At 45.4% G+C, this 54,136-nt stretch carries 69 protein-coding genes, 1 tRNA gene and 1 riboswitch (2 of these 71 only partly in view); of the genes, 15 read left to right on the forward strand and 55 right to left on the reverse strand.

All coding sequences use genetic code 11. The annotated features are described in order from the left end of the window. The 18 genes from xseA to MHH91_RS12845 form a co-directional block, all read right to left on the reverse strand. A protein-coding gene (xseA, locus tag MHH91_RS12760; RefSeq protein ID WP_014470653.1) for an exodeoxyribonuclease VII large subunit crosses the window boundary here: on the reverse strand, nt 1-988 show its 5' portion. 356 nt of this gene lie to the left of the window's left edge; only the first 988 of its 1,344 coding nucleotides appear in the window; the start codon lies at nt 986-988; its stop codon lies beyond the left edge, outside the window. Nucleotides 989-1,111: 123 nt separating this feature from the next. Further along, a complete protein-coding gene (gene folD, locus MHH91_RS12765) occupies nt 1,112-1,963 on the reverse strand; it encodes a bifunctional methylenetetrahydrofolate dehydrogenase/methenyltetrahydrofolate cyclohydrolase FolD (RefSeq protein WP_013352834.1) in 852 nt (283 codons plus the stop codon). 11 nt (nt 1,964-1,974) lie between these two features. Beyond that, on the reverse strand, nt 1,975-2,367 hold the full coding sequence (gene nusB / locus MHH91_RS12770; RefSeq protein WP_003153163.1) for a transcription antitermination factor NusB: 393 nt from the start codon (nt 2,365-2,367) through the stop codon (nt 1,975-1,977). 264 nt (nt 2,368-2,631) lie between these two features. Further along, nucleotides 2,632-3,039, reverse strand: coding sequence for an Asp23/Gls24 family envelope stress response protein (locus tag MHH91_RS12775; RefSeq protein WP_013352835.1), 408 nt, complete (start codon nt 3,037-3,039; stop codon nt 2,632-2,634). Nucleotides 3,040-3,060: 21 nt separating this feature from the next. Beyond that, complete coding sequence (gene accC, locus MHH91_RS12780; RefSeq protein WP_013352836.1) at nt 3,061-4,413, reverse strand: acetyl-CoA carboxylase biotin carboxylase subunit; 1,353 nt, start codon at nt 4,411-4,413, stop codon at nt 3,061-3,063. A gap of 14 nt (nt 4,414-4,427) precedes the next feature. Continuing rightward, nucleotides 4,428-4,907 (reverse strand): acetyl-CoA carboxylase biotin carboxyl carrier protein, encoded by a 480-nt coding sequence (gene accB, locus MHH91_RS12785; protein WP_013352837.1) that lies wholly within the window; start codon nt 4,905-4,907, stop codon nt 4,428-4,430. 152 nt (nt 4,908-5,059) lie between these two features. Continuing rightward, a complete protein-coding gene (locus MHH91_RS12790; protein WP_013352838.1) occupies nt 5,060-5,725 on the reverse strand; it encodes a SpoIIIAH-like family protein in 666 nt (221 codons plus the stop codon). Between the two features lie 3 nt (nt 5,726-5,728). After that, complete coding sequence (gene spoIIIAG, locus MHH91_RS12795) at nt 5,729-6,421, reverse strand: stage III sporulation protein AG (protein ID WP_014470655.1); 693 nt, start codon at nt 6,419-6,421, stop codon at nt 5,729-5,731. After that, nucleotides 6,414-7,034: a stage III sporulation protein AF gene (gene spoIIIAF, locus MHH91_RS12800; RefSeq protein WP_013352840.1), complete on the reverse strand. Its 621-nt coding sequence runs from the start codon at nt 7,032-7,034 to the stop codon at nt 6,414-6,416. The genes spoIIIAG and spoIIIAF overlap by 8 nt, the downstream gene beginning before the upstream one ends. 16 nt (nt 7,035-7,050) lie before the next feature. Further along, complete coding sequence (gene spoIIIAE, locus MHH91_RS12805; RefSeq protein ID WP_013352841.1) at nt 7,051-8,259, reverse strand: stage III sporulation protein AE; 1,209 nt, start codon at nt 8,257-8,259, stop codon at nt 7,051-7,053. 26 nt (nt 8,260-8,285) lie between these two features. After that, entirely contained in the window at nt 8,286-8,675 is a 390-nt protein-coding gene (gene spoIIIAD, locus MHH91_RS12810) for a stage III sporulation protein AD (RefSeq protein ID WP_076982559.1), read from the reverse strand. Nucleotides 8,676-8,687: 12 nt separating this feature from the next. After that, nucleotides 8,688-8,894 carry a stage III sporulation protein AC gene (gene spoIIIAC, locus MHH91_RS12815; RefSeq protein ID WP_003153142.1) on the reverse strand — a complete coding sequence of 69 codons (207 nt, stop codon included), beginning with the start codon at nt 8,892-8,894 and terminating at the stop codon, nt 8,688-8,690. A 22-nt stretch (nt 8,895-8,916) separates the two neighbouring features. After that, entirely contained in the window at nt 8,917-9,432 is a 516-nt protein-coding gene (gene spoIIIAB, locus MHH91_RS12820; RefSeq protein ID WP_013352843.1) for a stage III sporulation protein SpoIIIAB, read from the reverse strand. Continuing rightward, nucleotides 9,426-10,349 carry a stage III sporulation protein AA gene (gene spoIIIAA, locus MHH91_RS12825; protein WP_013352844.1) on the reverse strand — a complete coding sequence of 308 codons (924 nt, stop codon included), beginning with the start codon at nt 10,347-10,349 and terminating at the stop codon, nt 9,426-9,428. The genes spoIIIAB and spoIIIAA overlap by 7 nt, the downstream gene beginning before the upstream one ends. 76 nt (nt 10,350-10,425) lie before the next feature. Continuing rightward, on the reverse strand, nt 10,426-10,707 hold the full coding sequence (locus MHH91_RS12830; RefSeq protein ID WP_013352845.1) for a YqhV family protein: 282 nt from the start codon (nt 10,705-10,707) through the stop codon (nt 10,426-10,428). Between the two features lie 147 nt (nt 10,708-10,854). Next, nucleotides 10,855-11,412, reverse strand: a complete 558-nt coding sequence (gene efp, locus MHH91_RS12835) for an elongation factor P (RefSeq protein WP_013352846.1) — start codon at nt 11,410-11,412, stop codon at nt 10,855-10,857. A 24-nt stretch (nt 11,413-11,436) separates the two neighbouring features. Next, nucleotides 11,437-12,498: a M24 family metallopeptidase gene (locus MHH91_RS12840; RefSeq protein ID WP_013352847.1), complete on the reverse strand. Its 1,062-nt coding sequence runs from the start codon at nt 12,496-12,498 to the stop codon at nt 11,437-11,439. A 129-nt stretch (nt 12,499-12,627) separates the two neighbouring features. Next, nucleotides 12,628-13,158 (reverse strand): YqhR family membrane protein, encoded by a 531-nt coding sequence (locus MHH91_RS12845; RefSeq protein ID WP_013352848.1) that lies wholly within the window; start codon nt 13,156-13,158, stop codon nt 12,628-12,630. A 221-nt stretch (nt 13,159-13,379) separates the two neighbouring features. On the opposite strand from MHH91_RS12845, the gene MHH91_RS12850 reads away from it, so the two are divergent. Both MHH91_RS12850 and MHH91_RS12855 read left to right on the forward strand, forming a co-directional pair. Then, nucleotides 13,380-14,336: a DUF1385 domain-containing protein gene (locus MHH91_RS12850; protein ID WP_013352849.1), complete on the forward strand. Its 957-nt coding sequence runs from the start codon at nt 13,380-13,382 to the stop codon at nt 14,334-14,336. Nucleotides 14,337-14,372: 36 nt separating this feature from the next. Then, the gene (locus tag MHH91_RS12855; RefSeq protein WP_013352850.1) at nt 14,373-14,768 is read left to right on the forward strand and encodes an SA1362 family protein; all 396 of its coding nucleotides are present in this window, start codon (nt 14,373-14,375) and stop codon (nt 14,766-14,768) included. On the opposite strand, the gene MHH91_RS12860 is transcribed toward MHH91_RS12855, so the two are convergent. The 3 genes from MHH91_RS12860 to MHH91_RS12870 all read right to left on the reverse strand — a co-directional run bounded on the left by MHH91_RS12860 (nt 14,765) and on the right by MHH91_RS12870 (nt 17,117). After that, entirely contained in the window at nt 14,765-15,640 is an 876-nt protein-coding gene (locus MHH91_RS12860) for a patatin-like phospholipase family protein (protein ID WP_013352851.1), read from the reverse strand. The genes MHH91_RS12855 and MHH91_RS12860 overlap by 4 nt on opposite strands. Before the next feature lie 112 nt (nt 15,641-15,752). Next, nucleotides 15,753-16,181 (reverse strand): transcriptional regulator MntR, encoded by a 429-nt coding sequence (gene mntR / locus MHH91_RS12865; RefSeq protein WP_013352852.1) that lies wholly within the window; start codon nt 16,179-16,181, stop codon nt 15,753-15,755. Between the two features lie 99 nt (nt 16,182-16,280). After that, on the reverse strand, nt 16,281-17,117 hold the full coding sequence (locus tag MHH91_RS12870) for a lipoate--protein ligase family protein (protein WP_013352853.1): 837 nt from the start codon (nt 17,115-17,117) through the stop codon (nt 16,281-16,283). A gap of 193 nt (nt 17,118-17,310) precedes the next feature. Between MHH91_RS12870 and MHH91_RS12875 the strand changes: the two genes are divergently transcribed. After that, nucleotides 17,311-17,694, forward strand: a complete 384-nt coding sequence (locus MHH91_RS12875) for a rhodanese-like domain-containing protein (RefSeq protein ID WP_013352854.1) — start codon at nt 17,311-17,313, stop codon at nt 17,692-17,694. Nucleotides 17,695-17,741: 47 nt separating this feature from the next. Here MHH91_RS12875 and gcvPB read toward each other — a convergent pair whose 3' ends face one another. From gcvPB to gcvT, 3 genes are read right to left on the reverse strand one after another with little or no spacing between them, the layout of a single operon-like run. Then, the gene (gene gcvPB / locus MHH91_RS12880) at nt 17,742-19,217 is read right to left on the reverse strand and encodes an aminomethyl-transferring glycine dehydrogenase subunit GcvPB (protein WP_340978089.1); all 1,476 of its coding nucleotides are present in this window, start codon (nt 19,215-19,217) and stop codon (nt 17,742-17,744) included. Next, a complete protein-coding gene (gcvPA, locus tag MHH91_RS12885) occupies nt 19,210-20,556 on the reverse strand; it encodes an aminomethyl-transferring glycine dehydrogenase subunit GcvPA (protein ID WP_013352856.1) in 1,347 nt (448 codons plus the stop codon). Before gcvPA ends, gcvPB begins: the two co-directional genes overlap by 8 nt. Nucleotides 20,557-20,570: 14 nt before the next feature. Beyond that, a complete protein-coding gene (gcvT, locus tag MHH91_RS12890; protein WP_013352857.1) occupies nt 20,571-21,671 on the reverse strand; it encodes a glycine cleavage system aminomethyltransferase GcvT in 1,101 nt (366 codons plus the stop codon). Nucleotides 21,672-21,849: 178 nt separating this feature from the next. After that, a riboswitch (glycine riboswitch) is annotated at nt 21,850-21,950 on the reverse strand. A 144-nt stretch (nt 21,951-22,094) separates the two neighbouring features. Here gcvT and MHH91_RS12895 point away from each other — a divergent pair. From MHH91_RS12895 to sinR, 4 genes are all read left to right on the forward strand, one after another. Continuing rightward, nucleotides 22,095-23,765: a DEAD/DEAH box helicase gene (locus MHH91_RS12895; protein ID WP_014470658.1), complete on the forward strand. Its 1,671-nt coding sequence runs from the start codon at nt 22,095-22,097 to the stop codon at nt 23,763-23,765. 20 nt (nt 23,766-23,785) lie between these two features. After that, nucleotides 23,786-24,580, forward strand: a complete 795-nt coding sequence (locus tag MHH91_RS12900; protein ID WP_340978093.1) for a YqhG family protein — start codon at nt 23,786-23,788, stop codon at nt 24,578-24,580. A 179-nt stretch (nt 24,581-24,759) separates the two neighbouring features. Then, nucleotides 24,760-24,933, forward strand: coding sequence for an anti-repressor SinI (gene sinI, locus MHH91_RS12905; RefSeq protein WP_013352860.1), 174 nt, complete (start codon nt 24,760-24,762; stop codon nt 24,931-24,933). A 33-nt stretch (nt 24,934-24,966) separates the two neighbouring features. Then, nucleotides 24,967-25,302, forward strand: coding sequence for a transcriptional regulator SinR (sinR, locus tag MHH91_RS12910; RefSeq protein WP_014470659.1), 336 nt, complete (start codon nt 24,967-24,969; stop codon nt 25,300-25,302). 47 nt (nt 25,303-25,349) lie between these two features. Here the strand turns inward: sinR and tasA are convergent, their stop codons facing one another. From tasA to tapA, 3 genes are all read right to left on the reverse strand, one after another. Further along, nucleotides 25,350-26,135: a biofilm matrix protein TasA gene (tasA, locus tag MHH91_RS12915; RefSeq protein ID WP_013352862.1), complete on the reverse strand. Its 786-nt coding sequence runs from the start codon at nt 26,133-26,135 to the stop codon at nt 25,350-25,352. 64 nt (nt 26,136-26,199) lie between these two features. Beyond that, nucleotides 26,200-26,784, reverse strand: coding sequence for a signal peptidase I SipW (gene sipW, locus MHH91_RS12920; protein WP_013352863.1), 585 nt, complete (start codon nt 26,782-26,784; stop codon nt 26,200-26,202). After that, nucleotides 26,756-27,427 (reverse strand): amyloid fiber anchoring/assembly protein TapA, encoded by a 672-nt coding sequence (gene tapA, locus MHH91_RS12925; protein WP_013352864.1) that lies wholly within the window; start codon nt 27,425-27,427, stop codon nt 26,756-26,758. The genes sipW and tapA overlap by 29 nt, the downstream gene beginning before the upstream one ends. Before the next feature lie 257 nt (nt 27,428-27,684). Here tapA and MHH91_RS12930 point away from each other — a divergent pair, with 257 nt between their 5' ends. Then, nucleotides 27,685-28,014, forward strand: coding sequence for a DUF3889 domain-containing protein (locus MHH91_RS12930; RefSeq protein WP_013352865.1), 330 nt, complete (start codon nt 27,685-27,687; stop codon nt 28,012-28,014). A 40-nt stretch (nt 28,015-28,054) separates the two neighbouring features. Here MHH91_RS12930 and MHH91_RS12935 read toward each other — a convergent pair whose 3' ends face one another. From MHH91_RS12935 to MHH91_RS12975, 9 genes are all read right to left on the reverse strand, one after another. Next, nucleotides 28,055-28,234: a YqzE family protein gene (locus tag MHH91_RS12935; protein WP_013352866.1), complete on the reverse strand. Its 180-nt coding sequence runs from the start codon at nt 28,232-28,234 to the stop codon at nt 28,055-28,057. Nucleotides 28,235-28,287: 53 nt separating this feature from the next. Further along, a complete protein-coding gene (gene comGG, locus MHH91_RS12940) occupies nt 28,288-28,665 on the reverse strand; it encodes a competence type IV pilus minor pilin ComGG (RefSeq protein ID WP_013352867.1) in 378 nt (125 codons plus the stop codon). A 1-nt stretch (nt 28,666) separates the two neighbouring features. Continuing rightward, a complete protein-coding gene (gene comGF / locus MHH91_RS12945) occupies nt 28,667-29,167 on the reverse strand; it encodes a competence type IV pilus minor pilin ComGF (protein WP_013352868.1) in 501 nt (166 codons plus the stop codon). Further along, nucleotides 29,076-29,390, reverse strand: coding sequence for a competence type IV pilus minor pilin ComGE (gene comGE / locus MHH91_RS12950; RefSeq protein ID WP_014470662.1), 315 nt, complete (start codon nt 29,388-29,390; stop codon nt 29,076-29,078). The genes comGF and comGE overlap by 92 nt, the downstream gene beginning before the upstream one ends. Then, entirely contained in the window at nt 29,374-29,811 is a 438-nt protein-coding gene (comGD, locus tag MHH91_RS12955) for a competence type IV pilus minor pilin ComGD (RefSeq protein WP_013352869.1), read from the reverse strand. The genes comGE and comGD overlap by 17 nt, the downstream gene beginning before the upstream one ends. Further along, complete coding sequence (gene comGC / locus MHH91_RS12960) at nt 29,801-30,109, reverse strand: competence type IV pilus major pilin ComGC (protein WP_013352870.1); 309 nt, start codon at nt 30,107-30,109, stop codon at nt 29,801-29,803. Before comGC ends, comGD begins: the two co-directional genes overlap by 11 nt. A 4-nt stretch (nt 30,110-30,113) precedes the next feature. Continuing rightward, a complete protein-coding gene (gene comGB, locus MHH91_RS12965) occupies nt 30,114-31,151 on the reverse strand; it encodes a competence type IV pilus assembly protein ComGB (protein WP_013352871.1) in 1,038 nt (345 codons plus the stop codon). Further along, on the reverse strand, nt 31,138-32,208 hold the full coding sequence (comGA, locus tag MHH91_RS12970) for a competence type IV pilus ATPase ComGA (RefSeq protein ID WP_013352872.1): 1,071 nt from the start codon (nt 32,206-32,208) through the stop codon (nt 31,138-31,140). Before comGA ends, comGB begins: the two co-directional genes overlap by 14 nt. 193 nt (nt 32,209-32,401) lie before the next feature. After that, the gene (locus MHH91_RS12975; RefSeq protein WP_013352873.1) at nt 32,402-33,352 is read right to left on the reverse strand and encodes a magnesium transporter CorA family protein; all 951 of its coding nucleotides are present in this window, start codon (nt 33,350-33,352) and stop codon (nt 32,402-32,404) included. A 146-nt stretch (nt 33,353-33,498) separates the two neighbouring features. Between MHH91_RS12975 and MHH91_RS12980 the strand changes: the two genes are divergently transcribed. Beyond that, nucleotides 33,499-34,800, forward strand: a complete 1,302-nt coding sequence (locus MHH91_RS12980; RefSeq protein ID WP_013352874.1) for a hemolysin family protein — start codon at nt 33,499-33,501, stop codon at nt 34,798-34,800. Between the two features lie 37 nt (nt 34,801-34,837). On the opposite strand, the gene MHH91_RS12985 is transcribed toward MHH91_RS12980, so the two are convergent. Next, on the reverse strand, nt 34,838-35,665 hold the full coding sequence (locus MHH91_RS12985; protein WP_013352875.1) for an STAS domain-containing protein: 828 nt from the start codon (nt 35,663-35,665) through the stop codon (nt 34,838-34,840). A gap of 77 nt (nt 35,666-35,742) precedes the next feature. Here MHH91_RS12985 and MHH91_RS12990 point away from each other — a divergent pair. Then, nucleotides 35,743-35,813 (forward strand) — tRNA-Gln (locus MHH91_RS12990). 64 nt (nt 35,814-35,877) lie between these two features. Here MHH91_RS12990 and MHH91_RS12995 read toward each other — a convergent pair. Beyond that, nucleotides 35,878-36,258, reverse strand: a complete 381-nt coding sequence (locus MHH91_RS12995; protein WP_013352876.1) for a Spx/MgsR family RNA polymerase-binding regulatory protein — start codon at nt 36,256-36,258, stop codon at nt 35,878-35,880. Nucleotides 36,259-36,493: 235 nt separating this feature from the next. On the opposite strand from MHH91_RS12995, the gene MHH91_RS13000 reads away from it, so the two are divergent. After that, entirely contained in the window at nt 36,494-36,739 is a 246-nt protein-coding gene (locus tag MHH91_RS13000) for a DUF2626 domain-containing protein (protein ID WP_003153078.1), read from the forward strand. A gap of 39 nt (nt 36,740-36,778) precedes the next feature. On the opposite strand, the gene MHH91_RS13005 is transcribed toward MHH91_RS13000, so the two are convergent. Next, nucleotides 36,779-37,417 (reverse strand): MBL fold metallo-hydrolase, encoded by a 639-nt coding sequence (locus MHH91_RS13005; RefSeq protein ID WP_014470665.1) that lies wholly within the window; start codon nt 37,415-37,417, stop codon nt 36,779-36,781. Between the two features lie 154 nt (nt 37,418-37,571). Between MHH91_RS13005 and MHH91_RS13010 the strand changes: the two genes are divergently transcribed. After that, nucleotides 37,572-37,745 (forward strand): DUF2759 domain-containing protein, encoded by a 174-nt coding sequence (locus MHH91_RS13010; RefSeq protein WP_013352878.1) that lies wholly within the window; start codon nt 37,572-37,574, stop codon nt 37,743-37,745. 33 nt (nt 37,746-37,778) lie between these two features. On the opposite strand, the gene MHH91_RS13015 is transcribed toward MHH91_RS13010, so the two are convergent. From MHH91_RS13015 to MHH91_RS13035, 5 genes are all read right to left on the reverse strand, one after another. Then, nucleotides 37,779-38,093: an MTH1187 family thiamine-binding protein gene (locus tag MHH91_RS13015; protein WP_013352879.1), complete on the reverse strand. Its 315-nt coding sequence runs from the start codon at nt 38,091-38,093 to the stop codon at nt 37,779-37,781. A 5-nt stretch (nt 38,094-38,098) separates the two neighbouring features. Further along, nucleotides 38,099-39,136 (reverse strand): YqgU-like beta propeller domain-containing protein, encoded by a 1,038-nt coding sequence (locus MHH91_RS13020; RefSeq protein ID WP_014472106.1) that lies wholly within the window; start codon nt 39,134-39,136, stop codon nt 38,099-38,101. Nucleotides 39,137-39,208: 72 nt separating this feature from the next. Next, the gene (locus tag MHH91_RS13025) at nt 39,209-40,333 is read right to left on the reverse strand and encodes a M14 family metallopeptidase (protein ID WP_013352881.1); all 1,125 of its coding nucleotides are present in this window, start codon (nt 40,331-40,333) and stop codon (nt 39,209-39,211) included. A gap of 82 nt (nt 40,334-40,415) precedes the next feature. Beyond that, a complete protein-coding gene (gene glcK / locus MHH91_RS13030; RefSeq protein WP_013352882.1) occupies nt 40,416-41,378 on the reverse strand; it encodes a glucose kinase GlcK in 963 nt (320 codons plus the stop codon). 18 nt (nt 41,379-41,396) lie between these two features. Continuing rightward, entirely contained in the window at nt 41,397-41,621 is a 225-nt protein-coding gene (locus MHH91_RS13035) for a YqgQ family protein (protein WP_014470666.1), read from the reverse strand. Between the two features lie 242 nt (nt 41,622-41,863). Between MHH91_RS13035 and nhaC the strand changes: the two genes are divergently transcribed. Further along, nucleotides 41,864-43,228, forward strand: a complete 1,365-nt coding sequence (nhaC, locus tag MHH91_RS13040; protein WP_013352884.1) for a Na+/H+ antiporter NhaC — start codon at nt 41,864-41,866, stop codon at nt 43,226-43,228. Between the two features lie 77 nt (nt 43,229-43,305). Here nhaC and MHH91_RS13045 read toward each other — a convergent pair whose 3' ends face one another. The 3 genes from MHH91_RS13045 to rpmG all read right to left on the reverse strand — a co-directional run bounded on the left by MHH91_RS13045 (nt 43,306) and on the right by rpmG (nt 44,333). Next, nucleotides 43,306-43,479: a hypothetical protein gene (locus MHH91_RS13045; protein WP_007408311.1), complete on the reverse strand. Its 174-nt coding sequence runs from the start codon at nt 43,477-43,479 to the stop codon at nt 43,306-43,308. 70 nt (nt 43,480-43,549) lie between these two features. Beyond that, entirely contained in the window at nt 43,550-44,104 is a 555-nt protein-coding gene (locus tag MHH91_RS13050) for a 5-formyltetrahydrofolate cyclo-ligase (RefSeq protein WP_014470667.1), read from the reverse strand. A gap of 79 nt (nt 44,105-44,183) precedes the next feature. Beyond that, nucleotides 44,184-44,333 (reverse strand): 50S ribosomal protein L33, encoded by a 150-nt coding sequence (gene rpmG, locus MHH91_RS13055; RefSeq protein ID WP_003153056.1) that lies wholly within the window; start codon nt 44,331-44,333, stop codon nt 44,184-44,186. Nucleotides 44,334-44,680: 347 nt separating this feature from the next. Between rpmG and MHH91_RS13060 the strand changes: the two genes are divergently transcribed. Further along, nucleotides 44,681-45,034, forward strand: a complete 354-nt coding sequence (locus MHH91_RS13060) for a hypothetical protein (RefSeq protein ID WP_003153047.1) — start codon at nt 44,681-44,683, stop codon at nt 45,032-45,034. Continuing rightward, nucleotides 45,031-45,495 carry an endolytic transglycosylase MltG gene (locus MHH91_RS13065; RefSeq protein WP_013352886.1) on the forward strand — a complete coding sequence of 155 codons (465 nt, stop codon included), beginning with the start codon at nt 45,031-45,033 and terminating at the stop codon, nt 45,493-45,495. The genes MHH91_RS13060 and MHH91_RS13065 overlap by 4 nt, the downstream gene beginning before the upstream one ends. 98 nt (nt 45,496-45,593) lie before the next feature. Here the strand turns inward: MHH91_RS13065 and pstB (MHH91_RS13070) are convergent, their stop codons facing one another. From pstB (MHH91_RS13070) to sodA, 8 genes are all read right to left on the reverse strand, one after another. Next, complete coding sequence (gene pstB / locus MHH91_RS13070) at nt 45,594-46,376, reverse strand: phosphate ABC transporter ATP-binding protein PstB (protein ID WP_013352887.1); 783 nt, start codon at nt 46,374-46,376, stop codon at nt 45,594-45,596. 11 nt (nt 46,377-46,387) lie between these two features. Beyond that, complete coding sequence (gene pstB, locus MHH91_RS13075) at nt 46,388-47,194, reverse strand: phosphate ABC transporter ATP-binding protein PstB (RefSeq protein WP_013352888.1); 807 nt, start codon at nt 47,192-47,194, stop codon at nt 46,388-46,390. Between the two features lie 18 nt (nt 47,195-47,212). Continuing rightward, the gene (gene pstA, locus MHH91_RS13080) at nt 47,213-48,097 is read right to left on the reverse strand and encodes a phosphate ABC transporter permease PstA (RefSeq protein WP_013352889.1); all 885 of its coding nucleotides are present in this window, start codon (nt 48,095-48,097) and stop codon (nt 47,213-47,215) included. Beyond that, nucleotides 48,097-49,026, reverse strand: coding sequence for a phosphate ABC transporter permease subunit PstC (gene pstC, locus MHH91_RS13085; protein ID WP_013352890.1), 930 nt, complete (start codon nt 49,024-49,026; stop codon nt 48,097-48,099). The genes pstA and pstC overlap by 1 nt, the downstream gene beginning before the upstream one ends. A gap of 48 nt (nt 49,027-49,074) precedes the next feature. After that, nucleotides 49,075-49,977, reverse strand: a complete 903-nt coding sequence (locus MHH91_RS13090) for a phosphate ABC transporter substrate-binding protein (protein WP_013352891.1) — start codon at nt 49,975-49,977, stop codon at nt 49,075-49,077. Nucleotides 49,978-50,133: 156 nt separating this feature from the next. Further along, nucleotides 50,134-52,284 (reverse strand): peptidoglycan D,D-transpeptidase FtsI family protein, encoded by a 2,151-nt coding sequence (locus MHH91_RS13095; protein ID WP_013352892.1) that lies wholly within the window; start codon nt 52,282-52,284, stop codon nt 50,134-50,136. Nucleotides 52,285-52,385: 101 nt separating this feature from the next. Further along, nucleotides 52,386-53,675 carry an MFS transporter gene (locus tag MHH91_RS13100; RefSeq protein WP_013352893.1) on the reverse strand — a complete coding sequence of 430 codons (1,290 nt, stop codon included), beginning with the start codon at nt 53,673-53,675 and terminating at the stop codon, nt 52,386-52,388. Between the two features lie 119 nt (nt 53,676-53,794). Then, nucleotides 53,795-54,136, reverse strand: the 3' portion of a protein-coding gene (sodA, locus tag MHH91_RS13105; protein ID WP_014470669.1) for a superoxide dismutase SodA. 264 nt of this gene lie beyond the right edge of the window; only the last 342 of its 606 coding nucleotides appear in the window; its start codon lies beyond the right edge, outside the window; the stop codon is at nt 53,795-53,797.

The following is a 54,136-nucleotide window of genomic DNA, read 5'->3' on the forward strand; positions in this document are numbered from 1 at the left end:
TAAGCTGTGATTGGAACTGCTGATACAAAAGATCAAACTGCTGTTCTTTTTGAGTATACAATCGTTTCGGAAAACGGAATGCGTAGGATGACTGGAGCGCTTGCACCCGTTCTTTTTTCTTGCTGATATGCTGCTGCATCGCTCTTGTCAGACGGACTTCCGCCGTTTTTGTCCGTTCCATTAAGTCCGTCGTGTGGGGAACGGCGATTTCTGCCGCTCCCGTCGGTGTTGCAGCCCGGATATCTGCGACAAAATCACTGATTGTAAAATCTGTTTCGTGTCCGACGGCCGAAATAACCGGAATGGCGGAAGCAAAGATCGCCCGGGCTACGATTTCTTCGTTAAATGCCCACAATTCTTCTATCGAGCCCCCTCCCCTTCCGACGATCAGGACGTCGCACATCTTTTGTGCATTGGCTTCTTCAATGCGCTTTACAATCGATCTGCTGGCATTCTCGCCCTGAACGAGCGCGGGAAGGACAATGACTTTCACCAAGGGGTATCTTCTTTTGAGTGTGGTAATGACATCTCTGACGGCCGCTCCCGTCGGTGACGTGACAACCCCGATCGTGGCTGGAAAAGCGGGGATGGCCTGCTTATGCCGGTCATCAAACAACCCTTCGCCGGCAAGTTTTTTCTTTAATTCTTCATATGCTAAATAAAGCGCACCCACACCGTCCGGCTGCATTTCTTTTGCGTATAGCTGATAGCTTCCGCTCGGTTCATAGACGGAAATGCCGCCTCTTACGATGACCTTCATTCCGTCCTCGGGCTTAAACGCAAGCCTTGAACTTTGTCTTTGAAACATGACGGCCTGCATGCGGGCATGTTCGTCTTTTAATGTAAAATAGATGTGGCCTCTCGTATGGATTTTAACGTTGGACAGCTCACCCTTAATCCAAATGTCTTCAAGATGAGGGTCCACATCAAATTTTCGTTTAATATATTTGGTCAGTGCGGAAACCGTGACATATGCCGCTTCACTCACATCCTGCACTCCTTTCATAAAGGCTTTTTGCCCTAAACTAAGAAAACCCGCTCTGGCTGAAAGGAGCCTTAAGAAGCGGGTATCGTGCTCATTGTCACACTTTTTGTGACTGTCTCCGGTTATCTATGATAACGTACGTCTGGCAGATTTAACAGTATTATGCGCAAGCATTGTGATGGTCATCGGACCTACTCCGCCCGGCACCGGCGTAATGAAAGATGCTTTTTCTTTCGCTTCATCAAACTGAACGTCTCCGCAGAGTTTTCCGCTTTCAAGACGGTTGACGCCGACATCGATGACAATGGCGCCCTCTTTAATTTGATCGGCTTTGATAAAGTTCGCTTTACCGACCGCAACCACAAGAATATCTGCTTTTTTCGTATGCTCAGACATATTTTTTGTACGGGAATGGCAATATGTGACGGTCGCATTTTCGTTCAGCAGCAGCTGGCCGACCGGTTTACCGACAATATTGCTTCGTCCGACTACAACAACTTCTTTGCCGGAAAGATCTACGTTCGTCTTTTTCAATAACTCGACAATTCCGTGCGGCGTGCATGGAAGAAATGTATCTTCGCCAAGCAGCATTTTCCCGACGTTGAGAGGGTGGAAACCGTCAACATCCTTATCAGGGGAGATCCGCTCGATTACGGCTTTTTCAGAAATATGATCCGGCAGCGGCAGCTGGACGAGAATGCCGTGGAATTCCGGATTTTGATTGTACTGATCAATCACTTTTAAAAGCTCCGCCTCGGTTAAGCTTGAGTCAAAACGGTCAAGCTTAAACTTCATTCCCATTGTTTCTGCGGCTTTTTTCTTGCCTGTCACATAGGAAACAGAAGCGGGATCGTCGCCGATTAAAATGACCGCCAAGCCCGGCACTACGCCTTGTGCTTTCAGCTCTTCTACTTCTTTTGCCAATTGTTCGCGTTTTTCTTTAGCCGTTTCTTTTCCGTCGATGATTGTTGCAGTCATTTTCTTTCCTCCTACGATTCGATATCAGTTTTAATGTTAGAAAGAACCCCGTTTACGAATTTTGCAGCTTTATCGTCGCCGAACCGTTTTGCCAGCTCGATTGCTTCGTTTAATGACACGTTAGCAGGAATGTCGTCAGTATAAACCATTTCATACACCGCCAGACGCAGGATCGCGCGGTCTACGTTTGCAATCCGGTCAAGCTTCCAATTGACAAGATGGCCGGAAATCATTTCATCAAGCTGTACCTGATGTTCGATCACTCCGTACACCAGCTGTTCAAAGAAGGCATCTGTTTTCTCACCATCAAGCGCGTGCTCAATGGCCTCGTTCGGTGCAATATCGCTGACATCAATCTGAAAAAGTGCCTGCAAAGCTTTTTCTCTAGCTGTTCTTCTTTTCATTTTCTTTCTCCTTCAGATCCGCTTTATCCGCTTGTCGTTAAGCTTAAAGAGATCATAACATATTTTTTTCCCAATCGCATGTCGAAATTTAGGTTTTTTCACCCTAATGCCGAATATTTTTACAAACCCTTTTGATTTCATTCGGATTTCACAGCATGAAGAAACTCGGCTGCCGTTTGTAAGCCGGCTTTCTTCATGCCTGAAATGAAGGGAAACGTATAAAAAACCAAAGGGCTGCCCATCCCCTTGGTTTTTATACGCTCATTACATTTCTTCGTCGATTTCGACTTCTTGGGCCTTCGTGTCAAATTGAATGCCGACGATATGAATATTGATTTCATTAATGGTCAGAGACGTCATGTTTAATAAAGTTTGGCGGATATTCTCCTGAACGCTTGCTGCCACTTTCGGGATCGAAACCCCGAATTGAACGACGCAATAGACGTCGATAGTAATCCCGTCATCGGCTAAATCGACCTTTACGCCTTTGCCGTGATTGATTTTGCCGAAACGTTCTACGACGCCCGTGGCGAAATTGCCGCGCATTTCAGCAATTCCTTCAACCTCGGAAGCGGCGATGCCGGCAATGACTTCAATGACCTCAGGAGCAATTTCAACCTTGCCTAAATGAGACTCATCATGATCCATTTTAAGCACACTGTTGTCTTCCATTCAATTCACCTCCCGCAAAAATTATGAGCCCATTACATCATATGTTTCTAAAAACTTTGTATTAAACTCTCCGCTGACAAATGTTTCGTGTTCAAGCAGTTTCAGATGGAACGGAATCGTTGTTTCAATACCTTCGATCACGAATTCGCTCAGCGCGCGTTTCATCCGTGCGACCGCCTCATCACGTGTTGTTCCGTATGTGATGACTTTGGCAATCATACTGTCATAGTACGGCGGGATCGAATAGCCCGGATATGCGGCTGAATCCACACGCACGCCGAGTCCGCCCGGCGGCAGGTACATGTTAATTTTACCAGGTGAAGGCATGAAGTTTTTCGCAGGATTTTCAGCGTTGATACGGCATTCAATCGCCCAGCCGTTAAATTCTACGTCTTCCTGTCTGAGCGAGAGCTCCTGTCCGGATGCCACTTTGATCTGTTCTTTGATCAGATCGGTTCCCGTCACCATTTCAGTGACAGGGTGCTCCACTTGAATACGCGTGTTCATCTCCATGAAGTAGTAGCGCTGCTCTCTGTAGTCATAAATGAACTCTACAGTGCCCGCTCCCGTGTAACCGACGGCCTTCGCTGCTTTTACCGCTGCTTCGCCCATCTGCTCCCTGATTTCAGAATCAAGCGCAGGTGACGGCGACTCTTCAAGAAGTTTTTGCAGACGTCTTTGGATAGAACAGTCACGCTCTCCAAGATGGATCGTGTTTCCGTAATTATCCGCAAGCACCTGAATTTCAACATGGCGGAAATCTTCTATGTACTTCTCGATGTACACACCCGGATTTCCGAATGCCGTAGCGGCTTCCTGCTGGGTGATTTCAATGCCTTTAATCATTTCTTCTTCTGTGCGCGCGACCCGGATGCCTTTTCCGCCTCCGCCCGCAGTGGCTTTTATAATGACAGGATACCCAATTTCACGTGCAAGTGAAACCGCTTCTTCCGTATTTTTTATAATTCCTTTTGAACCGGGCACAATCGGCACGCCCGCCAGTTGCATCGTCTCACGGGCGATATCTTTTGTCCCCATTTTTGAAATGGCGTCTGCCGTAGGGCCGACAAACGTCACGTTTACTTCCTCGCACAGCTCGGCAAAGTCGGCGTTTTCAGCTAAAAATCCGTATCCCGGATGAATCGCATCCGTGCCGGTCAGCTTTGCGACGCTGACGATATTCGTTACGTTTAAATAGCTTTCTTTTGATGTTTTCGGCCCGATACAAAAAGCCTCATCGGCCATTTGGACATGCAGGGCGTCTTTATCTGCCTCAGAATAAACGGCTACAGTTTCAATGCCAAGCTCCTTGCAGGCCCGGATGATTCTGACGGCAATTTCTCCTCGGTTGGCGATCAATAGCTTTTTAATCATAATAGCAGGTCTCCTTACTCAGCTTTTACAAGAAATAGAGGTTGTCCGTATTCGACCAGCTGGCCGTTTTCAACTAACACTTCAACGATTTCTCCTTTTACTTCCGCTTCAATCTCGTTAAAGAGTTTCATTGCTTCCACGATACAAACCACTGTATTTTCGCTCACTTTTGATCCTTGATTTACGTAAGGGCCGGCTTCAGGCGATGAAGAAGCATAAAACGTTCCGACCATCGGAGACGTAATTTTGTGAAGGTTTTCGTCTTGTTTCGGCGCTTCCTGAACAGGAGCGGCTTCACCCGCTTCCGGTTTTGCAGCCTGCGGAGCAGGTGCGAAAGCAGCAGGAACAGCTTGAGCTTGTCCCGTTACATTCACGGCCGGCGCTTCATTTTTTTTCAGCTTCAGGCTTACGCCTTCAATTTCGTAAACAAATTCATCAATGGATGATTCATCGATTCTTTTTATCAGTTCATGAATTTCGTTGATTTTTAACATCAGTTCCACTCCTATGTATGAAAAATAGAAATTTATGGGTTGCTACTAAAAGTACATACTATGTTTATCTTACAGGAGCGGTTGTGTAAATTCAACACTGATCTAAAATGACATCAGAAAAGCCCGCAGCGGGTGCGGGCTTTTCAGGCCTATTATTTTGTCGGTTCAAACGTCACGGCGACGTCTTTCATATTCTTAATTTCTTTTTGCACCAGGTCAATGATGGCGGAAGCTTTTGCGTTTGAATGTTTGTCAGACATGACCGTAATGTTGATTTTGTCTCCTTCAGCATCCACGAGCGCATCTTTGTAGCCTTGTGTTTTAATGAGTGTTTCCAGCTGTTTTTCTGTCCCTTCAGCATTACTGAGCGCCGTCATTTTATCGTAGGCTTCGCTTTTTTCCTTTGCTGTCGCATCATCGCTTGAAACAATGCTGTTTAACTGTTCCCGTTCTTTGCTTCTCGCGTCTTCAAGTTCCATGCGGTATGTGGTAAATAAATTTTCGTCAGCTGTTTCTGTGGCGACCGATCCGTCTTTGTCGGACGCTTCTGCTGATGTTTCTTTATCCTCTTTTGCGCCTTTAGAATCTTTAGTGTCTTTCGTGCCTTTTGTTCCGTCTTCTTTTTCTGTGCCGCCTTCGGTCTTTTCTTTCGTTTCAGGAGCAGGAGCCGGCGTTTTTTCTGTGGCGATTTCTCCGCTATTTTTTTCGCTTTTCATCTGCACGGCATTTTTGCTTTCCGGCGACGTAATATAATAAACACTTAATACCACGACGAGACTGAGCATTGTTAAAAGCCAAACCGTTTGTTTTTTCAGCATAATTTATGAATCCTCCTTGATTTTTTTAGGGGCAACCGCTACACGGTAGCTCGGAACATCAAGCACCCTTGTGACGGCATCAATGATGGTTTTTTTTATTTGAACGTTGTCCACTCCCTGAGCGACAACGAGTACACCGCGGATATCAGGCTTTTTCGTCTGAACGACGACCGGGGTTTCCTGGTCCCCGTTTCGGATCATGACAATTTGTTCTTCAGAGGTTTGATCGGTTACGCTTCTTTTGCCGCCTTCTTTATCGGTTTCTTCAGTAGTGGTGTCTTTTTTCGTTTTATTTTTTTCAAACACTTTTAACGATGTCGCGTCTACGTTTACGACAATCGATACATCCTCCACGCCGATAATCGTTTCAAGGATTTCTTTCAGCTGGTTTTCATAATCTCTCTCGTAATCATCGATCGTGTTTTTGGCGCTGCTGTCTTTTGACGCCTTAAAAACGGGTGCGCTTTTTTGCCCGCTCTTGTCTTCCGTTTGGCCGGACATGACAGTCTGCGCCGTTTGGTCCTTCCCGGTTTTCTCAGGTGAAGAGAACATCTGGCTGACCAGCATAAAAGATACCCCGAGCACAAACACGAACAGAAAGTAATGATATTTTGTCAGTTTTGGTTTTTCTCCGTCTTTCGCCTGTCCGATCATCAGCTGTTTTTTGAGTATGTTCCATAGTCCGTTTTTATTCATGGCCGTTTTTCTCCCCGCCTTCCATATAAACCGTAATTTTCTCACTGCCGATTTCCCATATATCCGCAAGTTTTTCTTTGATGTGTGCAGCCTCCTTTTTGTCGGCTGCGCCTTCCGGTTCGTATTTGCGGTCTGTGCGGATGTCGATCGGTGCGACGGTTTGCACGGTTTTTTCAGAAGATGGGGCCATATACACGCTGATCGTTTTTACATCTTCTTCTGAACGAACCTGTTCTTCCGCTGTAAGGCGGATGTCATCTATTTTGTATTCGTCATGACTGAACATCTCCTCCGCTTTCTTTTTTAGTTGGACAGCCATTTCTTCTAAAACATATGCGCGGTTTGATGCTTGTATTTCTTTTTTTTCTGATTTGATTTGATTTTTTATGTCAGCGGATTGAAATTGCTCTTGTTTTGTCAAATAATCGAAGATGATTTCCGGGTCTGTTTTGAAAAGTTTGAATATCGGGTTGAGCATGACAATGATTAACAGCAGGCTGACAACCATCTTTGCGTATTTTTGCATACTGGAGCTGGGCAGCAGCATGTCGATGACGATGGCAAATAAGATAAACAAAATAATGCTTGTCAGCCATTCTGTTAAAAAGCTCATATCTAATGGGCCTCCTTTATTTCATCATCATGGTGAGGTTGCCTGCTGTAATAATGACTGTAATGCTAAGGAAAAACATGAGTGAGACGATGGCGAGCGCCGCGAAAATATACAGCACGCTTCTGCTGATGACGCCGAGACACGTAATGACGGGCCCGCCTCCGAGCGGCTGCAAAATGGCGGCCGCGAGCTTATAAATAAAAGCGAGAGAGAGCACTTTAATTGCCGGAAACGCGGAGATGCAGATTAAAATTCCGACACCGAGGATTCCCACAGTGTTTTTTAATAGGAGTGAGGCGCTGATTACCGTATCGGTCGCATCCGTAAACATCCGGCCGAGCACGGGAATAAAATTGCCCGTTATAAATTTTGCAGTCCTGAGCGTAATCCCGTCCGTCACGGCAGCCGAAGCTCCCTGTACGGAGATGACGCCGAGAAATACGGTGAGGAATACGGCAAGCGCGCCGATCGCGATATTTCTGAGCAGATTGGCAAGCTGCGTGACTTTGTATTGATCCGTCATCGTGCTGACGATGCTTAAAATCGCTGACAGAAAGATCAGCGGCATGACGATGTTTTGAATGAGAAGGCCACTCGTATTCATCAGGAATAATATAACGGGGTGAAAAAAAGCAGCGGAGACGGCTCCCCCGGAAGAAGCCAAAAGCGCGAGCAGAAGCGGGATCAGCGCGAGAATGAAGCTGGTCATCGTCTGAATCGCTTCACTGGCATAATTGACGGCAACATGAAAGCTGTTTAAAGCGAGAATAATCAGCACCATATAAACGATCGCATACGCCACTTTGCTGACGGTGCTCTGCTGAAATGCATTTTGCAGAAGCTGCAGAATGACACAAAAAATGGTGAGAAGGATCAAAGTTCCCAGAAGTTTTCCGTTTGCGAGCACTTCATGAAACAGGTAGGAAAATAAGGCCTTCAGCCACGCCTCCGGCGAGAACGTTTTTTCTCCGTTAATAAAGTCGATGATGCTTCCCTTTTGGCTTTCAGGAAGAAGACCGCCGTATTCTGTCATAATATCGTCCCAAAACTTTCCGATACCTTCTGTTTTCAGCGCTTCGGCCTGCTTTTTCGCCACTTCATCAGCCGATTCTTGATGAATTGCGGTTTCCCGCGCCGCACCGTCCGTTCCGGCAGCTTGTACACATTCAGTCTGAAAAAATAAGAGGATAAACAAAAAAGCCCCCGCCCACCGAAAGCGCTTCATTTTTTGTGCCCCCTTTCCATTTATGATCAAGAAGGAATAAGTCCGAGAATCGTTTCAATAATAACAGTCAGTATCGGCACAGCCATCACCAGAATCAAAATCTTCCCGGCCAGCTCTATTTTCGAAGCAATCGCTCCCTGGCCCGCATCTTTTGTAAGCTGCGCTCCGAATTCAGCGATGTAGGCAATGCCGATAATTTTTAAAATGGTTTCCACATAGACCATATTGACGTTTGCATTGACGGCTATTTTTTCTATCATTCTGATAATGTCATAAATCTGGTCAACGAGATAAAGAAAGATCACGCAGCCGCTGAAGACGACAATCATAAACGCGAAAGTCGGTTTCTGTTCTTTTACGATCAGGGAGAGAAATGTGGCGATCAGGCCTAAACCTACAATTTGAACAATCTCAATCTGTAAGCCCCCCTATCCTTGGAATAGAAACACAGCTTTAATCTTTTTAAACAGGTCATCGACAATCGTCGCCACCATAAATAAAATATAGATAAAGCCAAGCAGCGTCACCCATTGGGCATATTCTTTTTTCCCCATTTGGTCCAGTATGGTATGCAGAAACGCAACCACGATACCGACTCCGGCGATTTGAAAAATGACATTTACGTCGACTCCCATTTTATGTTTGCTCCCCTCATGTTTACATCAATAGAAGAATGAGTAACAGTCCGGCTAAAAATCCTAAACTTTTCACCATTTTTTCATTTTTCGCCTGCGCCCGTCCGGCATCCGCTTCCGCCGCTTCCAAATGTGTAAGCGCAAGCTTGATATGTTTCTGCTGAGAAACCCGGTCATGAAGCCCGAGCGTCTCTCCGAATTGCTTCAGCACATCATATTCGCTTTTTTTCATCGCCATGGAAGGCCAGTTATGCTTCAGGCTCTGTTCCCAGGCCGTTTTGGCGGAATCGCTTCCCTGTTCAAGCCTTTGGCTGAAAGCTTGAAACAATAGTGACACAGGTTTGGAAAGCTGTCTGGCGATGTGTCCCGAGGCGGTGTGCAGCGGCGTATGTCCGTACATAATTTCCGCTTCAAGCGATTGCAGCGCCGCACGCAGCTGACGGATCTGCCTCGGCCTTTCAATATAGATTTTGGCGATCTCAAATCCCGTCCATGTCGTCGCCGTCAGAATGAACACGGCCCCCAAAAGCTTCAGCATGTCATCACGCTTTCAGCATGCGGCAGCTGCTCCCCGTCCTTTCCGTACATCCTGCTGATCGTGCCGGGACCGCGGCGCCTTGACAGTTCAACATACCGGTCAAACACTTTTTCCTCCCAAAGCATTTTCAGCGACGGTCTTTTCACCAAATCTTTCATATTCCATCCGTGCGCAGATACGATAACCGATACACCCGCATGGAGCGCTTCCATCAGCGCTTCAGAGTCTTCTATTCTCCCGATCTCATCCACGATCATGACATCAGGACTCATAGAGCGGATCATCATCATCAGCCCTTCTGCCTTCGGACAGGCATCAAGGACATCAACTCTGCGGCCGAAACTGTGCTGGGGAATGCCCCGCAGGCAGCCGGCAATTTCCGACCGCTCATCAATGATACCGGTCTTTTTCGCCGGAATGCGTTTCGATCCGGTGCTGGAAAGCCGGGCCAAATCACGAAGCAAGGTCGTTTTTCCTGTTTGCGGAGGGCCGATGATGAGTGTGTTCAGCCAGTTTTCTTTCCATAAGAAAGGAATAAGCGGTTCTGCGATTCCAAGCTTCTCCCGGGCGATTCGAATATTAAAAGACGTAATATCCCGGAGCCCTTTGACGGCTCCGTTTTCGACGATGACTCTTCCGGCCAGCCCCACCCGATGGCCTCCTCTGATTGTGATATATCCTTTTTTCAGCTCTTCTTCCAGCGTGTACATACTGTAATTGCTGAGCCGGCTGAGGATCAGCTGTGCGTCGCCGGCCGTACAGATATATGACAAAAACAAAGGTTGTCCTTTCCGGATCAGTTCAACCGGCCTGTCGACCCGTATCCTGATTTCTTCTGTATCCCGCCATGTTTCTTCTGGTACGGCGGAGATGGCATGTCTCAATAATTCAGGGAGAACCTCTGTAATTTCATTCAATAGAGTCTCCTCCTTTTTTACCGATTGGCTTCTTTAAAATGTATGATCCGGGACAGACTTTATGACACCCGGGCCTCTATTTATGCACACCCGCTAAAATCAGCACCACCCCCGCAAAAATCAAAATCAATTTAGCATATGAGAGCTGTCCGGCAATCTGATAAATGCCGATCGTCATCGTAATGATAAAAATCAGCGGACCGACGATCGCCAAAATACTATTAACCACAACCGCTTTTCTGATGTCGTTTGTGATAATCATAATAATGGCGGCCGATAATTCAATGAGAGAGGACAAAACTCGTAAACCGGCCATCGTTAAAACAGTAGAATTGATTGAACCAAACAAGAATTTCATTGCAATCCCCCAACTTCAAGCATTTTGTTACACTATATGCTCTAGCTGACGGAAGTAGTCTCACTATTTTCATATAGAAGAAAGATTCTGTTTTAAAACGCAAAAAAAGCCTGCCCCGTAAAAGGAGCAGACTCCGAATTCCTTTGACTACGCTCTTGACACGTAAGAGCCGTCTGATGTATTTACAACAAGCGTATCGCCTTCGTTCACGAAGAACGGTACGTTTACGACAAGACCTGTTTCCGTTTTGGCAGGTTTTGTGCCGCCTGACGCCGTATCGCCTTTAATTCCCGGCTCTGTTTCAACAACTTTCAGTTCAACTGTGTTCGGCAGTTCAATACCGAGCGTTTCAGATTGATACATCATGATGTGTACAGACATATTTTCCAGAAGATATTTTAATTCTTCTTCGATTTGGTTTGCATTCAATTCAAGCTGTTCATACGAGCTTGTATCCATGAACACGTGCTGATCTCCGTTGGCATAAAGATACTGCATCGTTTTTGTTTCGATTTGCGCTTTCGCCACTTTTTCACCCGCACGGAATGTTTTCTCCTGAATAGCGCCCGTACGCAGATTACGCAATTTAGAACGGACAAATGCCGCTCCTTTTCCCGGCTTTACGTGCTGGAAGTCAACGACGCGCCAAATGCCGCCGTCTACTTCAATCGTTAGTCCTGTACGAAAATCGTTAACTGAAATCATGTTTGATGTCCTCCTATATTCCAATCACAAAATAATTAATTCTTTAGGGGAATGCGTAATTGTCCGGTTGCCGTCCTCAGTGATGATGATATCATCTTCGATTCTGACGCCCCCAACTTCCGGTATGTATATGCCCGGCTCAACCGTTACCGCCATGCCCGGCTCAAGAACGGCCGATGACCTGAAAGACAGTCCCGGGGATTCATGGACTTCCATTCCGAACCCGTGTCCTGTTGAATGGCCGAAATACTGTCCGTAGCCTTTTGCGGTGATGTGATCCCTCGTCAGGGCATCCGCTTCTTTTCCCGTCATGCCGGGTTTAATATGCGAAACACCGAGCGCCTGGGCATCGTATACGACCTGATAAATTTCTTTCAGTTTATCACTTGGCTCTCCGACCGCGACGGTGCGTGTGATATCAGAACAATAGCCTTTATAATAAGCGCCGAAATCGAGCGTGACCAAGTCTCCCTTTTCAATCAATTTGCCGCTTGCCACTCCGTGCGGAAGGCTGGATCTGACTCCTGAGGCGACGATCATATCAAAGGAAGAGCCATCTGCTCCTTGACGTCTCATATAAAATTCAAGCTCGTTTGCGACTGAAATCTCTGAGATGCCAGGTTTGATAAACGTCAGAATATGTTCAAACGCATCATCCGCAATCTTCGCAGCTTCCTCTAATATCTTAATCTCTTCACTTGACTTAATCAAGCGCAACTTTTCAACGGAATCCGCGACGGGAACCATCTCCGCTTCTTGCAGCACCGCTTGGTAGGATGCATATGTTCCGTACGTCAGGCTGTTTTGTTCGAAGCCGAGTTTTTTAATGCCGTACTCAAGAATCGTGTCCGCAGCCGTTTGGATTAAGCTTCCGCCGTGCTCGATAATTTCAAAGCCCTTCACTTGCGCCTTCGCCTGCTCGGTGTAACGGAAATCCGTAATAAATGCCGCACGTTCTTTCGATATGACCGCCAAGCCTGACGAACCCGTAAATCCCGTCATATACTGCAGATTGGCGGAGCTTGTCACCAAGATTCCGTCTATATCGAGCTGACCGAAAAGATTTCGCAATTTCTCAAGTTTCATTCCCTTTCTCCTCCTCGCCGATTCTTGACTGCCGCCTGACACCGGGAGCATCCCCGCCCGGTTTTCAGCATAAAAAATGTTCACTTCTCGTGAACATTTTACCATACCGGACAGGGATTATACACTTATTCACTTGTTGCCGAGCGCCCTGGCAAGCTTGTCTGACGTAAGTTCATTGTAGGCGAAGGAAATCGAGTAGCCGACAAACAAACCATACAGAATATAAAGGCAAAGCGTCGTCACGATTGTATCTGATTTCAATTCAGTGACAGACTTCACATCTTGGAAAATCGGATTGAATAAGAAAAAAACCGCGCACCATAAAATGACGCCGTACACCATCCCCGGCCACATGGTTTTAAAACGCTTCAGGCAGACGAAATAAATAAAAGCTCCGGCAATCGAAATTAACCCGATGACAACGATGCTGACCATCGTGCCGAGCCATTGTTTTTTCCATTCTCCGATCATAAACGGCTGAAGAATCATGTTGGGGCTGATCTCTGAAAAATGAAAGAGATACCCGAGATAGCCGATCAAACTCCAAAATACACCCCCGGCAAATCCGATACCGCAAATTCTGCCGGTAAATGATACAGGCTGCTGATCTTCATCCTGCTTGTTTTTTTCTTCCTGTTCTGAATGTTTTTCGCTGGTCATCATGGCACCTCCAGTCATAGAATGCCCCAAAATTGAAAAGTCATAAAAAGTTCCGCCATATTTTCAATCAATGAGTAAAATCTTAGAAAACAGGGTATACTGCTTGTAGAAAAAGCATTGATTTTCCGGCTGTCTAACTAGAGGTTTACCGCTGTTTCCTGTACAATAGAGTGAAAGGAAATGGTTAGTAAATCCTAAGAAAACAGGCAGGTTGATAAACAATGTCCACACAAAAAACGCCGCCCGCATACGGCGGTCAGGCTGTCGTTGAAGGGGTAATGTTCGGCGGCAGAAAAAATTATGTTACCGCCATCCGCAGGAATGACGGAAGCATTGATTTTTTTAAGCTTCCGAGAGTGCCGAATTCCAAGCTTTCGGCTTTAAAGAAGATTCCTTTTTTGCGGGGAATCATCGCAATTATTGAGGCAAGCGCCAACGGCACAAAACATTTAAACTTTTCCAGCGAACGTTACGGGCTTGATCCTCAGGATGACGCCAAGCTGGAACAGGAAGATAAGAAGGGTTCGGGCTTATCAATGTTTTTCAGCCTGGCGGTGATCGGCGTTCTATCGTTTTTGTTCAGCAAATTCGTTTTTACGCTCGTCCCGGTCTTTTTAGCGGAGCTTGTAAGGCCCGTTTTTTCCTCAGACGCCGCGCAGATCGGAATAGAAAGCGTGTTTAAGCTTATCCTGCTTCTCGGCTACATTTATTTTTTATCAATGACGCCGTTAATTAAAAGAGTGTTTCAATATCATGGAGCCGAACATAAGGTCATAAACTGTTATGAACAGAATTTGCCAATTACAATAAAAAATGTTCAGAAACAGTCACGGCTTCATTACCGTTGCGGTTCAAGCTTTATCTTATTTACGATCATTGTCGGCATGTTCGTCTATTTACTCGTTCCGACAGATCCGCTTTGGGTGCGGATTTTAGACAGGATTGCGCTTATACCCGTCGTCCTCGGCATCTCCTTTGAAGTGCTCCAGCTGACGAACAAGGTGCGGAATATCCCTGTTTTGAAGGTGCTCGGTTATCCCGGCCTGTGGCTGCAGCTTTTAACGACAAAGGAACCGGAAGATGACCAGGTCGAGGTTGCCATAGAAAGCTTTAACGAGCTTCTCAGACTGGAAGACATTTCAGAACAGAGCGAAAAGCCGTCTGACAACGTAATCTGAACCGTTACCTGTTATTATTTTCGGAGGTGGGCAGTTATGAATCATCGTGTACAACCTTTTTTTGCTGTATTAATAGCGCTTGGTGCATTTGGTTTCATTTATGCGGCGGTAACAAACCCCGGGCAGATGATCTCAAGAGCGATTACCGTCATTATCGCAGGCGTCATCATTTATTTTATCGTGAGATCGGTTCTGAACCGCCGCGCCGGCCGTGACGGAACCGCTTTCAAAAAAGCGGCCAAACAATCGCGGCTCCGAATGAAGGAGCAAAAAGCGAAGCATCGCGCCGCTCACAGAGGGCGGGTCAGCCATTTGCGGAGCGTGCCGAGCAGCAGCAGACCGAAGCCGATGATTCTTAAGAAAAAAAGCCAGACCCAGCTTACCGTCATAGAAGGTAAAAAGAATAAAAAGAAAAACAGAGCGCTTTTTTAATAGCTCCATTGCTTCAAAAATTGCTCTGTTCTGCTTTTTCCTAGCTCAATGAGAGCTAGTTTTTTTTGCGGTGTGAGATGAAACTCCGTCGCCATCACATTTTCCACCGGAATAAAAATAATATTCTGTTCGTACTTCGTCGCGATATGCCTGGCATCATGAGCGTCTTTCATCGTTTCAAACAAAGCGCCGAACAGCTCAAAAGCGTTGCGGATTGAGTTTTTCGGGCGCTCTTTTTCGTTAGGCGAAAGCGAAATTCCGATGACCGGCCGCCTGCGCTCTTTGGAAAACAGCCAAATCGGGAAATTGCTTAGCACGCCGCCGTCAACGACCGTTGAGGTGCCTTTATCAGTCTTCAGTTTAATCGGCTCAAAAAAATAAGGGATGCTGCAGCTCATTCTGACAGCTCTGGCAACTGGGAACATCTCCGGATTTAATCCGTAGCGGGGAAGGTCGTCAGGAAGCACGATCATCGTTCCGTTCGTCAGATCTGAAGCGATCAGACGGAGCGATCCTTTTTTCATATCGCCGAACGCGATGATGCCCTTCGCTTTTAATTTATCCGCAATCCATTTTTCCAGCGTATCGCCTTTGTATAATCCAAGGCGCCAATATATCGACACCCACTGCAGGATATTCAGCGGGAGGAAGGAATATCTCTGATCAAGCAATTGTCTTCCGTCCACCTCATCTATGATGGAATGAACCTCTCTGCTCGTGTAGCCCGCAGCGATAAATGCGGCAATAATCGCGCCGGCGCTTGTTCCGGCGAGTCTTTCAAAACAATAGCCCTTTTCTTCAAGCGCTTCATACGCGCCGGCAAGCGCCACCCCTTTTATCCCCCCGCCCGAAAATACGCCGTCAATCTGCATACGCGCCCTCTCCCTTCCATCCAAGGTGTATTATTATTTTAAGAAACGGCTTGGTGAAATAGACCAAAGAATGAAGACATTAAAAAAAGGGCGCCCTATTTCGGGCTGCCCTTTATTCACCGGGATTTTCGGTTTTTTTCTGTACGGATTTCAATTCTTTTTTCCGGCTGTCGTCATCTTCAAAATACTGAACGAGATCGCCGATGCGGTCAATGCTGTTCCAGCTCAGATGATGTTCGATTCCTTCTACATCATTGTAAATCTTCTCTTCATCAACACCAATGATTCTTAAAAACTGCTCAAGCAATTCGTGTCTGTATACGAGGCGTTTGCCGATCTTTTTGCCTTTTGACGTCAATACGAGCCCGCGATATTTTTCATAAATCAAGTACTCGTCTTTATCTAGTTTTTGAACCATTTTCGTTACAGAGGAGGGATGGACTGCCAAAGCTTCCGCGATATCAGAAACCCGTGCATATCCTTTTTCTTCTATCAGCATATAAATCTGTTCAATATAATCTTCCATACTTGGTGTTGTCATCGTACCCCTCCCAAAAAGCACCTTAACTTTATAAACCATTACAAGTTTACACTAACGGTCATGAAAAAACAAGGATGCTTCCGGTCTGTCAAGCCTTAATCAGCGCTTATAATTCCATTCGTCAGACGCGTATTTCGTCTCGGCCAGCTCATTGACAAACGCAAGCTCTTCCGGCGTGAGTGTGTAAGGCTCAAGATGAATGTTCAGGCCTTCCTCAAAACCGGCTTTAAAAGCGATTCTGGCTTCATCCATCGTTACCGGTTTTTGCGCTAAGGCGTTGATGGCTACCGCTTTGTTTTTGAAATTCCGCTGCATGCGCTCACGGACTCTGTCGCTCGGATATAAAAACAGATCAAACAGCTTGTCCTCATCAATGTCAAGCAGGATGGAGCCGTGCTGAAGAATAACGCCTTTTTGGCGTGTCTGCGCGCTTCCCGCCACTTTCCGCCCTTCGACGACCAGCTCATACCACGAAGGCGCATCAAAGCAGACGGACGAGCGCGGATTTTTCAGGCTTTCTTTTTCCTTTTCCGTACGCGGAATCGCAAAGTAAGCATCAAGCCCAAGGTTTCTGAACCCCTGCAGAATGCCTTCTGAAATCACCCGGTATGCCTCTGTCACCGTGGCCGGCATTTCCGGATGATCCTCTGAAACGATTACGCTGTATGTCAATTCTTTATCATGTAGAACACCCCGTCCGCCTGTCGGTCTTCTGACAAACCCGAGGCCGTGTTTATGTACTGCGTCAAAGTTAATTTCCTTCTTAATATTTTGAAAATACCCGACAGACAGCGTTGCCGGATTCCAGCCGTAAAAACGGATCACCGGAGGAATTTTTTTTTGGCTGTGCCAATATAAAAGCGCTTCATCCAGCGCCATGTTAAATGCCGGGCTTTCATTCCCTGAGTCAATAAACCGCCATGTTTCTTTTTCCATACACTGAACCCTTCTTTATCGTTTTAATAAAATCAGTTTAACAAACTGACGTGAAAATGAAAAATATTTCGTTTCATTAAGGATGACAATCGCTTCATGCTTTACTATAATAGTATTTGTCCCAAAACGTCCGGTAAGCCTTGTTTTCACAAGCAGGGTTTTTGATTTTATAAGCTAAAGGAGTAGAATCGCATTGTCTAATATGATTGCTTTAATTATTGTTGCGGCGTTTATCGTTTATATGATCGTGTCGTATTTTTACCAGCAGCGTTTAATGAAAACACTTACGGAAGAGGAATTCCGCGCGGGCTACAGAAAAGCGCAGCTGATTGACGTCCGTGAGCCGAATGAATTTGAAGGCGGCCATATTCTCGGCGCGCGTAACATTCCGCTGTCACAGCTGAAGCAGCGCAAAAGCGAAATCCGTCCTGATAAACCCGTTTATCTGTACTGCCAAAACAATGTCCGCAGCGGACGCGCGGCACAGACGCTCCGCAAACACGGCTGCAAGGATATTTACAACCTGAAAGGCGGATTTAAAAAATGGGGCGGAAAAATTAAAGCAAAGAACCAATAATAAAAAAGAGCTCTCCGTTTTATACGGAAGCTCTTTTTTTATACCCGTCAGCGGCTGCCGGCAGATGTATGTTCGTATTTTAAAACCGGCTTTCTTGCGGCCTTGGTTTCATCCATTCTTTTGACAACCGTGGTATGCGGCGCCTCCTGAACGGTCTCAGGTGATTCCTCCGCTTCCCGCGCAATTTGAATCATGGCATCTATAAAGGCATCAAGCGTTTCCTTCGATTCCGTTTCCGTCGGTTCGATCATGATGCTTTCTTCCACATTGAGAGGGAAATACACAGTCGGCGGGTGATAGCCGAAATCTAAAAGCCGTTTGGCAATATCAAGCGTTCTTACGCCGAGCTTTTTCTGTCTTCTTCCCGATAACACAAATTCATGCTTGCAATGACGGGCATACGGCAGATCATAATAAGGCGCGAGTCTTCTCATCATATAATTTGCATTTAAAACCGCGTTTTCGGTCACAGCTTTAAAGCCGTCAGGCCCCATGGAGCGGATATACGTGTAGGCTCTGACATTAATGCCGAAGTTTCCGTAATAAGGCTTTACGCGCCCGATCGATTGCGGACGGTCATAGTCAAAAGTCAAACGGCCCTCTTTTTTCGTGAGGACGGGTTTCGGCAGGTACGGAATGAATTCTTTCTTTACTCCGACCGGGCCCGAGCCTGGTCCTCCTCCGCCGTGCGGCCCGGTAAATGTTTTATGCAGATTAAGATGAACGACGTCAAATCCCATATCTCCCGGTCTTGCTTTACTTAAAACGGCGTTTAAATTCGCTCCGTCATAATAAAGCTTTCCGCCGGCCTGATGGACGATATCAGCCATTTCTGTAATATTTTCCTCAAATAAGCCGAGGGTGTTCGGATTCGTCAGCATCAGCGCCGCTGTTTCTTCATTTACCGCTCTTTTCAAATCTTCAATGTCAACCAGCCCGTGTTCATTTGACTTGACGGTAATCGTTTCAAAGCCGGCGACCGTGGCGGATGCCGGATTCGTCCCGTGGGCAGAATCGGGAACAATCACCTTCGTCCGTCCGAAGTCTCCCCGTGCTTCATGATAAGCGCGGATCATCATCAGGCCGGTCCATTCGCCGTGAGCGCCCGCCGCAGGCTGCAGCGTCACCTCGTCCATACCCGTAATTTCCTCCAAGTGTCCGCTTAAATCGTATAAAAGCTCAAGCGCTCCCTGAACCGTGTCCTCGTCCTGAAGCGGGTGAATGGCTGAAAAGCCTGGGAACCGGGCAATTTTTTCATTTAATTTCGGATTGTATTTCATCGTACAGGAGCCGAGCGGATAAAAACCTGAATCAACCCCGTGGTTTCTCTTAGAAAGTGCGGTATAATGCCGCATAATATCAAGCTCTGATACTTCCGGAAGCTTTGCGTCTTCATTGCGGATATAATCACCCGGAAGAAGGCTTTCAAGCTCCGTTTCCGGTACATCAAGCTCCGGAAGGCTGTAACCGACACGCCCTTCGCGGGACATTTCAAAAATAAGCGTCTGATCTTGATTATTCATGTTGATCCCCCAATCCCGCAATAAGCGAATCGATCTCTTCTTTTGTTCTCAGCTCTGTGACGGCAATGAGCATATGCTGCTTCAGTTCCGGATACGCTAGGCCTAAATCATATCCGCCGATTATGCCTTGTTGTAAGAGCCTCCGGTTTGCTTCCTTGACTGGCTCATTCAGCCTGACTGCAAACTCATTAAACATCGGGCCGTCAAACGCTATGTGCAAGCCGGCTTTTTCCGCTTGGCGTCTCGCGTAATCAGCTTTCAGTATATTTTGGCGGGCTATGTCTTTGACGCCGTTTTTTCCGAGCGCCGTCATCGCAACTGAAGCCGCTAAAGCGTTCAGCGCCTGGTTTGAGCAAATGTTGGAGGTGGCTTTGTCTCTTCTGATATGCTGTTCGCGCGCCTGAAGGGTGAGAACAAAGCCTCTTCGGCCGTTTTCATCCTCCGTTTGGCCGACAAGACGGCCCGGCACCTTCCTCATCAGTTTTTTCGTTACTGCAAAATAGCCGCAGTGCGGGCCGCCGAACGCCGCAGGTATGCCGAATGGCTGCGCGTCCCCGACGACGATGTCAGCTCCGTATGCCCCGGGCGGTGTCAAAATACCGAGAGCGAGCGGGTTTGAAGAAACAATCAGCTGGCTGTTTCCTTTATGTGCGAGCGGCTCAATGTCCTTTAACGGCTCAATTTGTCCGAAGAAGTTCGGATACTGGACGATCACGGCGGCCGTTTCATCGCAAACGGCATCCTCTAATGCTTCAAGGTCTGTGACGCCGTTTTTCGCGGGCACCTCTACTACCTCGATATATTGGCCTTTTGCGTATGTTTTCAGGACATCCCGTGATTCCGGATGAACGGCCGCGGAAATGACGATTTTTTTCTTTTTCGTATGGCCCGACGCAAGCATCGCCGCTTCCGCCAACGCCGTCCCCCCATCGTACATGGAGGAGTTTGCGATATCCATCCCCGTTAACTCACAGATCATCGTTTGAAATTCAAAAATCGCCTGCAGCTCTCCTTGTGAAATTTCAGGCTGGTAAGGCGTATATGCCGTGTAAAACTCTGACCGGGAAATCACATGGTCGACGATAACCGGCTGATAGTGATCGTACACACCTGCGCCCAGAAAAGATGCATATGTAACAGCGTCCTTATTTTTCGCTGCAAGCTTTGTCAGCTCTCTCGTCAGCTCTGTTTCTGATTTTGCTTTTTTAATTTGGTAGTCTTTTTGAAACCTCACATCTTCCGGGATATCGGCAAACAGTTCATCAATTGTTTCTGCGCCGATGGCTTTCAGCATTTCTTTTTTATCCTGTTCTGTCGCGGGCAAATATCGATGCTTCATATGACTCTCCTTTTTCAGCTCTGTTTTGGACGTTTATAAAACGGTGTGCGGACAATCTTCGCTTTTACCGTTTTTTTGCGGATTTCCACTTCTACTTCCGTTCCGATTTCACTGAATTCCGTTTTGATTAAGGCAAGGCCGATATTTTTCTTTAAAGTCGGAGATTGTGTGCCTGTCGTGACTTCACCGATTGCAACACCGTCTTTTTTTACGGCGTATCCGTGTCTCGGAATCCCTTTTTCAATCATCTCAAGCCCGACCAGCTTACGCGGAGCTCCTTTTTCTTTCTGTTCACTCAATACAGACTTCCCAAAAAAATCGGAATCTTTCTTGTGCTTTACGGCAAATCCGATTCCGGCTTCGATCGGCGTAATGTCTTTCGTCAATTCCTGACCGTATAAAGCGAGCTTCGCTTCAAATCTCAGCGTATCACGGGCGCCGAGACCGCACGGAACGAGCCCTTCATTCTCTCCCGCTGCAAGAATCTCTTTAAAAAGATGAACCGCGTCTCCGTTGCGGCAATAAAGCTCAAACCCGTCTTCACCGGTATATCCCGTTCTTGAAAGCAGGACTTGGCGTCCGGCAACGTCCGCCTCATCAATAAACGTAAACGGCTTTAAGGAAGCCAAATCACATTCAGTCAGCTTCGAAAGAACCGTCTGAGCATTCGGTCCCTGAACGGCAAGCAGTGAAATCTCGTCAGACTGATTCGTTAATGTGACATCCCCTTTTGCATGTTCCTTCAGCCAAGCGAGGTCTTTTTCAATATTAGACGCATTGATTACGAGCAGATAGCAGGTTTCGCTTTTCTGATAGATCAGCAAGTCATCGACCGTGCCTCCGTCGGGATAACACATGGCGGTATAAAGCGCGCTTTTCGGCTTTAAGTCGGCAACGTCATTTGTCATCATTTTTTGCAGAAAAGACAGGGCGTCTTGCCCGGATACTTCGACTTCTCCCATATGGGACACATCAAACAGGCCCGCTTTTGTGCGGACGGCTTCATGCTCCTCTTTAATAGAAGAAAATTGAACAGGCAGCTCCCATCCTCCAAAATCAATCGTTTTTCCGCCGTATTCTTTATATACGTCATAAAGCGGTGTTCGTTTCAGCATCATCTTCCCCCTTCAGTCATTGGCGCATTGTAAAGACATATAAAAAAGGACAGAGAAACACCTCATGAAAATGAAGGTTTCTCTGTCCCGGCACCTGAAAGTTTACTTTATGAAAACATCATAAAGACGTCCCCTTTGGTGGTCTGCCTTTTCTGCTCGCAGACACTCTCCAGAGTTGCGTCGAGCAAGAGTTCTTTTGCCTGAGAGATTCACTCCGCAGTTTGCTCCTTCGGCGCCCGGATGCACATCTTTCTTCCGAGTCTCTCCCCTTGCTGTCATTCGCTCATATTTACCAATTGTTATGGACATACTAAAGCAATATCTTGGGTGAAATCATTACTTATATCCTACCACCCTCACTTACGTCCGGCAACAAAAATTATGATAAATCAGTTTTTTAAAAGAAAGGCGGTTTTGTTACATATGACAGCAGAGATCATATTTGATGCAAACTGGCCGGGAGAGTTTTCTGAGCGGCTGAAAACGGACGGTCCCTGGTCAAATTGGGAGTTGTACAAACTGTCGGCTGAAGTCCAGCAGACTCTTGCCATTCCTGAATTTGAAGGGTTGAGGGCTCCTTTATACCTGCCCGATTTCACTCCGCTTCCCCATCAGCTTGAAGTTGCCCAGAAAGTCGTTGAAAAAATGAACGGCAAGGCGATTTTGGCTGATGAAGTGGGGCTCGGAAAAACGGTGGAAGCGGGCCTGATTTTAAAAGAATACATGATTCGCGGGCTGGCAAAAAAAATCCTGATTCTTGTGCCGGCATCACTCGTTTCCCAATGGGTGAAAGAGCTTCAGGAGAAGTTTTTAATACCGGCTGTTGAACAGAAGAAAAGCTATGTGTGGGAACAGTGCGATATCGTCGTTTCTTCGATTGATACGGCCAAACGCTCGCCTCACAAGGAAATTGTGCTTTCTATTCCGTATGATCTCGTCATTATTGACGAGGCGCACAAGCTCAAAAACAGCAAAACGAAAAATTATGAATTTGCGAGAAGTCTTGTGAAGAAGTACTGCCTGCTTCTGACGGCAACCCCGATCCAAAACCGGATCGAAGAAATTTTTAATTTAGTGTCACTGTTAAAGCCCGGCCACTTGGGAAATGAAAGCGGATTTCAAGAAACCTTCAATCAAAAGGACGGAATTGACGCTCATGAGCATTTGAAAGAGCTCGTCAATAAGGTGATGATCCGAAACACACGGAGCGACACGGGGCTTACATGGACGAAGCGCCACGTCGAAACAGTGCCGATCACCTTTTCACCGACGGAACAGGCGCTTTACGATGACATTGCCGCACTGAAAAACGGCACGGAAAAGCCGACAAGCGCATTTTCCATTATGACGCTGCAAAGAGAGTGCTGTTCAAGCCGGGAAGCCGTGTATATGACGCTTAAAAAAATGCTTGATCAAAAGGAGCAAAAAGCGCCCGCATTCGATGAACAGACGATTGCGAATTTAATGGACCGCATCAATCAAGTCACGCAAAACTCAAAAGCGATCCAAGTGGTTGACTTGATCCAAAAGATTAATGACAAGGTCATTATTTTTACTGAGTACCGGGCGACACAGATTTACCTGCAATGGTTTCTTCAGCAGAACGGCATAAGCTCTGTTCCGTTCAGAGGCGGATTTAAGCGTGGGAAAAAAGACTGGATGAAGGATCTCTTCCGGGGGAAAGTGCAAGTGCTGATCGCTACGGAAGCCGGCGGCGAAGGGATCAACCTGCAATTCTGTAATCATATTATCAACTATGATCTCCCGTGGAACCCGATGCGGCTTGAACAAAGAATCGGAAGGATACACAGACTCGGTCAGGAAAGAGATGTCCACATTTACAACATGGCGACAAAACATACGGTAGAAGAGCATATCTTAAAACTTCTGTATGACAAAATTCATTTATTCGAAAATGTCGTCGGAGAATTAGATGACATATTAACAAAAATCAAAGTGAACAATTTTGAAGACCACTTACATGATATTTTATGCCACTCGCTGACAGAGGAAGAAATGCGAATCAAAATGGACAATCTTACCTCTTTTCTATCGTACGGTACGGAAAAGCCGGCCAGAAAAAAAGGCTCTTAATCTAAAGGAGGAAGCGCGACATGAGACAGCAGGAGGTTCACGAATTTTTACTGCGCTTTTTTGAAGCGAACCACTGCCCGATTACTGATCACGGGCCGGGTTTTATGACGGTTCAATTGACGGTCGAGATGGACAAACAAATTATGAACCGGCCGTTTCATTGGCATTGGCGTGAAAAAACGGGCGGAGAACCGAACCCGATGAAGATCACTTTCATCACTGATAAAGAAACGGCTCCGGATGATATGGACGGAGAATTTATTTACTTCGGAGCCCCGCGGCTCTTTCAAATCTTTCAAGCAGTTAAACAAAATGGGAGATTTACAAGAATATATGAGAAAATTGTATCAGCCGGAGCCAGAGTGCCGCTTCAGCCCTGGCTTGGATTAAATGTAGTGATTTCATACCAATCCGACATGAAAAAAGACAGACTTTTGTCTTTAGGCCTGCATCTTGTATCTGGAACAATTATAGAAGGATTTCAGCAGAAGCTTGCATCGCTTCCGCTGACATCACAAATATCAGACTATTGCTTTACCATATCGCCGATGATTAAGCCGGAAAGCGGGATTAAGAGGATGGAGCATTATTTGAAAAACGCTGCCGCCAAAGAGCCGTCAGACTGGGCTGACAACGCGATCGCCAGATGGAAGAAGGACCTCAGGCTTCTCGATCAGTTTTATGAGCAGACAGAGGAAAAACCTGAGGAATACCAATTGGAAAAACAAGCGCTGAAAGCCTTATATCAGCCGAAAATTCACATTCAGATTGAGAACGGCGGTTTATTTTTCCTGCAAAGTAATTTTTCTGGATAAGAGTTATCCATTCGACAGCTTTCCCGTTTTTTTTAGAAATTCTATATTATAATAAAGGTATATAGAAAAAATTTCTGGCGTTTCGCATGCGATGAATCACTTCCAGACATGAAATAAAGATAAGGTCATGGCCGGATTGGCTGAAATACATAAACAAGTATTTTAGGAGGAGAAAATGCATGAAAAATGCAAAAACAGAGTTTTCGCAATTAGATAAGGAATGGGTTGAACTGATATTAGAAGCCCAAAAAGCAAATATCAGCCTAGAAGAGATACGCAAATACCTGCATTCGCATAAAAAGTCTTCTCAACATATCCAGGCCGCCAGAAGTCATACCGTAAATCCTTTCTGAATGTGCTATAATATCACAAGGAAGGTGATGACATTGATTGGCCAGCGTATTAAACAATACCGAAAAGAAAAAGGCTACTCACTATCAGAACTAGCTGAAAAAGCTGGGGTAGCGAAGTCTTATTTAAGCTCAATAGAACGAAATTTACAGACGAACCCCTCCATTCAATTTCTAGAAAAAGTCTCCGCTGTTCTGGACGTCTCGGTTCATACATTACTTGATGAAAAACATGAAACCGAATACGATGGTCAATTAGATAGTGAATGGGAGAAATTAGTTCGCGATGCGATGACATCCGGGGTATCAAAAAAACAATTTCGTGAATTTTTAGAATATCAAAAATGGAGAAAAGCGCAAAAAGAGGAGTAGTGCCGCCATATGTGCACAACTCCTCTTTTATCTGTCCGGCATTCGGATCAGTTTTTATCCTCACTATGAGCCTTTTCATTTTCCTTCACGTAACCGTCTTTATCCGTATGGTCTTTCGTAATGGTCAATCCGTTCCATTGCGTTGCTTCAAATGAGAATTGAAGAGAAATCGCATTGCCCTGGAATTTGTTTTGGACACTCAGACCGTTTGCGTCTTTTGCGGTATCATTTTTAAATCGGATTTCCATCCGCACTTGATCATAATCAACAGGCGTTTTCGGAACTCCGTCGTACTCAGGCGCTGTTTTGCCGTTAATGGTTGCTACATTGACTTTTCCGCTCTCACTCAAGAACTTCGGATCAATATGCTTGCTGATCGCTTCAGCCGCTGCTTTATCCTGCTTTGCAGACATTAAGTATAAGTCTTTCAGGCTGGCCGCCTTCAAAATGATATTTTTAGGGTAGCCGTTGCCCCCTTCTTTACCGACTGTCAGAACCGTAATTTCAAACTGGCTGAGGAAATCCTCCGCAGATTCGTTTCCTTTCTTTGCTCCTTTGAAGTCAGTAAAGTTCAAAGCCATCAGCACTTCTTTAATGGCAAGTGAACCGTTGTTTCTGAATTCAAAATCTTTTGTCAATTTGTCGCCTGGTTTTAAGTTTGACAAATTGACATTGGCTGATTGTTCTTTAGCCGATAAATCAAGTGTTCCTGACGCAAATGTGGCGTCCGTGGACTTCACATCATTAAATGCGGCCCATGTGCCTCCTCCTACTAATGCTAAACCGAGTGCGGCTGAGGCAACGCCCAAGCTTAATTTCTTTTTCATACCCATGTTTGTACTCCCCTTACTTTTTCATTTTTTGTTATCAAATCCTGTCGCCAGGTTGCAACCGTATTCATGTGGACATGGTCCCGTTTCTCTCATGTTCCTCCAGCGCTTTCGTCTTCCGCTCGATATCGCGGAGAGCGCTTGCAATGACTGTTATTGAGTAAATTAAAAGCATGACGCCGGGAACGATTAACAGAATCGCCGTTCCGATCGGCTGGCTGGCCAAATGTATTACATATCCCGCATACGGGAGCTGATATCCCGTATACTGGGCCGCCACTTTTTCAGCTTGAACGGGTGCGGCATCCGGAGCGGCATTATGGTCTCCTTTTGTCTCAAACAACAGGCGGCCGCCCTTTTTTGTGATCCCGATTATTCTGTGTGTTACGACTGACCCGTCATCTTGTGTAAAAGTGATGACATCGCCTTTTTTTAAGTCATTCACATCAGAAATTTTCTTTACCGCTATGAGTGAACCCGTCTTAAATTCCGGGTCCATTGAACCCGACAGCACGGATTTCAGCGTATAGCCGAAGATGGCCGGCTCACCGCCGGAAGCCCGGGTCGAGATTACCGTCAATGTCAGCACAATAATCAAGCTGAAGATTACGGCATACAAAATATTACTGATCAGTTTCAGTGTTTTTTTCATGTTCTTCCCCGCTTTCTTTTGCCGGCTCAGCCGGTTTTTTCTCTGTTTTCTTCTGATCGGAAGCCGTCGCCTGTTCTTGGCACTTAACAAGCTTCATCGGTTTTGACCACTCAAATTTTTCTTCGTTCGCAGGATATCCTTCAGGCTTGTAAACCTTGAATGCATAAATTCCCGGCTGCAAGGCCCGCTTTGACTCCATTTTATAAATCGTTTTGCTTTTTTTATCAGTAATAAGCCCTTTATCCACGACATTGCCGTTTTGTAAAGGCTGTTGCTGAGAGGCAATTTTATGGAGCTCCCATTTCCAGTCAGAAACAGTCCGCTCTTTCCCCCTGTTCTCCAGCTCCGCATAAAGTTGAAGCGGCGCACACACGGTGCCTGACGTATCAGTTTGATTTGTGATATGTAAATCACTTTGATCCCAGCGTTCGTCATAACGGCAATTGTCATCTGTATATCGAAAATCTCCGCACGTTTGAACCGGGAGACTGAAGCTTTTCACATCATTAAAGGAGGAACTTGTGTCTCCCGTAAACTGAGTACATATCGTCACGGGCAGGCAGAAAATGAACGACAGCCGTAAAAACAGCATCATTCTCGATCTCACCTTGCCCTTTTTTTCCGGTCGCAACAATCGGAACATGCCTTACCCCCTGTAAAACTGTTTATAAATATGATATTCGTTCTCTTTAAAGAACCGCATGAACAAAGTATAATCAAGGATTATCGTATTGGAAAATGTCAAAAACGATCAAATTGTTCGTTTTTAAGAATATATCCTTTAAAAACAACGTTTTGCTCCAAATTACACACCTTTTTGGAATTTTTTCTAATAAAATGTGAGAAAATAACGGAGTGACCAACACAAAATGGAAACTATATACAGCGAAAGGACGAAGAATGATGATCAAACAAAGTCTGATTTGCCTTTCAATTCTTGGTTTCGGAGTTTCAGGGACAGCTCAGGCGGAAACGGTGCCTTATTATGCTGTTCACCATAAATCAAAATGGGAAAAAATCGCAGAAAAAGAAGCTAAAAAAAGATATCCGCTCGCTCAAACGTTATTTATTCAAAAGGTGTGGGATCGGAAAAGAACGGATGAAGCAGTCAAACAATATCACTTGACATTGCGGGATGGCGCTAAAGAATTTGGTGTGTTTGTTACGATTTCTTTTAATCCCTACAGCCAAAAGGTAAATAAAATTGCGGTTATTGAGGAATACCAATAAAGGCCCTCCTATATCAGGAGGACCTTTCGGGTGTTGCACTTTATTTTTTCCGCTGCATCCACAGCTTAAAACCATACGGCAATATTCCGAACCAGTGTTGAGAAGCCGGCATTTTCTTTTCTTTCCGCACTTCTTTTCGCTCTTTTCGTTCCTGTTTCGGCGTATCGAAATATTTAACGAATTGCTCAGTCATATATTTTACATAATCGTTTGTTTTCATGGCTCTCACCTCATACTGTCTTTATTATGAAGTGTTGTCCCGCCGCCTCTTTTTTATACTTCTGTCCATTGAATCAGCTGTTTCTTCTTATGATTGAATAAAAGGTGAGCCTCCCGTCTCGTCCCTGATGCTGTTACCGCCTTTATTGTAACTTGAACCGTTTCCCGGCGATCGTTCCCGTTGATGTAAAAGGAGACGGTTCCGTACGGAAAACGCTGTGTGCCCGACTGAGTCTTTTGTCCCTGTATCATATGACGGCTTGACAGCAGTGCGCCGTTTTGAAGCAGGTTCTCACCGATCCAGTACTCCCCGGCCTCTTTTGCAAATGTTTTTCGGGTGATGAAATCAGATGAAGTATAGCTGATGACAAGTAAAACTGCGGCAGAAACAAACAGAACCGCCGGATATATAAACCCGTCAGATTTGTACATTTTAATCACCTTTTAAAGAGCTGTAAACCGGAATGGCCGTCTGCTTCTTTTTACCTGTAACGCTTGTGATTCCCACTAAAATCAGGCCGTTTTTCACATCAGCCGTTAATGAAGCAGCGTTATGCAGGATCGGCACATGGCCTTTTCCGTTCACTCTTTTCCTTATCATCGTGTGATAGATTTCAAAACGCACTTCTTCGCCTCCTGTTTTCCTGCAGGTTAACGCCCGTCCGCCATCTGCAGGCTCCACAGTCTCAGCCTGTTTACATTCATTCATGATCTGCTGAACGGCAATATGATGCTCCCGGCTGTCTATTCCTCCGTTATCGGTCCGGCCTGATAAAAACAAATGTAAAATCGGGCTCAGAGTGCCTGATAAGAAGAGACAGACGGCCAAGGAGACCAAAACATTAAGAAGCGTAAAGCCAGTCTGTTTTGAGAATGCTGAGGCACATTTCTTTTTCGCCGCGGACAGCTGCACAGACTTTGTAATAATCACCATCCTCCTTCCACGTCACATCGGGAGATGGCTGCTTTTTTCCGGACATCATATATGCGCTGATATGTTTATGAAGAAGCTGGTACACTTCCTGGTGTTCTTCTATTTTCAGATTGTCTGTCAGCATGCCCGTCCAGACCGGAACGATAGAAATCATAAGGAACAGCCAAATAGCCATTGCTGATAGTGTTTCAATAGTAGAGAACCCCTTATTTCCGTTCTGCATGGACATTTCCGCTCCCTAAGTAAATTGTTATTTCATAAGTGAATCCCGCGCTTTTCAATTGAATCTTTCCGCCGGAATTCGGATGGCCTTTTTCGTTAAATTCAAGGCTCTCCGGTAAAGTCACAAGTGTAATGTGAAGCGAATCAAAGGAACGCTCAACAATCCTTCCGGCTGACTGCAGCTTGTATTTATGCTCTTTTGGGAGAAATGTGATTTTTGTTCTTTTATGTTCTGCGATAGCCGTTTCCTGAGCAAGCTGAATGTCTTTTTGGAGCTGTTCTGTTTTTTGCCGCACGGCCAGATGGGTATAAACCGGCGGAACCGCCGTGAACAAAACAGTCAGCAATACAGACGCCAGACTTAACACAACCAGGCTTTCAAGAAGAGTGAATCCGTTTTCTGTCAGCCGGTTATTGTTCAACTGTAACTTCCCCGCCCTTTATTAAAATCTGTTTTCCATTCGGGCAGGCTGTATTCTTTTTGATATATCCCTCTGATTGTAAGTCGGTCATATCCGGCATTTTTCCTTCATGGTCGATTTCGTACGCCGTCACTTGGGCTTTCACCATATTCTGAAGTCCTTCACAGCCTTTATGCTGAATGCTTTGATTATGTTTTGTTACGTTAGGAATCGTGATTAAAAGCAGAATGGAAACGATAAATAAAACGATCAGCATTTCAATTAAAGTAAATCCATCTTGATTTTTCAGACGAAGCACTCCCTTACATTTGGTTCATCATCTGGTACATCGGCATCAGCATTGACATATACACAAGTAAAATCATACCGGCCACAACACCGTAAATGACAGGCTGGAGAATACCGGTATACTTCTCCGCATTTTGTTCAAGACGCTCCATCATAAACTGGCTGTACGTATAAAGTTCGCGATGAAGCCGGCCGTTTGCCTGTCCGTGACTGACTGCAGCCGCAAGATCTTTTTCATAACACGGATGGCCGGAAAGAGCAGATTCTATAGTTTCACCGGCCTTCAAACGTGTAATGAGCATCTCTGCTTCTTCACGGTAAAAAGGCAGAAAAGATTGTTCTTTAAAAGCAGTTAAGCTGTCATAGATAGAAAGACCGGATTTCAGAAGACTGCTGAGCTGTAAAGAGAAAAAGTAGCTGTTAAAAAGAACGGCCGCTTTTCCTATCAGGGGGATTTTCACAACGATAAGCATCTTGTCTTGCGGGGATTTTTTCTTACATAAGAACCAAACGTACAAAAACAAGCTGAGAACGGCTGACATCCCCAGTGCGCAGGCTTCATGAAAATGCTGAAAAAACGCAAAGATGAAAGCAGTCGCACCGGAAGTATTCATATTCATTGATTGATAAATCCCTGAAAACTGCGGAATAATCAAACTTTGCAGGATATAAAACATGACGCAGACGGAACATATTAAAAACATCGGATACCGGAGCATTTTTTTGATTTGATTCGTCTGCATGAGCTTTCTCTGTAACAATTCGCCGCTTTGTTTCATCGCCCCCGGCAATTCTCCGTGTTTCTCCGCGAAATAGCAGATCGAGACGGCTTCTTTATGAAAAGACAGTGCCTCAAGCACTTGGTAAAACGAATCGCCTTCTCTCAGCCGGCGAATTCCGTCCGTCAGCTCTGCAAGCTGACGTTTATGCAGCTGGAGTTTCAGCAGTCTGAGCCCTTCAATCAGGCTGTATCCTTTTTCCGTCATTTCACCGAGCCTTTTCAAAAAAGCCGCTTGGTCCTTCAACGGCCAGGTTCTTTTAATCCGCTTCATGATACACCCACCGATCATAATTATCAGTCGTGACATAACCGAGCGCGATGCCTTTTCTGATCAGCCTGCGAAGCGTCTGATATTGAAAATTGGCGTGCTCCCCTTTTGCTTCTTGAAAGCACTGGGTGAGATTTTTTCCGTAAAGCAGTTCATAAATCCCAGCACGGCGTGTCTGCCTGTATAGACTGCAGTACACGGAACAGTTGTCCGTTTTGCAAAACGGACACGTTAAATCAACCAGACGCTGAGCGGCGATGGCAATAACGGTTTGTTCAATTTCCGTCATGTTCACCCCGAACTCCAGCAGCCTGTATATGGCGCCCTTAGCATCTCTTGTATGCAGGCTTGACAGTACGAGGTGTCCTGTCATGGCCGCGCGGACTGCGATTTCAGCCGTCTCGGCATCTCTGATTTCCCCTAAGATGATCATATCGGGGTCATGTCTTAAAATCGCTTTTAAACCGGTGGAATATGTGACTCCGGCTTTTTCATTCACCTGAACTTGCAAAACATCTTCATCTCTCGTTTCTACGGGATCTTCCAGCGTGACAATCCGCCGGTTGAAATGCCGTTTTGCATAGTTGACAAGCGAGTAAAGGGTGGTTGTTTTTCCAGATCCGGTCGGGCCGGTAAAAAGAAGCAGGCCGTGCGAATGCTTCAGAAAGGATAATAATGCGGCGCCTGCCCCCGGAAATAAGGACAGTTTATCCAGAGGGGGAATCTGCCTTTTAGGCAATAGCCTGATGACAAGACTTTCATCATTCATTGTCGGCAAGGTTGACATCCTCAAATGAACGGTTTCCGTTGGAAGCGGCAGAGACAGTGATCCGTTTTGCGGCTTTCGTCTTTCTCCTATATCCATGGCTGATAAAAATTTAAAATGAGAAATAAGCCTTACGCATTCCTCTTTTTTTAAGACTCTTTTTTTCACAAGAGCATGACCGATGCGAAAATGAATGAAAGCATCCCTTTCCCTCGGCACAATGTGTATATCTGAAGCCCTTGCCATATAGGCCTCGTTGATGATGTTCCTGCTGTATGTTTCAATATTCTCCATAAGACTTCCCTCCTTCCGACACGTATTGTAAATCAAATACACAAAAGTGATCAAAGGAGAAATAATGCTTTTTGCACAGTGTAAATCGTAAAAAAAGCAAAAATAAGCCGCTTAAATATTGATTTACTGAAGGAAACCCGGCTCCATTCAGCAATTTTCGGCCATAAAAAAAGCAGGCGTGCGCCTGCTCTGCTTAGCGTTTCTTTTCTTTCCGCAGATATTTCTTTTGATTCTCCTTCAGAATATCCCCTGTCCAGCCCTTCTGCCGCAGATAAATATAAATCAGCAGGGTTGATACGATTATAAGCACAATGGAACCGATATACGCATATTTCCAATGAAGCTCCGGCATGTTATCAAAGTTCATCCCCCAGAGAGCTCCGAGCGCCGTCATCGGTGTAAAGAGAGTTGTAAAGATCGTCAATGCTTTCACAATTTCATTTCCTCTTTGGGAGGTAATGACTTCCTCTGCGTGCAGCAGATTGCTCAGTTCCTGATCAAATTCATTGATATATGTAATGCCTCTTTCCATCTTTTGATGAGCCCTGAGGTAATCTTTCTGCTTGTCATTTTTCGGGAGAAAAGCTTCTTTTAAAGCCATTTCCACTTTTTTAGCTCCCAGCGTCAGCCCTTTCCAAATGAACAGTTCATGGCGCAGTTTATGCACATTTTCCAAGATTCCTTTACTGTTGTCATCATGAATCTGCCATTTCAGCGTCCGCTGCTTGACTTCAAATTCATCTAATCCGATAAGATAGGAATTCATCAGCTCGCCGAGCAGAACAAAAAAGCCTTCTATCGCATTCTCGCATGTTTGGATCTGCTGTGTGGCGTGCTTTTCTTTTATGCCGCGCAGCAGCGAAAAATCAAAATTAATCGTAAAAAAGAAGTCTCTCGTAATATAAAAGTGAAATACGGTATGATTTTTTTCATCATCTAATCCTTGATGATAGATTAAAGAACCGAAAACCGCTTCATTATTCTGATCATTTGTATCTGAGCGCAGAAAGTTTATATGGTTTTCATGTTCAAACCACTTTTCACATTGCGGCCAGTGATTGTGGCGGATCATTTTTTTCGCTTCTGTTTTTTCATGCGGACCGAGCTGGTACCAAACCCAGTCCGCTCCCGAATGTACCTTCATCTCTTGTCAGCCTCCAGTATCGCTTTCTTCTTTTAATTACCGTAATTGCAGCGGGCTAAACCAGGTTTGATGTTTGACCAGCTTTCCAGAGTGGTATTATTCCGAAAAAAGGGAGGTGCAAGCCTTCCTTCTCGGAAGGCGTTCCATTGTATATCATCAAACTGTCTGCCATCGTACTATTTATTTTATTAACGGCATGTTTTGTCGCTATAGAGTTTTCAATCGTTAAAGCAAGGCGCTCCCGCATCAATCAGCTCATTCAGGAAGAGATGAAAGGGGCAAAAGCTGCCAAGCATGTCATTACACACCTTGATGAATATTTATCGGCGTGCCAATTGGGTATCACCGTAACCGCCTTGGGACTCGGCTGGCTGGGTGAACCGACAGTCAAAGCAATGCTTCAGCCGTTATTTTTAAAAACCGGACTTCATGAAGCGGTTGCCCATGTCCTGTCACTCATCATTGCATTTCTGCTGGTTACATATGTGAATGTCGTCATCGGTGAACTCGCACCGAAAAGTTTTGCTATCCAAAAAGCTGAGCGGATTACACTTTTGTTTGCCAGACCGATGATTTTGTTTTATAAGTTAATGTTTCCGTTCATCTGGCTGCTTAATCATTCCGCACGCCTGATTACAGCCCTGTTCGGCTTGAAGCCGGCTTCCGAACATGAAATGGCCTATACGGAAGAGGAATTGCGGGTGCTCCTGGCCGAAAGCTATCGAAGCGGCATGATCAAAAAAAGCGAGCTTCATTACGTAAATAACATTTTCACATTTGATAAGCGCACTGCAAAAGAAATCATGGTGCCCCGGAATGAAATGGTGAGCCTGCCGCTGGACAGCGGATCGGGAAATATGCTCCGGGATATTATCAAAACAAATAAATATACCCGGTATCCCGTAGTAAAGGGAGACAAAGATCATGTTGTCGGCATTATCAATATAAAAGAAGTTTTATTCAGATTCCTATCAGAAGGAGCTCCGTTTACAAAACACGAGCTCAGTCCTTACATTCAGCCGGCGATCCATGTGATTGAGACGATCCCGATTTATCAATTGTTCGTTAAAATGCAGCGGGAACATGCTCATATGGCCATTCTCATTGATGAGTACGGCGGAACCGCAGGATTGGTAACGGCGGAAGACATCATCGAAGAGATCGTCGGCGAGATCCGGGACGAATTTGACACGGATGAGACACCCTCCGTTCAAAAGCTTGGGGACAGCCGCTATCTCCTAAACGCCAAATTGCTGATCAGTGACGTCAATGATGTACTCGGAACAGAGATTACGGCTGATCAAGTCGATACACTCGGGGGCTGGTTTCTGACTCAGCATATTGATGCAAAGCCAGGGAGCGTGATTGATTTTGAAGGATACACATTCACGGTAAAAGAAATCGACAGCCATCATATCAGGACGATTGAAGCTGAAAAAGCTGAATAGCTGAGGGAGAAATCCCTCTCTGCCATTCAGCTTTTTATCATCTTAATGATTCTTTTACGACAAATCCGTTTTTCGCCAGCGCCTTCGTCAGGCTCTGTTCTGTTTTCACTTGAGAAAAGTCGATGCCGAGCTTCACGACGGTTTGCGCGATTTCCGGCCGGATGCCTGAGATTGTCGTTTCTATGCCAAGAAGTTTTGTGCTGTCAATCACTTTAAAAATTTGATAAGCGACCATTGTGTCTACAATCGGCACACCTGAGATATCTAAAAATAAATAGGAAAGCCGGAGCGAAGAACATTGGTCAAGCACCGATTCCAAAATGATCTTTGCCCTGTATGTGTCAATTTCGCCGACAAGCGGCATAATCCCAATACCGGCAATCGGCATAATCGGCGCGCTTAATTCATTAATCATTTCTTTTTGGGCGTTTAATTGCCTAATCGTCACTTTATAATATTCCTCTGTAAAGACTTCAATCATATGGTCAATTGCTTTGTTCAGCTTCTCTCCCCATTGAAATACCGCAGGCGTCCCGGGCTTCTCGGACATCGTTTCACTGCATGTCTGTATGCGATTCCAGACCAATCTCCGGAATTCTTTAAAGCGCGCGACGCTTTCATAGACCGGGACTTCATGCACGGCCCGGTCTCTTGCGAACTGCAGCGCCCACTTTGTCAGTTCCTCGTCCCCACCGTCTTTTTCCGATATAATCCTGGCAACGATTTCAATTAACAGGCGGTGCTGCGTTTCTGCTCTCTGATCATCTGAAGGCCGCCCCGATTCGGGTATGAGCAGCCATTGGCGTGTGATTTCACCTGATTCTTCAATTAATGCTTCAGATAACACTTCATTTAAATGTTTCACGGGTTTCCTCCATTCAAATCAAAATTACTTTGTATGTATAAATTGCCGCCGGACGCACATACTGTAATTACATCCGATGGGCTATAGCCAAGCGGTAAGGCAATGGACTTTGACTCCGTGATCGTTGGTTCGAATCCAGCTAGCCCAGTCCTGTAACCGCAAAAAACGAAGATTAGCTGATAATGTTTGATCAGCGGATCTTCGTTTTTCTCTTATGATACGGATTGATGTACCGTTTTTTTCTTCGTCAGTTTCATTAATTCTCCGGGATTATATCCGATAACGAGTTTTTTGTGATCGATCAGGATCGGACGCCGCAGCAGCTTCGGTTTTTCAGTCAGAAGCTTCAGCACTTCATTTACAGTCATTTCTTCAAGATTCAGGTTGAGGTTTTTAAATGTTTGGCTTCTCGTCGCTAATATTTCATCAATTCCTTCGGTCGTTAAGGATAAGATTTGCTTCAATTCATCAATTGTCGGTGTCTCCCTGAATAAATGGCGCTCATGAAAATCAATGTTGTGGGCTTTTAACCAATGTTTCGTCTTTCGGCATGATGTGCAGCTCGGGTATGAATAAAAAATAAGTTCTTTCATTTTTAAAAATTCCTCCCTCGGATAATCCGTCTCTTTGTAAACATAAGTACCCTGAACTTTTTTTCACTAAACGTATTTCAAAAAAATTTTCGGATCTTTTGTTCAGAGCGGCATAAGATATAAAACACGGGGAAAGACATAAATTCCACAATAAATATAATCATGAAAATGTTTACATTTCGACTGCCGATCCATTATAATTAACTTCAGATAGACTCTCGGGAGGGGATAAGGAATGAATCGCATGTTCCGGGTGTTAGGATTTTGGACGGGGATTTTTGCAGTAATGTTTTTTTTAGGCGGCATGAAGGACGCATCTCTTTTGTTTTTTGGACAGACGATCTTTTTCGTATTTCTTTCTTATTTGAATCTGACTGAGCGGATGTATATTTATATTTTCGGAGCTTACTTAACCGTATTTTTCGCCGGATTTACATATTACTCTATTTTTATTATGACACCGGGCGGCGGAACCCACTGACTAAAAAAGACAGACCGATTACGGTCTGTCTTTTTTCATTTACAGTGAAAAACCATTGATAAACGGGTTTCTTTCCTGCTCTGTCTGGATGTCCGTTTCCGGGCCGTGCCCGCTTAACACAAGTGTATGCCCGGGCAGTGTGAGCAATTTTTGATGGATGGAATCAAGCAATACGTCCTGACTTCCTCCATGTAAATCCGTGCGGCCGATGCCCCCCTGAAAAAGCACATCGCCTGAAATCACAAGATCGGCGTCCTTTACATAATAAGAAACGCTTCCAGGTGAATGACCCGGCGTAAACAGCGTCTCCAAATGGAACGGTCCGATGTCCAAAACGCCGTCGCCTTCAATCAGCCGATCAGCGGGCCGTGCCGTGACGGCGATGCCCCGCAATATGCCTGATCCGTTTAAGGAAGAGTCCTCCAGCCACTTTTCTTCATTTTTGTGAAGATACACGGGAACATCCCATCTGTCTCTTACCTCATCAAGCGCGCCGATATGGTCAAAATGGGCGTGCGTCAGCAAGACGGCAAGCGGCTTCAGATTGTTTTCTTTTATGTAATTGTTGATTTTGTCCGCTTCCCCGCCCGGATCAAAAATAAGACAGGACTGATCCTCACTGACGAGAAAATACGCGTTTGCCTGAATCGGACCGGCCGGCATTCGTCTCCATTTCACTTTCATCACCTCTTTATGTATATGCCCTTATTATGAAGGTTTTCTGCGGAAGATTCAATGAATGCGGCCGGGAAAACGCTATCGACAAATAAAATGAAAACGGTTAAAATGAAATGGAAAGATTTTCAGGTTCCAATGACAAAGGGGGAGCATGATGTTACTTGTTGTAATCTTCGGCCTTGTCGCATTATTAGCTGTATTAGGAGTCCTGCGGGCTGTCAGACAGAGAAATATCCTGGGATTTTTGTTAGCCGCCGCCACGCTCGGCGTGTTTGGCTGGTTTACCGTAATGACCGTTATAACCAGCGGCTATCCGACTGCACATTAAAAGCCTGTATCCATTAGGATACAGGCTTATTTTTTATTGCTGCAAATGTTTGCTGACACTTTTGATTTTGCTCTCAAGCGTCGTTTCTTTATCACGTCTGTCATCAATGCGGATATTGGTCGCCACTCTGTGCAGCCCTTTATGGAACGGGGCTTCGTGAATGTCCTGAATGACTGCAAACAAGTCGCTCAGCTCACCTTCAATCAAAGTGTTCATCGGTGTGAGCTGAAATTTGATTTTGCCGGCAGCTTTGTAGCCCTCCAAAATCTTTTGCACGTCCGCTACATACTCGCTGACGCTCGGTGTTTTTGTTCCGATCGGGATAATTGTCACATCTGCAATTGCCATTTGATTCAAACTCCTTTTTCATTTGTTATGATTGGTTCTGTCATACCTGTTTTCAGTGAAATCAGACGGTCATACGTAAAGCCGTATAAAGCGTATTCCCCGTCCGGTGAGATCTGAATCGGCTCCATTTCCGTATTCGTGAGCACCGTCCGCTCCCGTTCGTCCCCTAAGTCAAAGCTGATCAGCCTGTATAAACGGCCCTCCGGCTTAAATATGTAAAACCGCTTGTGCGTCTGATCGTAATCATATTCCATCGGCGCAAAGCTCTCATACTTTTTTTGAAGAGGAAAGCGGTGTGTCACGGATGCCGGTTTTTGGAAAAAAAACTCGCCGTCGCCGTCCGATTGATCAGTTTGTCTGACGGCAATCGTCATACCCGGGCGGGAATCGGCCCAGATGACGTGATGAAGCACTCTTTTTTCTTTTTTCGTCTGCAAGTCATAAGAATATAAAGGACCCTCTTCTTCCGTTTTCCCTTGCTTGATATATTGAAATTCATCAGAAGACGTCCAATGGACAAAAGGTGTCTGAACCGGACTCATGTTTAAAATGCCGTTTTTCATATCGGCCGTATAGGTTGTGAAGTCCCATGTTTCAGTAAAAACGGTAATCATCATTTGATACGGGTCATACGGATTCCAAGCCGTCTCCAGCTCATAAGAGTTAAAGGCTTTGTGATAAAGTCTTTTCCCCTCCTTGTTCATAAGCTCAAGCTCCGTCTGCCCGCTGTTTGTCACCTGAACGAGAATCAGCTGTTTTTTCGGGCTGATCTTTACATTGACAATATGGCCCCTTGTTTCATAGAGCCGTTCGGATTTTCCGCTGAAAAGATCATATTTCATCAGCTGATGATGCGCTGTATACAGAATGGTTCTGTTATCCAGCCATCCTTCCGCTTTCTCCGCTTCATTTTTACTGAGCGGAACGATTTTCTGTTCTGCTGATTTTGCCGAAACGCCTGTGTCATGCTGCTGATGAGATGGTTCACAGGCCGCTAAACACAGAACGAATGCGGACAGCAGAACACAAAACAAGTATCTCACCAGCCTTCCCCCCATTCTTTTCTATTGTCCCATATTTGTTTATGTAAACAAATGAGAAATTTCACAGATGTCTCAAAAAACGAGCGACCTCCACAAAATGCCTTCCGTCGCTTGATAAATATCAGCAAACTGATGAAAAGGCAAAGGGTTTTTTCCCTTTCCAAGTTCAACGGTATAGCCCTCTTTTCCGTATTGCTGTATAAACCAATCCCTAAAACCGGCATGGCTGTCAATGGTTTTTACACCTTGATAGCGGTTTCCGCTTATCTCTTCAAACTCCCGGATGACCTGAGCGGATTGTTCCGGTTCATATCCTTCATATCCCCAATAAATCTCTTGTCCCTGCGTATGAAGAGCGATCACCCTGTCAGGCGGCTGTTCGGTTATCAGCCGGTGCATCGCCTGCGCTTCCGGTTCAGTGAGCGGCGCCATGCCCGGAAAATCCCGGTACGAAGGGGCTTTCGGTTTGCGCCTCTGTTCAATGTCCCAATTGGACGGGAAATGTTTATTTAAATCAACGCCGTTTATATTCGCCTTCCATTCGCGGAAATCCGGGCGGTACTCATTTAATTCATTGAGAAATTCACTTTTTTCTGATAAATCTTCACATCCGTAAAGGACGAGATCAACACCGTCGGGATTTACGAGCGGAACGAATGACAGTGATGTCCGGCTGAATATATCAAGCGCGGAATACCCAAAAACCGTCTTATTTTTGCATAACGCCGCGCAATATTCTTTACACCATTTTAGCGCAACCGAGGTGGTGATCCATTCATTGGCATGAAAAGAGGCGTTTACATGCACTTTTCTTTCGGCTGTATCCTCACCTATTGTCAGCTCATAAAGCGGTTTTCCCAACACGGAACTGCCGATTTTACGGCACATGACAAATGGAAAGACATCCGTTATTTTCTCAATTTCTTCAAAAACCGATTGAGCGCCGTACACTTTTTCTTCCTTCACCCATTGATCACTGGAAAGAACGCTTTTACAGCGCCGGATGTATTGCGAAAGCCCGCTCAGCGTCCCGATCGGACCCTCTGACTGCCCGCTCACGACAAAGCCGGGACAAAATAATTCCTCGCTTTTCGCCGTTTTATTGGCGTCTTTCAACAGTTTTTCATCAATTGAAAGCACCTTTGCGACAGCTTTCATATGCTGTTTCATTTCAGGTGTGACACGAATTCCCGCCATGTTCATCCCCCTTTTTAAAAAACTATATGACATGGGAGGTAAAAAAAGAAAGCCGCCCGCTATATGGGCAGGCAGACTTTCTCTAGCAGTTTTGATATTTAAGCCATTCATTTTTGGCAATCCACGCCCCGCCGATGACTCCGGCGTCATTTCCAAGTGCCGCAATCGAAATATCGGCCGCTTCCGCAGAACGCGGGAACGCGGTGATTTTGAAGGTCTCTTCCACTTTTGACCGCAGTATTTCTCCTGCTTTCGAGACGCCTCCGCCGAGCACGATTTTAGTCGGGTTCATGGCGCTTGCCAGGTTTCCGAGCACAAGGCCTAAATGTTTTGCGACATAATCGACGACTTCCAGCGCTGTCTTATCCTGCTGTTTTGCCGCTTCGAACACGTCACGTGCCGTGAGATCGCGCACTTGCAGGAGCGAAGAGTCGGAAACCGCTGCAAGCTTTTCTTTCGCGATGCGGACGATGCCGGTTGCTGACGCAATCGTTTCAATACAGCCGGATTTTCCGCAGTTGCACGGAGCCCCGCCTTCCGGGATACTGCAAATATGACCGATTTCTCCGCCTGCCCCGTTTTTACCGTGAACGATTTCTCCGTTGACGATGATGCCCCCGCCGACTCCGGTTCCAAGCGTCACTAAAATGACATCTTTAGCTCCGTCGCCTGCACCTTTCCACATTTCTCCGAGCGCCGCGATATTGGCATCGTTTTCAATGACGGCCGGAATACCCGTTTCCGCCTCGAGATGGTCTTTCAAGGGATAGTTTTTCCACCCCAGATTTGTCGTCTCATAAACCATCCCCGTCGCCATTTCCACGGGTCCGGGCGCTCCCATGCCGATCCATTTTACGATCCGTTTCGGCTTATTCAATTCTTCGAGTTTCTGGTCAAGTGCTTTAGCGATCGTGACCGTAATTGTGTTTCCTGATTTATCGGTCGGAACCTCCCATTTGTGCTGAATTTCACCGTACATGTTGATAAAGGCCAGCTTGATGGTTGTTCCGCCAAGATCAATCCCCGCAAACCATGTCTCTTCCATAATGATCTCCTTTTCTTATTAAATCCTGCTGTTGGACCTTCCTTTAATCCGCTCTGATTCCTGTTGAAGAACTCCGGCGGCTTTCAGCCATAATTCTCTTTCAATCACGTTTGACAAGTACATCTCCTTTAATTCATCTTTCATAAAGTCAATTTCGGCTTGTCTGTCACCGAAATAAACGATATGGCCGAATGACTTAAACAGCTGCTGCACGTCATAAAATGAATTCATCTTCTTCACCATTTCTACTCTTCTTATGAGTATAAGCGTATTTCATCTCTGAAGCGGGAGTCAAGCAAAAAACGATTGGAGAAAATATCCTAGCGGCATTTTGATAAAATGTATATTCATAATTGTAAAAAAACTCTCATTTATGCGTTTTTCTGTTACAATACTTTCGTGCCCAAAAGCACAAAAGGATTAAAGTTTGATGGGGTGTTGTTTTGAAACAAGAAAAAAGGATTAAAGTTTGATGGGGTGTTGTTTTGAAACAAGAAAAAAGGCTGACGTTCATCTCAGCCATCAGTTTATTTGTCTTGATGTTAGCAGTCATTATTTCCTGCCTGTTTTTCTTTCATACGGAACCGCATATGCCACTGTTTTTTTGCGTCATTATTCTGGCTCTGGCAGGTTTGTGGCTCGGTTTCTCGTGGGACAGTCTTGAAAAAGGAATTGTCAACGGTTTGAAAAACGGAGTACAGCCGATTATCGTGCTGGCTTTGATCGGTGTGCTGATCGGCGCCTGGATGTACAGCGGTGCCATTCCCGCCGTCACCGTTTACGCTTTATCGATTATACAGCCGAGCCAGCTTCTTTTGACCGCATTATTTTCCTGCATGATCATCAGCACGCTTGTCGGCTCAAGTCTGACAACTGTCAGTACAATCGGCGTCGCGCTGTTAGGGGTAGCAAGCGCGGCGGGTGTTCCGCTCGAATGGACGGCGGGAGCAGTCATTTGCGGGGCTTGTTTCGGTGATAAAATGTCACCGATGTCCGACACGACGAATTTTGCCGCCGGAATCGGCGAAATTCCGATTTTTAAACATATCCGCCATATGATGGGCACGACCGTTCCGGCACTGCTGATTACAATCGTTCTCTTTTATATTCTCGGTTCATCCGTTTCAATAAATGCCGCTTCAACGCAAAATATTGAGGCGGTCATTTCCGGAATTAAACAGGCCGTACACGTTACGCCTTGGTCGCTTCTTTCACCTCTGTTGGTAATCATTCTGGCGGTCAGACGGGTTTCCGTTATTCCGGTGCTTACCGCCGGGATTATTTCCGCAGGGATTCTGACGGCTTTTTTCATTCCTGGCAGCAGCGTTCAAGGATTTATTTCTGCCCTGCAAAGCGGCACGGCATTTAAAACCGGCGATGAGGCTGTAGCCAGCATTATCAACAGAGGCGGGCTCCAATCCATGATGGGTTCCGTCTCTCTGATCATGATTGCCTTTGCGCTCGGCGGCCTGATGGAAAAAACAGGACTGATCGCAGCGCTGCTTCAAGGATTGATAAAAGGTGTGCATACGAAAGGACGTCTTGTCTTGGCGACCGTCTTCTCAAGCATAGGCGTAAATCTCGCGACAGGCGAGCAGTACTTGTCAATTTTAATTCCTGGTCAGTCCTATAAACCTTTATATGACAGGCTCAGCATTAAGCGGATTCACCTTGCGCGGTCGCTGGAGGACGGCGGAACATTGATCAATCCGCTGATTCCATGGGGAGTAAGCGGCGCTTTTATGGCAAGCGCATTAGGGGTTCCCGTCATCGACTACCTGCCGTTTACCTTTTTCCTGTACATTTCTCCGATGATCTCAATCCTGCTTGGTTTCCTGAAAAAAAACTGACAATCCGAAGACACCTGCCGTCTTTTTCCCGGCAGGTTTTTTCATGCAAAAAATCCCGCTGAAGAAACGGGATTTGTTTAAAATGCCTGCTGAATGAACTTATTTCTGATAAACGGTATTTTTAAAAAGAAATGAATAAACGACCGTCTGATCCCCGGCTGGCTGAGCACGCTGTTCATCAGACGGTAGCGGTTTTGGTAAACGGCTAAAACAGATACGGCGCATAGTGAGTAGATCAACAATTTTTTCATCTTATCCCTCCTGCCCCTATCGTTTGTCAAACAGCGAAAATTATTCCGGTGCAAGACGTTTTTTATGCGATTAAGCGATGATTTCAGATTCAGTCACGATCGTATCGACCGGAATATCGTGGGGCATGCGGGGAATGCGGTCCGTCAGCTGGCAGTCAAAGAGAAGCGACACGGTACGGCCGGCATAGCCGGTCAGGAACCTGTCATAATATCCTCCGCCGTATCCGATTCTGAAGCCTTCCCGGTCAAAAGCTACACCTGGCACAAGTACAAGATCAATGTCTTTTTGGGCCACTTTTTCCGTCAGGCTTTCGATCGGTTCACTAAGGCCAGCATATACGGTTTCCAGTTGATCATCCCCAGAAAATGTACGGAACTCCATTGCGCCCGTTTTCGGGAAGCATTTCGGGATACAGACTTGTTTTCCCTCTTTCCAAGCTTGTTCAATAATCGGCCGTGTCGGGATTTCCAAGCGTTTCGAGACGGTAACGGCGATCATGCGGGCTTGTTTCCATTCCTTTAAAGAAAACAGCGTTTCACGCATGCTGCGGCATTTTGCCTCCCATTCACTTTCTGTTATAGCAGAAAGCTTTGCTTTTATATCGGTTCTGATTTGTGCTTTCACGTTCCTCAAACCTCCCTGAAAGACAAAAAAGCCAGAACTTTATTGAAAGCTCCAGCTTTTTTCCGCCGTTTTAAACAGCTTATTTTGTTTCACGGTGTAACGTAGATTTTTTATCACGTGGGCAATATTTTTTAAATTCAACGCGGTCCGGATTGTTGCGTTTGTTCTTTTTAGAAATATAGTTACGCTCACCACATTCAGTGCAAGCCAAAGTAATATTAACGCGCATTATTTTCCCTCCAAACTAAATATCATTTACTTATTCAGACTTATATATAATACCACTATAATGGACGGAATGCTAGAGCTGATTTACATGAAATGTTGTTTAAGTGCAGAAAACATCAGTTTATGCTTCTGATCGCCTGAATGAGCTTGCGCAAGACAGATACAAAATATGACGAAACAGGACAAAAAAGGACATTCTCATGCGAAATCTATAGAGAAATATCCGTTTGCTCCCCGAATAAACAAGATTTCCCGACAAAATTCCGTTTTTTTCTCTATTTCCTTTAGAATGGCGGCGTTTTATGGTATAAAAAAGAAGGGCAAATTAATAATAGAAGGTGATGAAACGTGGAAATTGCTATTATTGCGTTGTTTATCGTCAGTATAGCGCTTATTGCATTCTCATATTCTCAAAGAGATCCGATGAAAGACGTGGAACAGGAGCTTGAAACGCTTCAGCTTTCCGCCATGCAGGAAATTTACAAGTTAAAAAAGAAAATGACGGTGCTTGAAGAAGAATTGCTGGAAACCAACCTCGTGATCCGCAAAGCCAAAAGCAGCGGCATTAACCAAAAAATCGCCAAACAAATCATTTCAAAATATAACAACGGGATGTCTGCCGAAGCCATCGCAAAAGCAGAGCACGTGTCTGTCGAGGACGTCAATACCATTATTAAAGATAATGAGAAGGTGCTCGTATGACAAAACGGGGCATTCAGGCTTTTGCAGCAGGCATGATTTTAGCGACGGCCGTCCTCGCCGCTGTCTTTTATTTGACTGACCATGACCAGGCAGCTGCCGTTAAAACTGAAAAAACAGCATTAACAGAAAAAGAAGTAAACAGCTACCTCGACTCCCAGCAAAAAGTCTCCGTCAAACGGGATGACTATCAAAAACTGCTTGACTCTAAAGAAAAATCGCTGAGCAACGATCAAAACTCAGACGCCAAAAAGAAAAAGGTAACATATAAACTGACGATTAAAGACGGAATGAGCACTGCTGATGTGTCATCCATTCTTGAAAAAGAAGGGATTATTCCTTCAGCGAAGGACTTTAATGATTACGTAATTGACGCTGGCTACCACAAAGAAATCCGTGCCGGCCATTTCAAAGTCGACTCAGATATGAGCTTTAAGAAAATCGTCAAAACATTAACCCGCTAAAAAAGCTTGCAGGCATCGTCCATTCAGATGGATACGGCCGGCAGGCTTTTTTAATGAGCAATATAAAACGGACCCGGTCTATGGCCGGGCCCGTTTTTTTATCCGAATTTTCCGCTGATATAGTCATGCGTTTTTTGGTGATCCGGCTGTGAAAAGATTTTTCCCGTATCACCCCACTCTACCAGTTCGCCCATATAGAAAAACGCGGTTTGGTCAGAGACCCTTGCAGCCTGCTGCATATTGTGCGTCACAATGACAATCGTGTACTTTTCTTTCAAAGTCAAAATAAGCTCTTCTATTTTCCGGGTGGACACGGGGTCGAGGGCAGACGTCGGTTCATCCATCAGAAGGACGTCCGGTTTTGTGGCGAGCGCCCTTGCGATGCACAGCCGCTGCTGCTGGCCGCCCGACAGTGAAAGCGCCTGCTGGTGAAGACGATCCTTCACTTCATCCCAGAGCGCCGCGGCCTTTAAAGATTCCTCAGCGATTTCAAGCAGTTTCTTTTTATTTTTTTCGCCATGTATTCTCGGGCCGTAGACGACATTTTCAAATATGGACTGCGGAAACGGATTGCCTTTTTGAAACACCATACCGATCTGTTTTCTTAATTCTGCCGCATCCGTCTTCTCCTTCAGCAGATTGCGTCCGTTATAGATCATGTCACCTGTCACTTTGACATTCGGAGCCATTTGCAGCATTAAGTTTAATGTTTTAATAAAAGTGGATTTACCGCAGCCGGACGGACCGATGATGGCAGTTACTTTCCGCTCCTCAAATCCGATCGTGATGTCTTTTAAAGCTTGATGAGCCCCGTACCATACGTTCATGCCGTGAATATCAAATAAATTCTGTGTGTGCACCGCTTCTTTCACAACGCTCACGGTCCTTCCCCCTATCCGAACTTTCCGTTAATGTAGTCATCTGTCTTTTGCTCCTTGGGACTCGTAAAAATCTGTTCTGTCTGCCCGTATTCCACTACTTCTCCGTTTAAAAAGAATGCCGTGCGGTCAGACACCCTCAGGGCCTGCTGCATGTTATGCGTAACGATAATAATAGAATAATCTTTCTTCAGTTCTGTCAGCAGCGTCTCGATTCTGGCGTTTGAAATGGGGTCCAGAGCTGAGGCCGGCTCATCTAAAAGAAGCACGGCGGGTTTCATCGCAAGCGTACGGGCGATGCATAGACGCTGCTGCTGGCCGCCTGATAACGAAAGAGCCGATGAATGAAGCCGGTCTTTGACTTCATCCCAAAGCGCCGCCTTCGTTAAACTTTCTTCTACCGCTTCGTCCAAAACGGCTTTTCTGCGTTCACCCGCATACTTGAGCGCATGTGTGATGTTATTGTAAATGGATTTCGGGAACGGATTCGGTTTTTGAAACACCATACCGATCTCCCTTCTGAGAGACACGACATTAATCTCATCTCCCAGAATATTCAGTCCTTCATAAAGGATGTCCCCCTCGCTTCTCGCAGAAGGGATGGCATCATTCATTCTGTTAATCTGTCTCAGAAATGTTGATTTTCCGCAGCCGGACGGACCGATCAGAGCCGTCACCGCATGTTTTTCAATATCCATGTTTACATGTTTAACCGCTTGTTTGTCACCGTAATAAATTGATAAATCATTCACTTCCAAAATCGAAGACTCCGGCGATCGCTTTGTCTGTTCGGATTGTTCCCTGACGATGTGATCTATCATGTTTTCGCCTCTTTTCGATTAATTTGCCGTAAGCTTTTTATAAATGGCAGATCCGAGCCATCTTGCACAAAGGTTAAACAAGAGCACCGAGATCACCAGCACTGCCGAGCCGCCGTTTGCAATCGCTTCTGCATCGGGAATGATTCCCTGCGTATTGACACTCCATATATGAACCGCCAGCGTTTCAGCCGGCCTGAAAATGTTTAAAGGAGAGGCTTCCGAAAACGGGTTCAAATCCGTAAAGTTCAGCCGCGGCGTTGTCAGCCCCGCTGTAAATAACAATGCCGCCGCTTCTCCGAATACTCTTCCTGATGCCAAAATGGCGCCGGTTAAAATCGAAGGAATCGCACTCGGAATCAGCACGGTTTTGACGGTATACCATCTCGATACGCCTAAAGCGAGAGAAGCTTCTTTCAGCTCCTTAGGAACTGCGGTGAGCGCGCCTTCTGTCACCCGGACCATTACGGGAAGATTAAAGACCGTTAATGCGAGCGCGCCCCCGATAATCGTGTAGCCCCATCCGGTCAGGTTCACAAACATCAGCATGCCGAACATCCCGATAACAATCGACGGAAGCGACGACAGAACTTCAATACACGTTCTGATAAAATCTGTGACTTTATTTTGCGGCGCATATTCAGCCATAAAGACGCCGCCCCCCACACCAAGCGGTATCGTGATCAGCATGGTGATAAACAGAATGTAAAAGGAGTTAAAAAGCTGATCCCGTATCCCGCCGCCGGACGCGATGGCGCTCGATTTTGACGTAAGAAAATGCAAGGTGATTTCAGAGACGCCGTGAATCAGAATATACAAAAACAATCCTGCCAAAATCGCCGCGATCACAGCGGCGCATAAACCGAATACACCGGTGGCCAATTTATCCGTTATTTTCCGGTTCATTACACTTTCCTCCTAGATGACAAGTAGCGTATGAGCAATATAAACAGAAACGACATAATGAGAAGAACAAGCCCCATCGACCATAACGTATTATTTTCAATACTGCCGTATGTGGTATGGCCCATGTTTAAGGTGATAATCGTCGTTAATGTTCCCGCCGTATCAAGCAAGCTTTCCGGCAGAAGCTTTGTATTTCCGATAACCATCTGTACGGCGAGAGCTTCTCCGAACGCTCTTGCCATCCCGAGCACGACAGCGGTCAGCAATGTCGGAAACGCCGCCGGGATGAGCACCTTCCTGATTGTCTGCCATCTCGTCGCACCAAGCGCATATGAACCGTCGCGAAGGTGTTTCGGAAGTGACGCAAGCGCATCAGCGGAAATCGACGTAATGGTCGGCAGAATCATAACCGATAGCACGATCGTTCCCGCCAGAAGGCTGTGACCCGTTCCGCTTGATTTAAAAGAGCCAATAAACGGAACCAATACTGTAAGACCTATGAATCCATAAACGACGGACGGAATGCCGACAAGCAGCTCAATTACCGGCTGCAGTACCTTTTTCCCCCAAGTCGGCGCAATTTCCGTCATAAACACAGCACCCGCGATACCGAGGGGTGCTGCGATCAAAGCGGAAAGAACCGTGACCGCAAATGATCCGAAAATAAAAGGCAGCGCGCCGAACTCAGGCTTTGCCTGGGTTGGATTCCAATTCAGACTTGTTAAGAACTCAATCGGGCTTACACCATTTACAAAAAAAGATTGCAGCCCCTTAATGCCGAGAAAGATTGTGATCGCCGCTGATGCCGCAATGATAATCGCCGCACAGACAGACACAATCACTCTTCCGCGGACTTCATCCAATTGCCTGTTTTGTTTTGAGCTTATTAAGCGTTCGCTTACAGACTCTTTTTCTCTGTGATTTATCATTTGTTTACACTCCTATAAAGAAGAAGAGGCGGGGAGCCCGCCCTCCCCTCAGCTTTGCTTGCCGTTTGCGTCACGTGTGACTTTCATATCAGAGATCGGAATGTAGCCCTGATCTTTTACGATACTTTTCTGAACATCATCACTGTTCAAATAGTCAAGAAATGTTTTTGCCAGGCCTGACGCGTCACCTTTCGTATAAGAGTGCTCGTAAGCCCAAATCGGATATTCGCCTGTGACGACATTTTTCTCTTCCGGTTTGATGCCGCCGATCGATAAAGGCGTTACTTTATCATCGTTTATATAAGAGAATGCCAGATAACCGATTGCTCCCGGTGTTTCCGCAATGATTTTTTTGACTGTATTGGAGGAATCCTCCGTGATGCCCTCAGCCGGCTCTGCTCCGTCAAGAGCGTATTTGACGAATGTAGCGCGTGTTCCTGATGAATCAGGACGGTTCACGAGAGTAATCTTTTGATCTTTCCCGCCAAGCTCTTTCCAGTTTTTGATTTTGCCTGTAAAGACGTCTGCCAGCTGTTTTTTGGTTATATCCTTCACACCCGCACCCGGGTTAACCGCAGCTGCCATCGCTACTACCGCTACACGGTGATCTTTTAGGGCTTTCGCATCAATGCCTTCTTTTTCTTCGGCAAAGACATCTGAGTTGCCGATTTGCACTGCGCCTTCAGACACTTGCGAAAGACCTGTTCCTGAACCTCCCGCTTGTACCTGCACATCAGCATCCGGATGTTTTTCCATAAACTTTTCCGCCGCTGCCAGTACTAACGGCTGCATGGCTGATGAACCAGAAATGGTTAAAGAACCTGATGCTTTTTTATCCTCACTTGCAGATTGGCCGTCCGTCTTGCCGCTTTCCTTTGCATTTCCGCATGCTGCAGCAACGATCATAACAGCAGCCATCAGAAGCGTAAGCATCCATTTGTTTTTTTTCATTTCCTGAATTCCCCCTGCGTTTAATGTGTAATTTGTCCTACACGTATAGAGTAAAGGGTTCGTGTAAAATGCGTATAAATCAAATGTTAAGGTTTTGTAAATCCGGATGTTTTTTTGTATAAAAAAAACGCCCACAAGTTGTGAGCGTTTTTTCTATCAGTTATTTGTATTGCCGTTTTCAGCGTCTTTCTGGATTTTATCTTCGTTTTTCTGCTTCGTATTATTTTCTTCTTGCTTCTTTTTCAGCTCGAAGTATTTGTCTAGTACCGCTTCCCCAATGTCATTGGTGATAGAATATCTGTCATTGTAATTTTCGTAAGCCCATGGAACTACGACCGAAATGGCAACTTCAGGATGATCTGCAGGCGCATAAGCTACAAGTGTTGTGTTGTAAGTAGACGCGCCGGTTCTTGATTTTATAGGACCATCATAGAAGGCCTGTGCGGTTCCCGTTTTACCAGCAGGGTTATAACTTTTATTAGCAAAATTTGCTCTTGCAGTACCTTGAGCGCCTTGCATAACAAGCTTAAAACCTTGCTGAACACGTTTAATTTCACTTTCCGTCATATCGAGGCGGTTCATTACTTCCGGGTTAACCGATTCAACAACGGCTCCGATACCTTTTTTAGAATCAGGCTTTCGTACTTCTTTTACGATTTGAGGTTTCATACGAAAGCCTCCATTGGCAATGGTCGATACATACTGAGCCATTTGAAGCGGTGTATATGTGTCAAATTGTCCGATCGCAAAGTCAAGCAGGAACCCTGACTGTCTTTTAGTTCCCACATATCCTGTCGCTTCATTCGGAAGATCAATGCCCGTTTTTACACCTAAACCGAATTCACTGAAGTAATAACGAAATTTATCGAATGCGCTGTAATCAAGCGGCAATGAATGCCCCGATATATATTTACCCTTACCAATCGCAATCGCAGTTTTAAACATATATACGTTAGAGGAACGCTCAAGAGCTGTTAAATCATTTATCGGTCCCATCACACTTACCGACTTTTTAGGAGGGGAATCTTTAATATTCAAAACTTCGTCCGTAAAGATATTCCCGATTTTTATAGCACCTGTCTGATAACCAGTTAACAGCGTTGCTCCTTTTACAGCTGAACCCATGTTATAAGAAGACGTCATTGTTCCTAGTGCATAATCATCAATTTTATATTTACCGTTTACTTGTTTAATTTGTTTGCCCGCCATTGTAAGCACTTCTCCGTTGCGCGGGTCCATCATTACGACAAATGCCCTGTCAAGCAGCTGTGTACTTGGTCTTGCCTTTGCCGCTCTTAAATTTTTCTCAATAATTTTTTCAACGTCTTTTTGCAATTCGGTATCTATGGTGAGCACTAAATCGTCACCGGCTTTACCTTTTGTAACCGTTTCAGTATCTGTCACGTTTCCAGAGGAGTCAGTTACGTTTCTCACTTTTTCTTTTTGTCCCTGGAGCAGATTTTCATATTGATACTCTAAATAACTTTTTCCAACCCTGTCATTCCTGCTATAGCCTAGCGACAAATAATGTTCAAGAAGGTTTGAAGGGAGCCCTTCATTGGAACTCGAGACACTGCCGAGAACTGATTTTAATAATCCTTTATTTGGATAAGACCGTTCCCAGTCAGACGTCACGTCAACCCCCGGCAGTTCATCTAAATGTTCGCTGACGACGGCCATTTCTTTAGCCGACACACCTTCATTTTTGATGTATTGAGGAGTCAGTGAGTAGCCTGAATCCATCTGCCTTTTGATCGCAAGGACCTGCATATCTTTTGAAGTGAGTTCGTTCAGCTGTTTGTCCGTGATCCGTTTCAGCTGAAGCTGGTATAAATCATCGTCAGACAGCTTTTTGTCCTCAGCTTTTTGCTTTTCTTTTGCCGTAATCAGTTTTTTTGCCTCATCAGGCCTCGTTAACATCCAATAGTCTTTTTTGTCCCGTTCAGTCACCTTTTTGGTGCTTACCTTAATCATACCAGACAATTTTTTTGCGATTTTTAAACGCTGCGCCTGGGTGGTTGAGGCTGAACGTGTATATGTAATCGCATTTAATGCTTTATTCGTTACGATGGGATTAAGGTTCCGGTCGTATATTTTCCCTCTCGGAACCGCCGTGCTGACATCAGACTCCTCTTGCTTGTTGGCGGCGTTTTTATAGTCATCACCCTGAACGATCTGCTTGATGCCAAGCTCGACGATAATCCACGTAAAAATAAGAAACGCGGCCAAAAACAAAAAATTAAGCCGGATCGGCAGTGATTTTTTCTTTTCTTTGTTTACTGCTATTTTCTTTTTATTTCTCCTCATGACATCACCTTTTCTTATTTACAGAAAGAAATGACACCCTCTTTTCAGGTGCCATTTTTCATTCTAAAGGTTTTTTCGATATTTTTCTACAGATAACCCTTTTATCTTTCTCCTTTTATAAAATTCGGTTCAGCCGCCCGTTTTTGTCGGTCTTCTTCCACTGTTTCATCAGAAGTTTCCGCATCCAGTTTAATGTCTTTTATAAAGTAATAAATCAGCGGATGGCCGGCTCCGAGCAGCACGAGCGCCGTCGGTATTCCCACTTTTTCCTTCAGCAATGTAACGATCAAAAGGAAGCACAGGATGGAAACGATCCGGCCTGCATTTAAAAACAATTCCCTGAGCACAATGTATTCAATTCTGGCCTTTCTGGCAAGCCGCGCCCGGCCTATCACATCATATGTAAGCGAGACATACGGCACAAGCAGAACGGGATAGCCGATGGCAATAAACACTCCGTACATAAGAAGCGTCGTGAAGCTCATATGAAAAATTATGAGAAACAGGGCGCCGTACACAATCAATCCGCCGATAAGAATCGCCTTTTTACGCGCTCTTTTTTTGATGAGCCTTGATGCAAAATAATAGGCAAAAAAAGAAACCGCAGAATTAACGAGGCCGAACGTCCCGAGCGCCAGTTCACTGTTTGTCGCAATGAACACAAATACGCTGATTAAAAAAACAAAAATCCCTTCTCTCAAGCCTTGAAAAAAGTGCGCGTTGGTAATCCGGCGCCAATTCAGATTCGTGTGGCGCTCATCAAAAACTTTTTTCAGCATAAAACGGCCTTTCGACTCCCTCCGTTTCAGAAAAAAGCTCATGACCACGGCGAGAGCAAATAAGCCGAGCGACAGGCTGAAAATGACTGTATAACCCGTATTGTTTTCAAGTCTTGAAATGACATACCCGGCCACAATCGGACCGATCATTCCCGCCGATGAAGACAAGATGCCTAAAAATCCGTTGAAAAAATCTCTCGTTTCAGGTTCCGTTATTTCGAAAGTCAGCACATTAAAAGCCAGCCAGTAAAAGCCGTACCCCACTCCAAGCACGGCCCCTATCAAAACGAGACGGGAAGCCGCATTTTGCCCGGCAAGCAGCACACTTAAATAAAAAGCAGCCAAAAAGATAACCCCGAACCTGAGAATAAACACCCTGTCAATTTTTTTAGCCAGCCGCCCCGCCAGCAGAAAGGTAAACGGCTGCATCGTCACGACCGATAAATTGTATATGGCCAAATCAATAAATTTTCCCGACTGCTTCCACAAATACACGTTGACAAATGTATTTGACAGCGCGATGCCCAAAGAGTAAAGGCCGCCAATCGTCAATAACAGCAGCAGCCCTTTATTTACTTCGATGTCGCCGATAATTTTTTTTATTTTGCTCATCATTGACTCCCCTTTACTACACATTAGTCTGTCTCACTCAAACTGAGATATGTAAAAGGAATCAAAGTCAATAAAAAAACAAGGCCTCCCGCAGGAGACCTTGTGATGATTTAAATCAATTATTTTGCTTCGCTGTAAAGACGGGCAACTTCATCCCAATTCACAACATTCCAGAAAGCTGAAATGTAATCAGGACGGCGGTTTTGGTAGTTCAGGTAGTAAGCGTGCTCCCAAACGTCAAGACCGAGGATAGGCGTTTTGCCTTCTGAAAGCGGTGAATCTTGGTTTGGCGTGCTTGTAATTTCAAGTTTGCCGTTGTTTACAACAAGCCAAGCCCAGCCAGAACCGAAACGGCCGGCAGCTGCTGCAGCGAATTTTTCTTTAAATTGATCGAAGCTTCCGAATGTGCTTTTGATCTCTTCAGCAAGCTCACCAGTCGGTTCGCCTCCGCCGTTCGGAGA

It is taken from the genome of Bacillus sp. FSL K6-2819, from assembly GCF_038008305.1.
Taxonomy (GTDB): domain Bacteria; phylum Bacillota; class Bacilli; order Bacillales; family Bacillaceae; genus Bacillus; species Bacillus amyloliquefaciens.

What these genes read in the sequence shown, in the direction of transcription:
- MHH91_RS12975 (WP_013352873.1), bottom strand. Translation starts at nt 33,352, where the DNA reads ATGAAGGTACATTCGGGAGCGGACTGGGTTTGGTACCAGCTCGGTCCG.
- gcvPB (WP_340978089.1), bottom strand. Translation starts at nt 19,217, where the DNA reads ATGAATAATCAAGATCAGACGCTTATTTTTGAAATGTCCCGCGAAGGG.
- MHH91_RS12930 (WP_013352865.1), top strand. Translation starts at nt 27,685, where the DNA reads ATGATGATCAAACAAAGTCTGATTTGCCTTTCAATTCTTGGTTTCGGA.
- MHH91_RS12855 (WP_013352850.1), top strand. Translation starts at nt 14,373, where the DNA reads ATGAATCATCGTGTACAACCTTTTTTTGCTGTATTAATAGCGCTTGGT.
- MHH91_RS12830 (WP_013352845.1), bottom strand. Translation starts at nt 10,707, where the DNA reads ATGAAATTCTTGTTTGGTTCAATCAATTCTACTGTTTTAACGATGGCC.
- MHH91_RS12895 (WP_014470658.1), top strand. Translation starts at nt 22,095, where the DNA reads ATGACAGCAGAGATCATATTTGATGCAAACTGGCCGGGAGAGTTTTCT.
- spoIIIAG (WP_014470655.1), bottom strand. Translation starts at nt 6,421, where the DNA reads ATGAATAAAAACGGACTATGGAACATACTCAAAAAACAGCTGATGATC.
- pstA (WP_013352889.1), bottom strand. Translation starts at nt 48,097, where the DNA reads ATGAACCGGAAAATAACGGATAAATTGGCCACCGGTGTATTCGGTTTA.
- folD (WP_013352834.1), bottom strand. Translation starts at nt 1,963, where the DNA reads ATGACTGCAACAATCATCGACGGAAAAGAAACGGCTAAAGAAAAACGC.
- MHH91_RS12860 (WP_013352851.1), bottom strand. Translation starts at nt 15,640, where the DNA reads ATGCAGATTGACGGCGTATTTTCGGGCGGGGGGATAAAAGGGGTGGCG.
- sinI (WP_013352860.1), top strand. Translation starts at nt 24,760, where the DNA reads ATGAAAAATGCAAAAACAGAGTTTTCGCAATTAGATAAGGAATGGGTT.
- MHH91_RS13095 (WP_013352892.1), bottom strand. Translation starts at nt 52,284, where the DNA reads ATGAGGAGAAATAAAAAGAAAATAGCAGTAAACAAAGAAAAGAAAAAA.
- accC (WP_013352836.1), bottom strand. Translation starts at nt 4,413, where the DNA reads ATGATTAAAAAGCTATTGATCGCCAACCGAGGAGAAATTGCCGTCAGA.
- pstB (WP_013352888.1), bottom strand. Translation starts at nt 47,194, where the DNA reads ATGATAGATCACATCGTCAGGGAACAATCCGAACAGACAAAGCGATCG.
- MHH91_RS12870 (WP_013352853.1), bottom strand. Translation starts at nt 17,117, where the DNA reads ATGGAAAAAGAAACATGGCGGTTTATTGACTCAGGGAATGAAAGCCCG.
- efp (WP_013352846.1), bottom strand. Translation starts at nt 11,412, where the DNA reads ATGATTTCAGTTAACGATTTTCGTACAGGACTAACGATTGAAGTAGAC.
- gcvPA (WP_013352856.1), bottom strand. Translation starts at nt 20,556, where the DNA reads ATGAAGCATCGATATTTGCCCGCGACAGAACAGGATAAAAAAGAAATG.
- tasA (WP_013352862.1), bottom strand. Translation starts at nt 26,135, where the DNA reads ATGGGTATGAAAAAGAAATTAAGCTTGGGCGTTGCCTCAGCCGCACTC.
- MHH91_RS12845 (WP_013352848.1), bottom strand. Translation starts at nt 13,158, where the DNA reads ATGACCAGCGAAAAACATTCAGAACAGGAAGAAAAAAACAAGCAGGAT.
- MHH91_RS12995 (WP_013352876.1), bottom strand. Translation starts at nt 36,258, where the DNA reads ATGAAAGAACTTATTTTTTATTCATACCCGAGCTGCACATCATGCCGA.
- glcK (WP_013352882.1), bottom strand. Translation starts at nt 41,378, where the DNA reads ATGGAAGAGACATGGTTTGCGGGGATTGATCTTGGCGGAACAACCATC.
- tapA (WP_013352864.1), bottom strand. Translation starts at nt 27,427, where the DNA reads ATGTTCCGATTGTTGCGACCGGAAAAAAAGGGCAAGGTGAGATCGAGA.
- comGF (WP_013352868.1), bottom strand. Translation starts at nt 29,167, where the DNA reads ATGGTGATTATTACAAAGTCTGTGCAGCTGTCCGCGGCGAAAAAGAAA.
- MHH91_RS13045 (WP_007408311.1), bottom strand. Translation starts at nt 43,479, where the DNA reads ATGAAAAAATTGTTGATCTACTCACTATGCGCCGTATCTGTTTTAGCC.
- MHH91_RS12935 (WP_013352866.1), bottom strand. Translation starts at nt 28,234, where the DNA reads ATGAAAACAAACGATTATGTAAAATATATGACTGAGCAATTCGTTAAA.
- MHH91_RS12850 (WP_013352849.1), top strand. Translation starts at nt 13,380, where the DNA reads ATGTCCACACAAAAAACGCCGCCCGCATACGGCGGTCAGGCTGTCGTT.
- MHH91_RS13065 (WP_013352886.1), top strand. Translation starts at nt 45,031, where the DNA reads ATGACAAAACGGGGCATTCAGGCTTTTGCAGCAGGCATGATTTTAGCG.
- MHH91_RS13000 (WP_003153078.1), top strand. Translation starts at nt 36,494, where the DNA reads ATGAATCGCATGTTCCGGGTGTTAGGATTTTGGACGGGGATTTTTGCA.
- comGA (WP_013352872.1), bottom strand. Translation starts at nt 32,208, where the DNA reads ATGGAGAATATTGAAACATACAGCAGGAACATCATCAACGAGGCCTAT.
- spoIIIAC (WP_003153142.1), bottom strand. Translation starts at nt 8,894, where the DNA reads ATGGGAGTCGACGTAAATGTCATTTTTCAAATCGCCGGAGTCGGTATC.
- pstC (WP_013352890.1), bottom strand. Translation starts at nt 49,026, where the DNA reads ATGATAAATCACAGAGAAAAAGAGTCTGTAAGCGAACGCTTAATAAGC.
- MHH91_RS12775 (WP_013352835.1), bottom strand. Translation starts at nt 3,039, where the DNA reads ATGGAAGACAACAGTGTGCTTAAAATGGATCATGATGAGTCTCATTTA.
- rpmG (WP_003153056.1), bottom strand. Translation starts at nt 44,333, where the DNA reads ATGCGCGTTAATATTACTTTGGCTTGCACTGAATGTGGTGAGCGTAAC.
- MHH91_RS13090 (WP_013352891.1), bottom strand. Translation starts at nt 49,977, where the DNA reads ATGAAAAAAAACAAATGGATGCTTACGCTTCTGATGGCTGCTGTTATG.
- MHH91_RS12900 (WP_340978093.1), top strand. Translation starts at nt 23,786, where the DNA reads ATGAGACAGCAGGAGGTTCACGAATTTTTACTGCGCTTTTTTGAAGCG.
- MHH91_RS13035 (WP_014470666.1), bottom strand. Translation starts at nt 41,621, where the DNA reads ATGGTGAAGAAGATGAATTCATTTTATGACGTGCAGCAGCTGTTTAAG.
- spoIIIAB (WP_013352843.1), bottom strand. Translation starts at nt 9,432, where the DNA reads ATGCTGAAGCTTTTGGGGGCCGTGTTCATTCTGACGGCGACGACATGG.
- MHH91_RS12840 (WP_013352847.1), bottom strand. Translation starts at nt 12,498, where the DNA reads ATGAAACTTGAGAAATTGCGAAATCTTTTCGGTCAGCTCGATATAGAC.
- spoIIIAE (WP_013352841.1), bottom strand. Translation starts at nt 8,259, where the DNA reads ATGAAGCGCTTTCGGTGGGCGGGGGCTTTTTTGTTTATCCTCTTATTT.
- accB (WP_013352837.1), bottom strand. Translation starts at nt 4,907, where the DNA reads ATGTTAAAAATCAACGAAATTCATGAACTGATAAAAAGAATCGATGAA.
- MHH91_RS13025 (WP_013352881.1), bottom strand. Translation starts at nt 40,333, where the DNA reads ATGGCGGGAATTCGTGTCACACCTGAAATGAAACAGCATATGAAAGCT.
- comGG (WP_013352867.1), bottom strand. Translation starts at nt 28,665, where the DNA reads ATGTACAAATCTGACGGGTTTATATATCCGGCGGTTCTGTTTGTTTCT.
- comGB (WP_013352871.1), bottom strand. Translation starts at nt 31,151, where the DNA reads ATGAAGCGGATTAAAAGAACCTGGCCGTTGAAGGACCAAGCGGCTTTT.
- MHH91_RS12790 (WP_013352838.1), bottom strand. Translation starts at nt 5,725, where the DNA reads ATGCTGAAAAAACAAACGGTTTGGCTTTTAACAATGCTCAGTCTCGTC.
- sipW (WP_013352863.1), bottom strand. Translation starts at nt 26,784, where the DNA reads ATGAAAAAAACACTGAAACTGATCAGTAATATTTTGTATGCCGTAATC.
- mntR (WP_013352852.1), bottom strand. Translation starts at nt 16,181, where the DNA reads ATGACAACACCAAGTATGGAAGATTATATTGAACAGATTTATATGCTG.
- MHH91_RS13015 (WP_013352879.1), bottom strand. Translation starts at nt 38,093, where the DNA reads ATGGCAATTGCAGATGTGACAATTATCCCGATCGGAACAAAAACACCG.
- nusB (WP_003153163.1), bottom strand. Translation starts at nt 2,367, where the DNA reads ATGAAAAGAAGAACAGCTAGAGAAAAAGCTTTGCAGGCACTTTTTCAG.
- MHH91_RS13100 (WP_013352893.1), bottom strand. Translation starts at nt 53,675, where the DNA reads ATGAGCAAAATAAAAAAAATTATCGGCGACATCGAAGTAAATAAAGGG.
- spoIIIAF (WP_013352840.1), bottom strand. Translation starts at nt 7,034, where the DNA reads ATGAGCTTTTTAACAGAATGGCTGACAAGCATTATTTTGTTTATCTTA.
- MHH91_RS13010 (WP_013352878.1), top strand. Translation starts at nt 37,572, where the DNA reads ATGTTACTTGTTGTAATCTTCGGCCTTGTCGCATTATTAGCTGTATTA.
- gcvT (WP_013352857.1), bottom strand. Translation starts at nt 21,671, where the DNA reads ATGCTGAAACGAACACCGCTTTATGACGTATATAAAGAATACGGCGGA.
- comGE (WP_014470662.1), bottom strand. Translation starts at nt 29,390, where the DNA reads ATGCAGAACGGAAATAAGGGGTTCTCTACTATTGAAACACTATCAGCA.